The 57,285-nt window shown below is 71.4% G+C and carries 52 protein-coding genes, 1 tRNA gene and 1 pseudogene; 29 read left to right on the top strand and 25 right to left on the bottom strand.

The annotated features are described in order from the left end of the window. Positions 1-21: 21 nt before the first annotated feature. Positions 22-1,338, bottom strand: coding sequence for a homogentisate 1,2-dioxygenase (gene hmgA, locus QF037_RS36880; RefSeq protein WP_307032805.1), 1,317 nt, complete (start codon positions 1,336-1,338; stop codon positions 22-24). Between the two features lie 168 nt (positions 1,339-1,506). On the opposite strand from hmgA, the gene QF037_RS36885 reads away from it, so the two are divergent. The 12 genes and pseudogenes from QF037_RS36885 (at position 1,507) to QF037_RS36940 (ending at position 15,603) form a co-directional block, all read left to right on the top strand. Further along, positions 1,507-2,103 carry a hypothetical protein gene (locus QF037_RS36885; RefSeq protein ID WP_307032808.1) on the top strand — a complete coding sequence of 199 codons (597 nt, stop codon included), beginning with the start codon at positions 1,507-1,509 and terminating at the stop codon, positions 2,101-2,103. Beyond that, positions 2,100-2,717: a TetR/AcrR family transcriptional regulator gene (locus tag QF037_RS36890; protein WP_307032811.1), complete on the top strand. Its 618-nt coding sequence runs from the start codon at positions 2,100-2,102 to the stop codon at positions 2,715-2,717. Before QF037_RS36885 ends, QF037_RS36890 begins: the two co-directional genes overlap by 4 nt. Positions 2,718-2,866: 149 nt before the next feature. Continuing rightward, positions 2,867-5,104: a molybdopterin oxidoreductase family protein gene (locus tag QF037_RS36895; protein WP_307032813.1), complete on the top strand. Its 2,238-nt coding sequence runs from the start codon at positions 2,867-2,869 to the stop codon at positions 5,102-5,104. Between the two features lie 138 nt (positions 5,105-5,242). Next, positions 5,243-6,661, top strand: coding sequence for a CitMHS family transporter (locus QF037_RS36900; RefSeq protein ID WP_307032815.1), 1,419 nt, complete (start codon positions 5,243-5,245; stop codon positions 6,659-6,661). Positions 6,662-6,740: 79 nt separating this feature from the next. Next, on the top strand, positions 6,741-7,982 hold the full coding sequence (locus QF037_RS36905; protein WP_307032818.1) for an MFS transporter: 1,242 nt from the start codon (positions 6,741-6,743) through the stop codon (positions 7,980-7,982). A 101-nt stretch (positions 7,983-8,083) separates the two neighbouring features. Beyond that, positions 8,084-8,647, top strand: a complete 564-nt coding sequence (locus QF037_RS36910) for a hypothetical protein (RefSeq protein ID WP_307032820.1) — start codon at positions 8,084-8,086, stop codon at positions 8,645-8,647. Continuing rightward, entirely contained in the window at positions 8,637-9,518 is an 882-nt protein-coding gene (locus tag QF037_RS36915) for a class F sortase (protein ID WP_307032822.1), read from the top strand. Before QF037_RS36910 ends, QF037_RS36915 begins: the two co-directional genes overlap by 11 nt. Before the next feature lie 172 nt (positions 9,519-9,690). Then, on the top strand, positions 9,691-11,031 hold the full coding sequence (locus QF037_RS36920; RefSeq protein ID WP_307032824.1) for an ABC transporter ATP-binding protein: 1,341 nt from the start codon (positions 9,691-9,693) through the stop codon (positions 11,029-11,031). Positions 11,032-11,046: 15 nt separating this feature from the next. Beyond that, positions 11,047-11,528 (top strand): annotated as a pseudogene (locus QF037_RS36925) (DUF3574 domain-containing protein). A 106-nt stretch (positions 11,529-11,634) separates the two neighbouring features. Continuing rightward, complete coding sequence (locus tag QF037_RS36930; protein ID WP_307032826.1) at positions 11,635-13,023, top strand: aldehyde dehydrogenase family protein; 1,389 nt, start codon at positions 11,635-11,637, stop codon at positions 13,021-13,023. 11 nt (positions 13,024-13,034) lie between these two features. Then, positions 13,035-14,114, top strand: a complete 1,080-nt coding sequence (locus QF037_RS36935; RefSeq protein WP_307032828.1) for a Zn-dependent alcohol dehydrogenase — start codon at positions 13,035-13,037, stop codon at positions 14,112-14,114. Between the two features lie 166 nt (positions 14,115-14,280). Next, positions 14,281-15,603, top strand: coding sequence for an MFS transporter (locus QF037_RS36940; RefSeq protein ID WP_307032830.1), 1,323 nt, complete (start codon positions 14,281-14,283; stop codon positions 15,601-15,603). Here QF037_RS36940 and QF037_RS36945 read toward each other — a convergent pair. From QF037_RS36945 to QF037_RS36955, 3 genes are all read right to left on the bottom strand, one after another. Further along, complete coding sequence (locus tag QF037_RS36945) at positions 15,595-16,515, bottom strand: DMT family transporter (protein ID WP_307037548.1); 921 nt, start codon at positions 16,513-16,515, stop codon at positions 15,595-15,597. The two genes, QF037_RS36940 and QF037_RS36945, sit on opposite strands and share 9 nt — an antisense overlap. Positions 16,516-16,650: 135 nt before the next feature. Further along, the gene (locus tag QF037_RS36950; RefSeq protein WP_373463859.1) at positions 16,651-17,373 is read right to left on the bottom strand and encodes an ArsR/SmtB family transcription factor; all 723 of its coding nucleotides are present in this window, start codon (positions 17,371-17,373) and stop codon (positions 16,651-16,653) included. A 34-nt stretch (positions 17,374-17,407) separates the two neighbouring features. Then, positions 17,408-18,049 (bottom strand): TetR/AcrR family transcriptional regulator, encoded by a 642-nt coding sequence (locus QF037_RS36955; RefSeq protein ID WP_307032834.1) that lies wholly within the window; start codon positions 18,047-18,049, stop codon positions 17,408-17,410. 78 nt (positions 18,050-18,127) lie between these two features. On the opposite strand from QF037_RS36955, the gene QF037_RS36960 reads away from it, so the two are divergent. The 3 genes from QF037_RS36960 to QF037_RS36970 all read left to right on the top strand — a co-directional run bounded on the left by QF037_RS36960 (position 18,128) and on the right by QF037_RS36970 (position 20,282). Continuing rightward, positions 18,128-19,279: an acyl-CoA dehydrogenase family protein gene (locus QF037_RS36960; RefSeq protein ID WP_307037550.1), complete on the top strand. Its 1,152-nt coding sequence runs from the start codon at positions 18,128-18,130 to the stop codon at positions 19,277-19,279. Positions 19,280-19,339: 60 nt separating this feature from the next. Next, positions 19,340-19,585 (top strand): YiaA/YiaB family inner membrane protein, encoded by a 246-nt coding sequence (locus QF037_RS36965; protein WP_307032836.1) that lies wholly within the window; start codon positions 19,340-19,342, stop codon positions 19,583-19,585. 70 nt (positions 19,586-19,655) lie between these two features. Next, complete coding sequence (locus tag QF037_RS36970) at positions 19,656-20,282, top strand: TetR/AcrR family transcriptional regulator (protein ID WP_307032838.1); 627 nt, start codon at positions 19,656-19,658, stop codon at positions 20,280-20,282. A 4-nt stretch (positions 20,283-20,286) separates the two neighbouring features. On the opposite strand, the gene QF037_RS36975 is transcribed toward QF037_RS36970, so the two are convergent. Further along, a complete protein-coding gene (locus QF037_RS36975; RefSeq protein WP_307032840.1) occupies positions 20,287-20,748 on the bottom strand; it encodes a MaoC family dehydratase in 462 nt (153 codons plus the stop codon). Between the two features lie 91 nt (positions 20,749-20,839). Here QF037_RS36975 and soxR point away from each other — a divergent pair, with 91 nt between their 5' ends. Then, complete coding sequence (soxR, locus tag QF037_RS36980) at positions 20,840-21,331, top strand: redox-sensitive transcriptional activator SoxR (protein WP_307032843.1); 492 nt, start codon at positions 20,840-20,842, stop codon at positions 21,329-21,331. A 113-nt stretch (positions 21,332-21,444) separates the two neighbouring features. After that, positions 21,445-22,191 carry a hypothetical protein gene (locus QF037_RS36985; protein WP_307032844.1) on the top strand — a complete coding sequence of 249 codons (747 nt, stop codon included), beginning with the start codon at positions 21,445-21,447 and terminating at the stop codon, positions 22,189-22,191. Here QF037_RS36985 and QF037_RS36990 read toward each other — a convergent pair. Together QF037_RS36990 and QF037_RS36995 are read right to left on the bottom strand one after the other, a co-directional pair. Then, positions 22,137-22,865: a 3-keto-5-aminohexanoate cleavage protein gene (locus tag QF037_RS36990; RefSeq protein WP_307032846.1), complete on the bottom strand. Its 729-nt coding sequence runs from the start codon at positions 22,863-22,865 to the stop codon at positions 22,137-22,139. The genes QF037_RS36985 and QF037_RS36990 overlap by 55 nt on opposite strands. Before the next feature lie 131 nt (positions 22,866-22,996). Further along, positions 22,997-23,599 carry a hypothetical protein gene (locus tag QF037_RS36995; protein WP_307032848.1) on the bottom strand — a complete coding sequence of 201 codons (603 nt, stop codon included), beginning with the start codon at positions 23,597-23,599 and terminating at the stop codon, positions 22,997-22,999. 223 nt (positions 23,600-23,822) lie between these two features. On the opposite strand from QF037_RS36995, the gene QF037_RS37000 reads away from it, so the two are divergent. Then, positions 23,823-26,606, top strand: a complete 2,784-nt coding sequence (locus QF037_RS37000) for a penicillin acylase family protein (protein ID WP_307032851.1) — start codon at positions 23,823-23,825, stop codon at positions 26,604-26,606. Positions 26,607-26,624: 18 nt separating this feature from the next. Here the strand turns inward: QF037_RS37000 and QF037_RS37005 are convergent, their stop codons facing one another. Together QF037_RS37005 and QF037_RS37010 are read right to left on the bottom strand one after the other, a co-directional pair. Beyond that, positions 26,625-27,941 (bottom strand): serine-threonine protein kinase, encoded by a 1,317-nt coding sequence (locus QF037_RS37005; RefSeq protein WP_307032853.1) that lies wholly within the window; start codon positions 27,939-27,941, stop codon positions 26,625-26,627. 96 nt (positions 27,942-28,037) lie between these two features. After that, the gene (locus QF037_RS37010; RefSeq protein ID WP_307032855.1) at positions 28,038-29,270 is read right to left on the bottom strand and encodes an exo-beta-N-acetylmuramidase NamZ family protein; all 1,233 of its coding nucleotides are present in this window, start codon (positions 29,268-29,270) and stop codon (positions 28,038-28,040) included. Between the two features lie 187 nt (positions 29,271-29,457). Here QF037_RS37010 and QF037_RS37015 point away from each other — a divergent pair, with 187 nt between their 5' ends. Genes QF037_RS37015 through QF037_RS37025 form a run of 3 tightly spaced genes read left to right on the top strand, consistent with a single transcriptional unit; the run spans position 29,458 to position 32,515 of the window. Then, complete coding sequence (locus QF037_RS37015; protein ID WP_307032857.1) at positions 29,458-30,231, top strand: SDR family oxidoreductase; 774 nt, start codon at positions 29,458-29,460, stop codon at positions 30,229-30,231. Next, positions 30,228-31,895 (top strand): class I adenylate-forming enzyme family protein, encoded by a 1,668-nt coding sequence (locus QF037_RS37020; protein WP_307032859.1) that lies wholly within the window; start codon positions 30,228-30,230, stop codon positions 31,893-31,895. Before QF037_RS37015 ends, QF037_RS37020 begins: the two co-directional genes overlap by 4 nt. A gap of 26 nt (positions 31,896-31,921) precedes the next feature. Continuing rightward, positions 31,922-32,515, top strand: a complete 594-nt coding sequence (locus QF037_RS37025; RefSeq protein ID WP_307032861.1) for a TetR/AcrR family transcriptional regulator — start codon at positions 31,922-31,924, stop codon at positions 32,513-32,515. Here the strand turns inward: QF037_RS37025 and QF037_RS37030 are convergent. From QF037_RS37030 to QF037_RS37045, 4 genes are all read right to left on the bottom strand, one after another. Then, positions 32,401-33,216 (bottom strand): response regulator transcription factor, encoded by an 816-nt coding sequence (locus QF037_RS37030; protein ID WP_307032863.1) that lies wholly within the window; start codon positions 33,214-33,216, stop codon positions 32,401-32,403. The genes QF037_RS37025 and QF037_RS37030 overlap by 115 nt on opposite strands. 190 nt (positions 33,217-33,406) lie before the next feature. Next, positions 33,407-34,621, bottom strand: coding sequence for an acyl-CoA dehydrogenase family protein (locus tag QF037_RS37035; protein WP_307032865.1), 1,215 nt, complete (start codon positions 34,619-34,621; stop codon positions 33,407-33,409). 6 nt (positions 34,622-34,627) lie between these two features. Then, on the bottom strand, positions 34,628-35,659 hold the full coding sequence (locus QF037_RS37040) for a phosphotransferase family protein (RefSeq protein WP_307032868.1): 1,032 nt from the start codon (positions 35,657-35,659) through the stop codon (positions 34,628-34,630). A gap of 201 nt (positions 35,660-35,860) precedes the next feature. After that, the gene (locus QF037_RS37045) at positions 35,861-36,157 is read right to left on the bottom strand and encodes a hypothetical protein (protein WP_307032869.1); all 297 of its coding nucleotides are present in this window, start codon (positions 36,155-36,157) and stop codon (positions 35,861-35,863) included. Positions 36,158-36,269: 112 nt separating this feature from the next. Between QF037_RS37045 and QF037_RS37050 the strand changes: the two genes are divergently transcribed. Beyond that, positions 36,270-37,232 (top strand): NADP-dependent oxidoreductase, encoded by a 963-nt coding sequence (locus QF037_RS37050; RefSeq protein ID WP_307032871.1) that lies wholly within the window; start codon positions 36,270-36,272, stop codon positions 37,230-37,232. Positions 37,233-37,238: 6 nt separating this feature from the next. Here the strand turns inward: QF037_RS37050 and QF037_RS37055 are convergent, their stop codons facing one another. The 4 genes from QF037_RS37055 to QF037_RS37070 are packed head-to-tail and all read right to left on the bottom strand — an operon-like array spanning position 37,239 to position 39,448. After that, complete coding sequence (locus tag QF037_RS37055; RefSeq protein ID WP_307032873.1) at positions 37,239-37,562, bottom strand: DUF202 domain-containing protein; 324 nt, start codon at positions 37,560-37,562, stop codon at positions 37,239-37,241. Further along, entirely contained in the window at positions 37,559-37,951 is a 393-nt protein-coding gene (locus tag QF037_RS37060) for a YidH family protein (RefSeq protein WP_307032875.1), read from the bottom strand. The genes QF037_RS37055 and QF037_RS37060 overlap by 4 nt, the downstream gene beginning before the upstream one ends. Before the next feature lie 32 nt (positions 37,952-37,983). Beyond that, a complete protein-coding gene (locus tag QF037_RS37065) occupies positions 37,984-38,499 on the bottom strand; it encodes an NUDIX hydrolase (RefSeq protein WP_307032877.1) in 516 nt (171 codons plus the stop codon). 52 nt (positions 38,500-38,551) lie between these two features. Beyond that, positions 38,552-39,448, bottom strand: a complete 897-nt coding sequence (locus QF037_RS37070) for a DMT family transporter (RefSeq protein WP_307032879.1) — start codon at positions 39,446-39,448, stop codon at positions 38,552-38,554. A gap of 357 nt (positions 39,449-39,805) precedes the next feature. Here QF037_RS37070 and QF037_RS37075 point away from each other — a divergent pair, with 357 nt between their 5' ends. The 5 genes from QF037_RS37075 to QF037_RS37095 all read left to right on the top strand — a co-directional run bounded on the left by QF037_RS37075 (position 39,806) and on the right by QF037_RS37095 (position 44,021). Then, the gene (locus QF037_RS37075) at positions 39,806-40,756 is read left to right on the top strand and encodes a hypothetical protein (protein WP_307032881.1); all 951 of its coding nucleotides are present in this window, start codon (positions 39,806-39,808) and stop codon (positions 40,754-40,756) included. Between the two features lie 34 nt (positions 40,757-40,790). Next, positions 40,791-42,320 (top strand): APC family permease, encoded by a 1,530-nt coding sequence (locus tag QF037_RS37080; protein ID WP_307032884.1) that lies wholly within the window; start codon positions 40,791-40,793, stop codon positions 42,318-42,320. A 73-nt stretch (positions 42,321-42,393) separates the two neighbouring features. Beyond that, positions 42,394-43,119, top strand: coding sequence for a molybdopterin-dependent oxidoreductase (locus tag QF037_RS37085; RefSeq protein WP_307032887.1), 726 nt, complete (start codon positions 42,394-42,396; stop codon positions 43,117-43,119). After that, the gene (locus QF037_RS37090; RefSeq protein WP_307032888.1) at positions 43,103-43,723 is read left to right on the top strand and encodes a cytochrome b/b6 domain-containing protein; all 621 of its coding nucleotides are present in this window, start codon (positions 43,103-43,105) and stop codon (positions 43,721-43,723) included. Before QF037_RS37085 ends, QF037_RS37090 begins: the two co-directional genes overlap by 17 nt. Before the next feature lies 1 nt (position 43,724). Then, on the top strand, positions 43,725-44,021 hold the full coding sequence (locus QF037_RS37095; RefSeq protein WP_307032890.1) for a hypothetical protein: 297 nt from the start codon (positions 43,725-43,727) through the stop codon (positions 44,019-44,021). Between the two features lie 862 nt (positions 44,022-44,883). Here QF037_RS37095 and QF037_RS37100 read toward each other — a convergent pair. The 4 genes from QF037_RS37100 to QF037_RS37115 are packed head-to-tail and all read right to left on the bottom strand — an operon-like array spanning position 44,884 to position 48,652. Then, positions 44,884-45,912: an L-idonate 5-dehydrogenase gene (locus QF037_RS37100; RefSeq protein ID WP_307032892.1), complete on the bottom strand. Its 1,029-nt coding sequence runs from the start codon at positions 45,910-45,912 to the stop codon at positions 44,884-44,886. Next, entirely contained in the window at positions 45,912-46,673 is a 762-nt protein-coding gene (locus QF037_RS37105; RefSeq protein ID WP_267016329.1) for a glucose 1-dehydrogenase, read from the bottom strand. Before QF037_RS37105 ends, QF037_RS37100 begins: the two co-directional genes overlap by 1 nt. A gap of 19 nt (positions 46,674-46,692) precedes the next feature. Continuing rightward, entirely contained in the window at positions 46,693-48,090 is a 1,398-nt protein-coding gene (locus QF037_RS37110; protein WP_307032894.1) for a GntP family permease, read from the bottom strand. A 55-nt stretch (positions 48,091-48,145) separates the two neighbouring features. Further along, positions 48,146-48,652 carry a gluconokinase gene (locus QF037_RS37115; protein WP_307032896.1) on the bottom strand — a complete coding sequence of 169 codons (507 nt, stop codon included), beginning with the start codon at positions 48,650-48,652 and terminating at the stop codon, positions 48,146-48,148. Between the two features lie 149 nt (positions 48,653-48,801). Between QF037_RS37115 and QF037_RS37120 the strand changes: the two genes are divergently transcribed. Continuing rightward, on the top strand, positions 48,802-49,503 hold the full coding sequence (locus QF037_RS37120) for a FadR/GntR family transcriptional regulator (protein ID WP_307032898.1): 702 nt from the start codon (positions 48,802-48,804) through the stop codon (positions 49,501-49,503). Positions 49,504-49,515: 12 nt separating this feature from the next. Here the strand turns inward: QF037_RS37120 and QF037_RS37125 are convergent, their stop codons facing one another. The 4 genes from QF037_RS37125 to QF037_RS37140 form a co-directional block, all read right to left on the bottom strand. Further along, positions 49,516-49,890, bottom strand: a complete 375-nt coding sequence (locus tag QF037_RS37125; RefSeq protein ID WP_307032900.1) for a YchJ family protein — start codon at positions 49,888-49,890, stop codon at positions 49,516-49,518. Positions 49,891-49,909: 19 nt separating this feature from the next. Then, positions 49,910-51,253 carry a M1 family metallopeptidase gene (locus tag QF037_RS37130; RefSeq protein WP_307037552.1) on the bottom strand — a complete coding sequence of 448 codons (1,344 nt, stop codon included), beginning with the start codon at positions 51,251-51,253 and terminating at the stop codon, positions 49,910-49,912. Positions 51,254-51,327: 74 nt separating this feature from the next. Beyond that, positions 51,328-55,179 carry a Pls/PosA family non-ribosomal peptide synthetase gene (locus QF037_RS37135; RefSeq protein ID WP_307032902.1) on the bottom strand — a complete coding sequence of 1,284 codons (3,852 nt, stop codon included), beginning with the start codon at positions 55,177-55,179 and terminating at the stop codon, positions 51,328-51,330. A 406-nt stretch (positions 55,180-55,585) separates the two neighbouring features. After that, positions 55,586-55,673: transfer RNA gene (locus tag QF037_RS37140), tRNA-Leu, on the bottom strand. Positions 55,674-55,860: 187 nt separating this feature from the next. On the opposite strand from QF037_RS37140, the gene QF037_RS37145 reads away from it, so the two are divergent. Beyond that, positions 55,861-57,186, top strand: coding sequence for a M20/M25/M40 family metallo-hydrolase (locus QF037_RS37145; protein WP_307032904.1), 1,326 nt, complete (start codon positions 55,861-55,863; stop codon positions 57,184-57,186). The last annotated feature ends 99 nt before the right edge of the window (positions 57,187-57,285 follow it).

Consider the following 57,285-nt stretch of genomic DNA (forward strand, 5'->3'; position numbering starts at 1 on the left):
GCGCCCCGTAGGCGAACGGCGTCATGAAACCGCGCGGAAGTGGCGTTCCAGACCCTTCCACACGTCGTCGTAGTGCCGTTGCAGATGATCCGCCTGGGCCGCGTGTGCGGTCAGCGTCACCGGCCAGCGCGTCTCGAACATGAACGCGAGCCCGTCGGCGACCTTCTGGGGCTCGAGATCCGCCGCACTTGCCCGGTCGAAGGTCTCACGGTCCGGACCGTGCGCCGACATCATGTTGTGCAGCGAGCCGCCACCGGGCACGAAGCCCTCTGCCTTCGCGTCGTAGGCGCCCTCGATCAGGCCCATGTACTCGCTCATGACGTTCCGGTGGAAGTATGGCGGCCGGAACGTGTCCTCGCCGACCAGCCAGCGCGGCGCGAAGACGACGAAGTCCACGCCGGCCAGCCCCGGGGTGTCCGACGGAGACGTCAGCACCGTGAAGATCGACGGATCGGGGTGGTCGTACGAGATCGACCCGATGACGTTGAAGCGGCGCAGGTCGTAGACGTACGGCACGTGGTTGCCGTGCCAGGCGACCACGTCGAGCGGGGAGTGGTCGTAGACGGCCGTCCAGAGGTTGCCGCAGAACTTGTTGACCACCTCGACCGGGCCGTCGACGTCCTCGTAGGCGGCCACGGGGGCTTTGAAGTCACGGGCGTTGGCGAGGCCGTTGGCGCCGATCGGGCCGAGGTCGGGGAGCTGGAAGGGCGCGCCGTAGTTCTCGCAGACGTAGCCGCGGGCGGAGGGGTCGAGGAGCTCCACGCGGAAGCGGACGCCGCGTGGGATCAGGGCGACATGGCCGGGCTCGGCGTGCAGCAGGCCGAACTCGGTGCGCAGCAGCAGGCCGCCCTGTTCGGGGACGATCAGCAGCTCGCCGTCGGCGTCGCTGAAGACGCGGTCCATGGAGTCGGTGGCGTGATAGACGTGCACGGCCATGCCGGTGCGCTGGGTGGTGTCGCCGTTGCCGCCCAGGGTCCACAGTCCGGCCAGGAAGTCGGTCCCCTCCCTCGGCTCCGGCAGGGGGTTCCAGCGCAGCCGGTTCGGGTCGGGCACGGACTCGGTGAAGGGGGCCGAGCGGATCCAGCCGTTGTGGGTGTGGGTGAACGCCGGGTGGGCGGCCGAGGGGCGGATCCGGTACAGCCAGGAGCGGCGGTTGTGGGCCCGGGGCTCGGTGAACGCCGTGCCGCTGAGCTGCTCCGCGTAGAGGCCGAGGGGTGCGCGCTGTGGTGCGTTGCGACCCTCGGGCAGTGCCCCGGGGACGGCCTCCGAGCTGTGCTCGTTGCCGAAACCGGAGAGGTAGGTCAGCCCCTCCGCGGTCTTCCGCGCTTCCCCGCTCATGATCGCTCCCTTGCGACTCTGATTCCTATGTATCACCGTAGGATTGCGGTTTCGTGGGCGCAAGGGGGCCGTGGGGGTGCTTTCGACGGTGGGCCTCCTCATCAGGGAGGAGGAGAACCAGACTCAAGGGGGATTCGGCTTTCGGAGCGTTGTTCTAGTCTCCCGGGCATGTCGTGGACGCGGACGCTGCCGGCCGCGCTCGCGGTCTGTGTCCTCCTGTGGGCCGGAACCGCGAGCTGCGGTTCCGATCATGCGCGGGAACAGGAGAACAGCGCGGTGTCGCCGTCGCCGGTGGGCAAGGTGCTCGACGACACCGACGAGGACGGGCGCCACTACCGCGAGGTGGACGACGAGAACGCGCCCGAGGTGGACATCGAGGTGCTGCCGGACGGCGACGACAGCTGGGACGTGCACCTGACCGTGCAGAACTTCCGCTTCTCCCCGCCCGGCACGAAACCGAAGGCGGTCAAGGGCCGCGGCCTGGTGTACCTCTTCGTGGACGGCACCCTCGTCTCCCGGCTGCGCACCCCCGAGTGCCACATCCCCGCCGACCTCGTCCCCCGCGGCACGCACACCGTCACCGCACGGCTCCACGCCGACGACGGCACCGTGTGGGTCGTCGACGGCGCACCCGTCGAGAGCGCGGCCGACATCACGGCGTCGGGCACCGAGGCCACCGCGGGACCGTCCGCACTGAGTGCACCGGCCAACCGTCTTCGTACAGGGGGGCGAGGTTCACCGGACCGCGGCGGAAAGGCATCATGACGTCCGTGCCCGACGCGACATCGCTACGCAGAGCGCCCGTGCAGCGGCGCAGTGCCGAACGGCTGACCAGGATCCTCGACGCCTGCGCCGACCTCCTCGACGAGGTCGGCTACGACGACCTGAGCACCCGGGCGGTCGCCCAGCGCGCAGGCGTCCCCATCGGCTCCGTCTACCGCTTCTTCGGCAACAAGCGGCAGATGGCCGACGCCCTCGCCCAGCGCAACCTCGAACGGTTCACCGCCCGCGTCACCGAGCGCCTCAAAGAGGCCACGGGCGGAGGCTGGCGAGCCGCGATGGACGCGGTCCTCGACGAGTACCTCGCCATGAAACGCACCGCCCCCGGCTTCTCCCTCGTCGACTTCGGCAACCAGATCCCGGTCGGCGCACGCCACGCCGAACCGAACCACCGCGTCGCCGACCGCCTCACCGACCTCCTCTCCGGATACATCGACCGCGAGCCGGACGAGGACCTGCGGCGCACCTTCCTGATCGCCGTGGAAACGGCCGACACCCTCGTCCACCTGGCCTTCCGGGTGGCTCCGGAGGGGGACGAGCGGGTCATCGCGGAGGCCCGGGAGATGCTGCGGGCGTACTTGGCGCGGGTGCTGGACTGAACAGCACCCGCAACGGCGTGATCTTCTTCGACTGACCTCCGCCGCACGACACCTCGCCGTTTTGCGACCTCACCCCCGCACCCCCTCCCCTCCATGCCTACCGGTCGGTATCCTCGCCGGAACAGGCACCGTCGCCCCCAGGAGGACCCGTGTCCCGCACCGCCCTGCGTATCTGCCCCCTGTGCGAGGCCACCTGCGGCCTGACGCTCACCATCGAGGGGACCCGGGTCACCGGCGCCCGCGGTGACCGCGACGATGTCTTCAGCAAGGGGTTCATCTGCCCCAAGGGCGCGTCCTTCGGCGCCGTCGACGGTGACCCCGACCGGCTGCGCACCCCGCTCGTACGCGAGGACGGCGAGCTGCGCGAGGCCAGCTGGGAGGAGGCGTTCGACGCGGTGGCCGCGGGGCTCCGGCCGATCGTCGAGCGGTACGGGCCGAACGCCGTGGGTGCCGTCCTCGGCAACCCCAACGTCCACACCATGGCCGGCGCCCTCTACCCACCGGTCCTGCTCGCCGGCCTCGGCACCCGCAGCGTCTTCACCGCCTCCACGGTCGACCAGATGCCCAAACACGTCTCCAGCGGGCTGCTCTTCGGAGACGCCAACGCGATCCCCGTGCCGGACCTGGACCACACCGACCATCTGCTGCTGATCGGCGCCAACCCCCTGGAGTCCAACGGCAGTCTGTGCACCGCCCCCGACTTCCCCGGCAAGCTCAAGGCGCTCAAGGCCCGCGGCGGCACCCTCACCGTCATCGACCCCCGCCGCACCCGCACCGCCAAGCTCGCCGACCGCCACCTCGCGATCCGCCCCGGTACGGACGCGCTGCTGCTGGCGGCGATGGCGTACGTGCTGTTCGAGGAAGACCTCGTGGACACCGGGGAGCTGGCCCCGCACCTTCTGGGTCTCGACGAACTCCCGCGAGAACTCGGCGACTTCACCCCCGAGGCCGTCGCCGGAGCCTGTGACATCGACGCCGGCACCATCCGCAACCTGGCCCGCGAACTCGCCGCCGCCCCCACCGCCGCCGTCTACGCCCGCATCGGCAGCTGCACCGTCCCGCACGGCACCCTCGCCAGCTGGCTGGTCGACGTACTGAACATCCTCACCGGCAACCTCGACCGCCCCGGCGGCGCGCTCTTCCCGCAGGCCGCCACCGACCGGACGCCCCGGCCCGCCGGACCGAGCCACGGCTTCGCGCTCGGCCGCTGGCACTCCCGGGTGAGCCGGCACCCCGAGGCGAAGGGCGAGCTGCCGATCTCCGCGCTCGCCGAGGAGATCGACACCGCCACGCCCGAGGGCGAGCCGATCCGGGCGCTCATCGCCGTGGCCTCCAACCCCGTGCTGTCCGTGCCCGACGGCGACCGGCTCGACAAGGCGCTCGACTCGCTCGACTTCATGGTCAGCGTCGACCCCTATCTCAACGAGACCTCGCGCCACGCCGACGTCGTCCTGCCGCCGCCCCCGCCCTCCCAGAGCCCGCACCACGACTTCGCCTTCAACACCCTCGCCGTCCGCAACCAGGTCCGCTACAACCGCCCCGCGGTCCCCCTGGAGCCCGGCCGGATGGCCGAGACCGAGATCCTGGCCCGGCTGGTCCTCGCCGCGACCGGTATGCACGGCGCCGACCCGTCGGCCGTCGACGACCTGGTCATCGGCCAGACCCTCGGCAAGGCGGTCAAGGAGCCGTGGTCCCCGGTGCACGACCGCGACCCGAAGGAGCTCGCCGCCCAGCTCACCGGAGTCAGCGGCCCCGAGCGACGGCTCGACATGATGCTGCGCCTCGGCCCGTACGGCGACGGGTTCGGCGTACGACCGGACGGGCTGACCCTGGAGCGGCTGCTGGCGCATCCGCACGGCATCGACCTCGGACCGCTCGCGTCGCGGCTGCCGCAGCCGCTGAAGACGCGCAGCGGCAAGGTCGAGCTCCTGGCACAGCCGATCGTCGACGATCTGCCGCGGCTGCGGCAGGCCCTGGCCGAGCGTCCCGAGGGGCTCGTCCTCGTCGGGCGCCGTCATCTGCGCTCCAACAACAGCTGGATGCACAACGTCCCCGCCCTCACCGGTGGCACCAACCGCTGCACCCTGCACATCCACCCCGAGGACGCCGAGCGGCTCGGCGTGGCGGACGGGTCGGCCGTACGCGTGAAGGGGGCCGGGGGAGAGGTGATCGCCCCGGCCGAGGTCACCGACGGCGTGCGCCCGGGCGTGGTGAGCCTGCCGCACGGCTGGGGGCACGACCGGCCCGGCACCCGGCTCAACCACGCCCTGAAGGAACCCGGCGTCAACGTCAACCAGCTCCTCGACGGCAGCCTGCTCGACCCCCTGTCGGGCAACGCCGTCCTCAACGGCGTACCCGTCAAAGTGGCCAGCGTCGCGGCCCTGTGAGCAGCGCAAAGCTGTGACCAGCAGTTTTGCGCTTATTGCTCGCATGTCAACGTCTTGTTAACGCCGCTTGACGAGTCCTAACGTCAACGCACTGCCGACTCCGGTGGGAGTTCAAGGGCGAACGTTAGGTATCCACTCATGCTGACCATCCTCGGCTTCGCCATGATCGCGACCTTCCTGGTCCTGATCATGATGAAGAAGATGTCGCCGATCGCGGCGCTCGTGCTGATCCCGGCACTGTTCTGTGTCTTCGTAGGGAAGGGCGCCCACCTCGGTGACTACGTCATCGACGGCGTCACCAGCCTCGCCCCCACTGCGGCGATGCTCATGTTCGCGATCGTCTACTTCGGTGTGATGATCGATGTCGGTCTCTTCGACCCGATCGTCCGGGGGATCCTGAAGTTCGCCAAGGCCGACCCGATGCGGATCGTGGTCGGTACGGCGATCCTCGCCGCGATCGTCTCGCTCGACGGCGACGGCTCGACCACCTTCATGATCACGGTCTCGGCGATGTACCCGCTGTACAAGCGCCTGAAGATGAGCCTGGTCGTGATGACCGGTGTGGCCGCCATGGCCAACGGCGTCATGAACACCCTGCCGTGGGGCGGCCCGACCGCCCGCGCCGCCACCGCGCTCAAGCTCGACGCCAGCGACATCTTCGTCCCGATGATCCCGGCCCTGCTCGTCGGCCTGCTGGGTGTCTTCGTCCTCTCGTACTTCCTGGGTCTGCGGGAGCGCAAGCGGCTGGGCGTGCTGACGCTGGGCGAGATCCTGGTGGAGGAGAAGGTCGAGGAGAAGGAGTCCGAGACGGTTCTCGTGGGTGCCGGTTCCGGCTCCGGCGCGTCCGGCTCCGAGAAGGTCACCGGCGGTTCCGGCTCCGGCACCGACGCCGAGGATGACGACGACGAGGAGCGCTTCACGGTCCTCGACCCGAACCGCGCCACCCTGCGTCCCAAGCTCTACTGGTTCAACGCGCTGGTCACCCTCACCCTGCTCACCTCCATGATCATGGAGTGGCTGCCGATCCCGGTGCTGTTCATCCTCGGCGCCGCGCTCGTGCTCACCGTGAACTTCCCGCACATCCCCGACCAGAAGGCCCGGCTCGCCGCCCACGCCGACAACGTCCTGAACGTCTCCGGCATGGTCTTCGCCGCCGCCGTCTTCACGGGCGTCCTCCAGGGCACCGGCATGGTCGACCACATGGCCCGCTGGATGGTCGACGTCATCCCCGGGGGCATGGGTCCGCACATGGCCCTCGTCACCGGTCTGCTGAGCCTCCCGCTCACCTACTTCATGTCGAACGACGGCTTCTACTTCGGTGTCCTCCCGGTCCTCGCCGAGGCCGGCGCCGCGCACGGGGTCTCGCCGCTGGAGATGGCCCGCGCCTCCCTCGTCGGCCAGCCGCTGCACATGTCGAGCCCGCTCGTCCCGGCCGTCTACGTCCTCGTCGGCATGGCGAAGGTCGAGTTCGGCGACCACACCAGGTTCGTGGTGAAGTGGGCCGCGCTGACCTGCCTGCTCATCCTGGCGGCGGGAATCGTGTTCGGCATCATCTGACCGGGCTCACGGGGGACTTGAACCCGAGGACGTGGAACAGGGGCCCCGGCACAGGGGACTTGAAACGGAGGACGTGAACATGGCGCCCGGTGGGAACCGCGGCTGGCTGCTCCGCCTCGTCATCGCCTTCAGCTTCGCGCAGGGGGCGGTGTCGATGGCCCGGCCCGCCGTCTCCTACCGGGCGCTGGCGTTGGGCGCGGACGAGCGGGCGATCGGTGTGATCGCGGGGGTCTACGCCCTGCTCCCGCTGTTCGCCGCGGTCCCCCTGGGGCGCCGTACCGACCACGGCCGGTGCGCGCCCCTGCTGCCGGCCGGCGTGGTCCTGATATCCGGCGGCTGTGCGCTGAGCGGCATCGCGAACTCCCTCTGGGCGATGGCCGTCTGGAGCGGAGTGATGGGCCTCGGTCACCTCTGCTTCGTGATCGGCGCCCAGTCCCTCGTCGCCCGCCAGTCCGCCCCGCACGAACAGGACCGCAACTTCGGCCACTTCACCATCGGTGCCTCCCTCGGCCAACTGGTCGGCCCCGTCGCGGCGGGCGCGCTGATCGGCGGCCCGGACATGGCGGGCACGAGCGCGCTCGCGCTGATCGTGGCGGGGGCCGGTGGCGCGGTCGCGCTCACCTCGTTGTGGCGCATAGAGCGGCGCGACACGGCGGCCAAGTCCCGTGCGGGACACGGTGATCGCGTCCCCGTCCAGCGCATCCTGCGCGCTCGGGGCGTGCCCGCCGGCATCTTCGTCAGCCTCGCCGTGCTCTCCGCGACCGACATCCTCACCGCCTACCTCCCGGTGGTCGGCGAACACCGCGGCATCGCGCCCTCCGTCATCGGTCTGCTGCTCAGCCTCCGCGCGGCGGCCACGATCGCCTGCCGGCTGGTGCTGACCCCGCTGCTGCGACTGCTGGGCCGCTCGCTCCTGCTCACCGTGACCTGCCTGCTGGCGGCCCTGCTGTGCGCGGGCATCGCCCTGCCGGTGCCGGTGTGGGCGCTCGCCGTGATGCTCGCCGCGCTCGGCTTCTGCCTCGGTGTCGGACAGCCGCTGTCCATGACGACGGTCGTCCAGGCGGCCCCCGACGGCGCCCGCTCCACGGCCCTCGCGCTGCGTCTGACCGGCAACCGCCTGGGCCAGGTCGCCGCCCCCGCCACGGCGGGCCTGGTCGCGGGCGTGGCGGGAGTGGCGGCACCGTTCGTGATGCTGGGCGTGCTCCTGCTGCTCTCCTCGGGCGTGGCACTGCGCTCACCGGCGAGGCCGGCCGCGGAGCCCGGTGCGCCCGACGCGCCCCGCCGGTCCGGGGCGGCCTTGGGCCGGACGAGCGAAGACTGACGGGTCGTAGGGCAGGCCTCCCCCCGCTCGCGACGGACATGTGACAAAGAGTCAGGTGAAGCGCGATTTGTACGACAATCGTCTGACTCGGAGGACTTCGCATGACCACCACGGCCCGCCAACGCCGCGCCGCCGCCGTCGCGGCCCTCACCCTCGCGGGGTGCGCCCTGACCGGGACACCCGCGGTCGCGGCCACCAATGGAGACGTCAAGATCCACGCGCAGTACGAGCCGACGGCCGAGCAGGACAACGATCCCCACGTGTGCAGGTTCTACCTCGACGCCTTCAACTTCGACGCGGGTGAGGAGGTCCACTGGACCATTGCGGCCCAGCCCCCGTCCACCGGCGGCACGGTCAAGGAGGGCGACCTCACGGTCACCGCGGCCGGTGGGGGCAGCACCGAGGTGATTTCGCTGCCCAACGGGCACTACAAGCTCACGTGGGCCACCGGGGACGGGGACGGCCAGAACAGGAACAAGGTGTTCTGGGTGGAGTGCCCGCCCCGCGGTCCCCACGGCGGTCCCCACGGCGGTCCGCCCGCCGGTGGTGGCGGCATCGCGCGCGACCAGGCGTTCGCCCCGGTCGCCGGCGCCGCGGCAGTGGGCATGGCCGCGGTCGGCGGGGTGGTGTGGTTCCGGCTCCGCCGTCGCCCGCATGGCGCGTAGTCGTCGACGCAGGCCCTGGTACCGGACGCGCGCCTACCGCCTGGCGAGAACGGTCGTGATGACCGTCTCGCTGGTGGCGGGCGGCGTCTGGTTGACCCAGGGCGAGGAGCCGGGCGGGGCGGTCGAGGCCGCCCCGCCCGGCCCCCCGGCGGCAGCGCCCGCCACTGTCCGGACCGACGCCCGCGGGGCCGCGCAACAGCGTCCGCTCGGCACCGGGGTGTCGGTCACGCGCAGTCCGGACGTACCGCGGCGAGGCCAGGATCCGGCCTCGCGTCGCCCGGACGCTCCGCCGCGCACCGCGGAGGCGGCCCCGCGCCGCCCCGCCGTGCCGCGGCGGCCCCCGCCGAAGGCCGCCCCGCCCTCGTCGCCCGCACCTCGGCCCTCCCTGCCGCGCTCCCGCGCGACCCGTCTCGCCATCGACTTCCTCGATGTCGACGCCCCCGTCATGAACCTGCGGCTCGACCGCGAACGGCGGCTGCCCGCACCTCCCGACGGCGACGCGAACCGGGTCGGCTGGTACGAGGCCGGCCCGTCCCCCGGACAGCAGGGCACCGCCGTCGCCGTGGGCCACCTCGACACCGACACCGGACCGGCCGTCTTCGCCGGCCTCGGCGAACTGCGGCGCGGCCGCCTGATCGAGGTGACGCGCGCCGACGGACGGGTCGCCGTGTACGCCGTCGACGCCATCAAGTCGTACGAGAAGGACCGGTTCCCCAACCGCGAGGTGTACGGCGACCGGGGCCGCCCCGAACTGAGGCTGATCACCTGCGGCGGCAACTACGACCGCAGGACCGGCTACTCGGGCAACGTGGTCGTCTTCGCCCACCTCGTCGAGATCCGCAAGCCGCCCGCGGCCGGCGCCCGGCGCTGAATGCGAGCGTCCGTTTTCTCACCTGCTGGACGGCACCGTCCGATCCTGCCCGTTCTCTTCCCCCCGGCGCACACATTCCGTTAACTTCCGTGACCCACGAGCCCCGTTCGACTCGGGCGGGGCATCCGACCACCGAGCATCAGCGCTCAGCCGGCCCTCGGGGACACCTGCCATGACACGCGCCATCTCGTTGCACGACGTGAGCAAGAGCTACACCCGGGGCGCCCGGGTGGTGGACCGGATGTCACTGGACATCGAGCCCGGCGAATTCCTGGTCCTGCTCGGGCCCTCCGGCTGCGGCAAGTCCACCGTGCTGAGGATGATCGCGGGCCTCGAGGAGATCGACGAGGGCCACCTGCTGCTGGACGGCGAGTACGCCAACGACCTGCCGCCGTCCGGCCGGAACATGGCGATGGTCTTCCAGAACTTCGCCCTGTACCCGAGCATGACCAGCCGCGACAACATCGGCTTTCCGCTGCGCTTCGAAGCCCCCGGCGCCGACCCGAGCCCACGCGTGGACGCCACCGCCCGCATGCTGGGCATCGAGGAGCTCCTGGACCGCTTCCCCGCCCAGCTCTCCGGCGGTGAACGCCAGCGCGTCGCCATGGGCCGGGCCATCGCCCGCCATCCCTCCGTGTTCCTGATGGACGAGCCGCTGTCCAACCTCGACGCGAAACTCCGCAACCATCTGCGCGCCGAAATATCCGCGCTCACCCGCCAGTTGGGCGTCACCACGATCTACGTCACCCACGACCAGTCCGAGGCCATGTCCCTCGGCGACCGGGTCGCCGTCATGCGCGGCGGCGTCCTGCAACAGGTCGGCACCCCGCGCTCGGTGTACGCGCTGCCCCGCAACGTCTTCGTCGCCGCCTTCATCGGCACCCCGCGCATCAACCTCCTGCGCGGCCTGGTGCGCGCCCCGCTCGGCGGCGCGATGACCATCAGCCTCGGCAAGCAGTTCCTGCGGCTGCCCGAACCGCTCTCCCTGGACCACCAGTTGCTCCGGGTGCAGCAGGGCCGTGAGGTCATCGTGGGCCTGCGCTCGGAGGCGGTCCGGATCGCCAAGCCGTCCGCCGCGCGGCCCGGCGAGGTGGCGCTCACCGGTCTCGTGGAGCACGTGGAGTTCCAGGGGCACGAGGTCCTCGTCCACTTCAACACCGGCTCCAGCCCCGCCGTCGTGCCGGACCTGGAGGCCCCGCGCCCCGTCGCCCGCCCCACCCGGCGCCGCCGCCGCGAGGGCGGCCCCCGCGTCCTGGACCGGCTCAGGGAACGCACGGGTGCCCTGCGGGCCGGGCCGGTGGTCGTCCTCGACGAGCCGAGGGACAGCGCCCCCGTGACACCGCCGGAGGGCCGCCTCCCCGGCGACCTGATCGTCCGCACCACCCCCGACATCGACTTCCGCCACGGCATGCAGGTCCCCCTGCTCGTCGACCTCGCCCACCTGTTCGTCTTCGACCAGCACGGCGAACGCGTCTGCCCGGCCCCGGCACGGCTGCCGGACCTGGAGGAGTGAGCGGAAAAGCGCGCGGTGCCGTCGGCCGATCCGCCGGACAGGCCCCGCGTCCGCCCCACCCGGACCCGGGCCGTCCTCGCCGCCGTCGGTCTGTTGCTCGGCGTCGGCGCTCCCACCGCGTACGTCACCCTCGACGACGGGACACCGCGGCGCGGCGAGCCGTACATCGAGACCTCGCTCCTCTTCGGCACCGAGCGGCCCGACGGCGGCCCGACGGCGGCCCGGCGGTCACCGACAAGCAGTTCATGGGCTTCGTCGACAAGGAGGTCACGCCCGGCGTCCCGGACGGCCTCATGGTGCAGACCGGTCGCGGGCAGTGGCGGGACGCCGGTGGGACGATCGAGAAGGAGCGGTCGTACGAGCTGATCCTGCTCTACCCGGTCGCGCGGGCGGGGGCGAGCGACCGGAGGATCGAGGAGATCCGGCGGGCGTACGAGAAGGCGTTCGGCCAGGAGTCCGTGGGGAGGGTGGACGACAGGGCCCGGGTCGACTTCTGATGGCATGCGTCACGTACCGGGGCGTCTGGCGCGTGAAAACTATCGCCGCTAGTTTATGAGGCGGACTGAGCCGGACGACGACACGGCCCCGCCGGGAGGAAGCACCATGAAGGCACACGACGGCATGTACATCGACGGCGAGTGGCGGCCCGCCGCCGGCCGGGACGCGATCGAGGTCGTGAACCCGGTCGACGAGCAGGTGATCGGCCGGGTCCCGGCCGGTACCGCCGAGGACGTCGACACCGCCGTACGAGCCGCCCGTGCCGCCCTCCCGGCCTGGGCCGCGACGGCACCGGCCGAGCGGGCCGCCCGGCTGGCCGCCCTCCGGGACGTGCTGGTGGCCTGCAAGGACGAGATCGCCGAGACGGTCACCGCCGAGCTGGGCTCGCCCCTGAAGTTCTCCGAGAACGTCCACGCCGCCGTGCCCCTCGCGGTCGCGGCCTCGTACGCCGAGCTGGCGGCGACGTACGCCTTCGAGGAGCAGGTCGGCAACTCGATCGTCCGCCAGGAGCCGATCGGTGTGGTGGGCGCGATCACGCCCTGGAACTACCCGCTGCACCAGATCGTCGCCAAGGTCGCCCCCGCTCTGGCGGCAGGCTGCACGGTCGTCCTGAAACCCGCCGAGGACACCCCGCTCGTCGCCCAGCTCTTCGCCGAGGCGGTCCACGAGGCCGGCGTACCGGCGGGCGTCTTCAACCTCGTCACCGGCCTCGGCCCGGTCGCGGGACAGGCCCTCGCCGAGCACCCGGACGTCGACCTGGTCTCCTTCACCGGCTCCACGGCAGTCGGCAGGCAGATCGGCGCCACGGCCGGTGCCGCGATCAAGAAGGTCGCCCTGGAACTCGGCGGCAAGTCCGCCAACGTGATCCTGCCGAGCGCCGACCTCGCCAAGGCGGTCAACGTCGGCGTCGCCAACGTGATGTCCAACTCCGGCCAGACGTGCAGCGCCTGGACGCGGATGCTCGTCCACCGGGAGCAGTACGAGGAGGCGGTCGAACTCGCCGCCACCGCCGCCGCCAAGTACGGCGACCGCATCGGCCCGGTCGTCAACGCCAAGCAGCAGGCCCGCGTGCGGGGTTACATCGAGAAGGGCGTCGCCGAGGGCGCGCGCCTCGTCGCCGGTGGCCCCGAATCCCCGCGCGAGCAGGGCTGCTTCGTGGCGCCCACGGTCTTCGCCGACGTCACGCCCGACATGACGATCGCGCAGGAGGAGATCTTCGGCCCTGTCCTGTCGATCCTGCGCTACGAGGACGAGGAGGACGCCCTGCGCATCGCCAACGGCTCGGTGTACGGCCTCGCGGGCGCCGTCTGGGCCGGAGAGGAGGCGGAGGCGGTGGCCTTCGCGCGCCGGATGGACACCGGCCAGGTCGACATCAACGGCGGCCGCTTCAACCCCCTTGCCCCGTTCGGCGGTTACAAGCAGTCCGGCGTCGGCCGCGAGCTCGGCTCGCACGGTCTCGCCGAGTATCTCCAGACCAAGTCCCTGCAGTTCTGAGGAGCTTTCACGTGGTTCGCGCAGCAGTCCTTCCCGCCGTGGGCGCTCCCCTGGAGGTCACCGACATCGAGCTCCCGGACCCCGGCCCCGGCCAGGTCCGCGTCCGCCTCGCCGCCGCCGGTGTCTGCCACTCCGACCTGTCCCTGTCCAACGGCACGATGCGGGTACCGGTCCCGGCCGTGCTCGGCCACGAGGGCGCGGGCACGGTGATCGCCGTCGGCGAGGGCGTCACGGGCGTGGCGCCCGGTGCCGACGTCATCCTCAACTGGGCCCCGTCCTGCGGCAGTTGCCATGCCTGCTCGCTCGGCGAGGTCTGGCTGTGCGCCAACGCCCTCAACGGCGCGGCGGACGTCTACGCCCGCACCGCCGACGGCACCGACCTCCACCCCGGCCTGAACGTCGCCGCGTTCGCCGAGGAGACGGTCGTCCCGGCCTCCTGCGTCCTGCCGCTCCCCGCGGGCATCCCCCTCACCGACGCCGCCCTCCTGGGCTGCGCGGTCCTCACCGGCTACGGCGCCGTCCACCACTCGGCACGGGTCCGCGAGGGCGAGACGGTCGCGGTGTACGGCGTCGGGGGAGTGGGCCTCGCCGCTCTCCAGGCGGCCCGGATCGCGGGCGCCGCGAAGATCGTCGCCGTCGATGTCTCCCCGGCGAAGGAGGAGCTGGCCCGCGAGGCCGGTGCCACCGACTACGTCGTCGCCTCCGAGAACACGGCCCGCGAGATCCGCGGCCTGACCGGCAAGCAGGGCGTCGACGTCGCCGTCGAGTGCGTCGGCCGCGCGACGACGATCCGGACCGCCTGGGACTCCACCCGACGCGGCGGCCGGACGACGGTCGTCGGTATCGGCGGCAAGGACCAGCAGGTCACCTTCAACGCCCTGGAGATCTTCCACTGGGGCCGCACCCTCTCCGGCTGCGTCTACGGCAACTCGAACCCGGCGGAGGACCTTCCGGTGCTCGCCGAGCACGTCCGCGCGGGCCGTCTGGACCTGGGCTCGCTGGTGACGGAGCGGATCGCCCTGGACGGCATCCCGGCGGCCTTCGAGAACATGCTCGCGGGCAAGGGCGGCAGGGCGCTGGTCGTCTTCTAGAACGCCGTGTACCGGCCCCGACCTCATGGGAGGCCGGGGCCGGCGGCATGCCCACGGGCCCCATGAGTGCTCCGGGCAACCTTCCGGCACAACCATTGCCTCCATACCGTCCGGTTAGTATGTTCGCCGCCAACGTCCCCACCGCACCCATCGGAGTGTGCACCGCATGGACATGGCCCCCTCCGCTCAGCCCATCACCCCGACCGCCCTCCCCACGGTCAACCGCCGCCGCGTCGCCACGGCGGCCGCGCTCGCCTCAGCCGTCGAGTGGTACGACTACTTCGTCTTCGGCATCGCGGCCGCCCTCGTCCTCGGCGACCTGTACTTCCCGGCGGGCAGCTCCACCGCCGGAGTCCTCGCCTCCTTCGCGACCTTCGCGGTCGGCTTCCTCGCCCGCCCGATCGGCGGCATCGTCGCCGGCCACCTCGGCGACAAGCGCGGCCGCAAGCCGATGCTGGTCCTCGCGCTCACCCTCATGGGCCTGGCGACCACGGGCATCGGCCTGCTGCCGACGTACGAGACGATCGGCGTCGCCGCGCCGATCCTCCTCGTGACCCTCCGCGTCCTCCAAGGTGTCGCCGTCGGCGCGCAGTGGGGCGGCGCGATGCTGCTGGCCACCGAGTACGCCCCCGAGGGCAAGCGCGGCATCTACGGCAGCGTCGTCCAACTCGGCGTCCCCATCGGCGTCGTGACCGCCAACACGGTCTTCCTGCTGGCCGGTGCCTTCACCACGGACACCCAGTTCGCCGCCTGGGGCTGGCGAGTGCCCTTCCTCATCGGCCTGTTCGTGCTCGGCCTCGCCTGGTACATCCACGCCAAGGTCGAGGAGACCCCCGAATTCCGTGACGCGGAGAAGGCGTTGGCCGAGCAGGAGAAGTCGCAGCAGGGTTCCCCGCTGCGCACGATCCTGCGCGACCACCTCGGCACGGTTTTCCTGGCCGGCGGCTCCTTCGCCGTGAACACCGCGACCTTCTACATCCTCATCACCGGCGTCCTCGACTACACGACCCGCGAACTCGACATGAAGAAGAGCGCGGTCCTCACCGTCTCCCTCTGCGTCAGCCTCACCCAGCTCGTCCTCATCCCGGCGGCCGCGGCGCTCTCCGACCGGTACGGCCGTATCCGGATCTACACGCTCGGAGCCGTGGGCATCGCGCTGTGGGCGATACCGCTCTTCCTCCTGATCGACACCGGCTCGCTGCTGTGGCTGGCGGTCGGCACGTTCGTCGCCAGCTGTTTCCTCAGCATCATGTACGGCCCCCAGGCCGCCCTGTTCGCCGAGCTGTTCACGCCGGAGATGCGCTACACCGGTGCCTCCCTCGGCTACCAGATAGCGGCGGTCTGCGGCGGCGGCCTCGCGCCGTTCCTGATGGTGCTGCTGCTGGAGACGACGGGCACGTCGATGTCGGTGGCCGCCTACATCATCGCGCTCTCGGTGATCGCCCTGCTCTCCATCAAGGTCCTTGCGGACCGGGCGCGTTCACGCTGATTCGGTGGCCTTCGCGGGCCGTGGTCCGGCGGCCGCGGCCCGCGAACGCGAACGGGAGACCGCGACACCCGCGAGACACAGCACCCCGCCCGCCAGGGTGAGCAGCCCCGGTACCTCGCCGAGCGCCAGCCAGGACATCAGCACGACGAGCGCGGGCACGGCGTAGGTGGTGGCGCCCATGCGTCCGGCCGTGGTGCGGGCCAGCGCGTAGGCCCAGGTGGTGAAGGCGAGCGCGGTCGGGAAGACGCCCAGATAGACCATGTTGAGGGTCGCCGACACGGGCGCGTCAGCCGCCTCGTGGACCAGCTGCACCGCGAACGGCAGACAGACCACGGCCCCGACGAGACAGCCGTACGTGGTCACCTGGAGCGCGCTCGCCGCACCGAGAGCGGGCTTCTGCGCCACGACCCCGCCGGCATACGTGACCGCGGCGAGCAGACACAGCGCGACGCCGAGCACGGACGACTTTCCCTCACCCGACATGGACAGCCCCACCGCGACCGCTCCCGCGAACGACACGGCCATCCCCGCGAGCAGCCTCGGCGGCAGGGCGTCGCCGAGTATCCGTGCGCCGAGCAGGGCGATGAGGACGGGGCCGATGTTCACGACGAGAGCGGCGGTCCCGGCGTCCACCTGCTGCTCGCCCCAGTTCAGGGCGACCATGTAGAAGCCGAACCAGAGGATGCCGGAGATCAGGATGCCGGGCCATGCGGCCCGCGGGGGCAGCCCCTCTCGTCGTACGGCACAGATGGCGCCCAGCGTCAGGACTCCCGCGAGCAGTCGACCGAGGGCGAGGGCGCCCGGTGAGTACTCGCTGCCGGCGCTCCGGATGGAGACGAAGGCGGAGGCCCAGAGGACCACGGTCACCAGGGCGGCGCCGGCTGCGAGGAGGTCGGGGCGGCGGGGGTTCATCATGCTCCTGAGGCTAGGAAGGGTTTCGAAGAAGAGCTCGCGGCTTTTGGACGGTGTGTATCCGCGGGTGTGGGGGGCTGGTCGCGCCCACGCGGCGGAGCCGCAAATCGATACAGCCCCGCGCCCCTAGGTGGGTCAGCGCAACGCTGTCGACGAGATGCCCAGCAATTCGGCCAGCGCCTTCTCGCCCGCCCCCGTCACCTTTACCGCCCTCTCGGAGCCGATGCGTACGCACCACCCCGTGTCCAGCGCATGCCGACACAGGGCCGCACCCGCGACTCCCGCGAGGTGAGGCCTCCGCTCGGTCCAGTCGAGGCAAGCCCGGGCCAGCGGTCGACGGCCCTTCCGGTCGAGGGCGATGCCGGCCGTGTCGAACCACGCCAGACCGGCCTCCGTCAGCGCGAACCCCGTGTCCTGGCGCAGCAGTGCACGGGAGGTCAGTGCGTCCGTCACCGCGATCCCGAGCCGCCCCGCGAGGTGGTCGTAGCAGGTACGCCCCCGCGCCATCGCCGACCCGGCACTCGACTCCCGTAGATTCCGCGGCCGCAGGGCGGAACCCGGCGCCAGGTGGGAGGCGAGTTCCTCGACCAGCTGAGCCACCCGCGCGTCCGCGAGCCGCACATAGCGGTGCCGCCCTTGCCGTTCCTCGGTCAGCAGCCCGCCGGCCACCAGCTTGCCCAGGTGCTCGCTGAGGGTCGACGCGGCGACCCCCGCGTGCCGCGCCAGCTCACTCGCGGTCCAGGCCCGGCCGTCGAGCAGCGCCAGCAGACAGGAGGCCCGTGTCTCGTCGGCGACGAGTGAGGCGAGCCGGGCCAGTTCCGCCGCCTGGGGATCTCTGGAGGTCATGCCTTCCAGCATGGGCCCCGGACACTTCGGCGCCCACCGAAGCGTGTTACTCGGCCCGCCTGACCTGCTCGTACTGCTGGACCAGCCCGTCGAGCAGTGCCGTGAGCCCGGTTTCGAAGGCCCGCTCGTCGATCTTCTCCTGCTGCTCGGCCAGCAGATGGGCCTGCCCGAGATGCGGATAGTCGGCGGGGTCGTAGGCGCTCTGGTCGTCGACGAAACCGCCGGCGAACGAGCCCAGCGCGGAGCCCATGATGAAGTACCGCATCAGCGCACCGATGGACGTGGCCTGTGCGGGCGGCCAGCCGGCGTCGACCATCGCGCCGTACACCGCGTCCGCGAGCCGCAGGCCGGCGGGCCGGCGCCCGGGCCCCTGGGCCAGTACCGGGACGATGTTCGGGTGGTCCCGCAGGGCGGCTCGATAGGACACGGCCCAGTCGTGCAGGGCGGTCCGCCACTCCCGTCCGTCCTCGAACATCGACAGGTCGACCTGTGAGCTGACCGAGTCGGCGACCGCTTCGAGAATCTCGTCCTTGGTGCGGAAGTGGTTGTAGAGCGAGGGCCCGCTGACTCCCAGCTCCGCGGCGAGCCGTCGTGTGGAGACGGCCGCGAGGCCCTCCGCGTCCACGAGCGCGCGTGCCGTCTCGACGATCCGGTCGGTGCTGAGGAGGGGCTTGCGCGGTCGGGCCATGGCGCACATAGTAGGGCTGCGACAAGAAACTAGCAGTGCTAATTTAAAGGTACGGCTTTCAAGTGAGGTGATCTCGTGGTGAACCTGGGGCTCAGCGAGGAGCAGGAGGCCGTACGGCAGCTCGCCCGGGACTTCGTGGACCGTGAGATCGCCCCGCACGTCATCGTCTGGGACCGCGCCGAGGAGGTGGACCGGTCGATCGTGAAGAAGCTGGGCGAGGTCGGTTTCCTGGGTCTGACGATCGACGAGGAGTACGGCGGCTCGGGCGGCGACCATCTCGCGTACTGCCTGGTGACGGAGGAGCTGGGGCGCGGCGACTCGTCGGTCCGCGGCATCGTGTCGGTCTCCCTCGGTCTGGTCGCCAAGACGATCGCGGCCTGGGGGAGCGAGGCCCAGAAGCGCCAGTGGCTCCCCGGCCTCACCTCCGGGGCGTACGTCGGCTGCTTCGGCCTCACCGAACCGGGCACGGGCTCCGACGCGGGCAACCTCGCCACCCGCGCCGTGCGCGACGGCGACGACTACGTCATCAACGGCACGAAGATGTTCATCACCAACGGCACCTGGGCGGACGTCGTCCTCCTCTTCGCCCGCTCCACGGACGCCCCCGGCCACAAGGGTGTCTCCGCCTTCCTGGTCCCCACCGACACCCTCGGACTGACCCGCCGCACCATCCACGGCAAGCTCGGGCTGCGCGGCCAGGCGACGGCCGAACTGGTCCTGGAGGACGTACGGGTCCCCGCGACCGCGATGCTCGCCCCCGAGGGCAAGGGTTTCCCGGTCGCCATGTCGGCGCTCGCCAAGGGCCGGATGTCGGTCGCCGCGGGCTGTGTGGGCCTGGCGCAGGCGGCCCTGGACGCGGCGGTGAAGTACGCCGGTGAACGCGAACAGTTCGGCAAGTCGATCGCCCACCACCAGCTGGTCCAGGAACTGATCAGCGACATCGCCGTGGACGTCGACGCGGCCCGTTTGCTGACCTGGCGGGTCGCCGACCTGATCGACCGGGGCGAGCCCTTCACCACCGAGTCCTCCAAGGCCAAACTGTTCGCCTCGGAGGCCGCGGTCCGGGCCGCCAACAACGCCCTCCAGGTCTTCGGCGGCTACGGCTACATCGACGAGTACCCGGCGGGCAAACTGCTCCGCGACGCCCGCGTGATGACCCTCTACGAGGGCACCAGCCAGATCCAGAAACTGGTCATCGGCCGCGCGCTGACCGGAGTCTCGGCCTTCTGAGTACGGGACCTGAGTATCCCGACGGATGTGATCCGCCCCCCGCCCGCCCACACTCGACCCATGAGTGACACATCGGGCAAGCCCCAGAACACCGCCGCCTTCTACGGCCAGGCGGTCGCGTCCTTCGCCGTCGCCATGGCCGCCACGGCGATGGGCATCTTCAAGCTGAACGCCGACGCCTGGGTGCGGGCCTTCCTCGCGATCGCCGTCCTGTACCTGGTCACCTCCGCCTTCACCCTGGCCAAGGTCATCCGGGACCGGCAGGACGCCCAGAGCCGCGCATACAGCCCGTTCGAAAAGCTCTGAGCGGCCACGCTAAGCGCTCGCTCAGGTTCGGCGGTATGGTGGTGCCTCTGTCAGTGGAGAGGGGCAAGCGATGGGTACGGCGGAGGACACGGCCGGCGGCGAGACGCAGGCGTGGGGCGAGGTCACGCCCGACGCGGCACGGAGGCTGCTGGTCGCCGCGGTGGAGGCCTTCGCCGAGCGCGGGTACCACGCCACGACGACCCGGGACATCGCGGGCCGCGCGGGCATGAGCCCGGCAGCCCTCTACATCCACTACAAGACCAAGGAAGAGCTGCTCCACCGCATCAGCAGGATCGGCCACGCTAAGGCCCTGGAGATCCTGCGGACCGCGGCCCGCCGCGAGGGCGCCGCGACCGAGCGTCTCGCGGACGCGGTCAGCTCCTTCGTCCGCTGGCACGCGGGCGGCCGCACCACGGCCCGGGTCGTCCAGTACGAACTGGACTCCCTCGGCCCGGACGCCCGCGCCGAGATCCTCGCCCTGCGCCGTCAGTGCGACGCCGAGGTGCGCGGCATCATCGAGGACGGCGTGTCCTCCGGCGAGTTCGACGTCCTGGACGTCAAGGGCACGACCCTCGCCGTCCTGTCCCTCTGCATCGACGTGGCCCGCTGGTTCACCGTCGACGGCCCCATGACGCCCGACGAGGTCGGCGCGCTCTACGCCGACCTCGTGCTGCGGATGGTGGGAGTGGCCAAGTAGCCGCTCAGAGGTAGTAGCGCGACACCGACTCGGCGACACACACCGGCTTGTCGCCGCCCTCGCGCTCGACGCTGAAGGCGACGGTGACCTGGACGCCGCCGGCCACGTCGTCGACCCCGGTGATCACCGCGGTGGCCCGCAGCCGCGAGCCGACCGGCACGGGCGCGGGGAAACGCACCTTGTTGGTGCCGTAGTTGACGCCCATCTTCACGTTCTCGACCTTGATCAGCTGCGGCCCGAACAACGGCAGCAGCGACAGGGTCAGATATCCGTGCGCGATGGTGGTCCCGAACGGTCCGGCGGCCGCCTTCTCGGGGTCGACATGGATCCACTGGTGATCGCCGGTGGCCTCGGCGAAAAGGTCGATCCGCTTCTGATCGACGTCCAGCCAGTCGGTGTACCCCAGCTGCTCACCCACCGCGGCCTTCAGCTCGTCGGCCCCTGCGAACACCCTCGGCTCTGCCATGTCGCGCCTCCTCGTCCCGAACTCTAAGCGACTGCTTAGCATGGTCGGCCGCGGGGCCTGTGTCAACGGAGGCATGGGTAGGCTTCGAGGGGTGCCCCAGATTCCCGAGAAGATCCACGAACTCACGGTCGGCCAGCTCTCCGCCCGCAGCGGCGCCGCCGTCTCCGCCCTGCACTTCTACGAGTCGAAGGGCTTGATCACCAGCCGCCGCACCACCGGCAACCAACGCCGCTACCACCGCGACGCCCTCCGCCGGGTCGCCTTCGTCCGAGCCGCCCAACGCGTGGGCATCCCCCTCGCCACGATCCGCGAGGCCCTGGCCGAACTCCCCGAGGAGCGCACGCCCACCCGAGAGGACTGGGCCCGCCTCTCCGAGGCCTGGCGCTCCGAGCTGGACGAACGCATCAAGCAGCTCAACCGCCTCCGGGACCACCTCACCGACTGCATCGGCTGCGGTTGCCTCTCCCTGGACACCTGCGTCCTGTCCAACCCGGACGACGCGTTCGGCCAACGCCAGGCAGGCTCCCGCCTGATGGTGGAACGCAAGCCGGACCACCAGGAGAGCGCGACCCGCTGCGGCTGACGCACACGGGACGCAACCCGGCGTTCGGATGCGGGAATGGGGTGGAGCGACCGGATCGGCCGCTGGTAACGTCGCGATCTTCGGCCGGCGGGACCGCCGCGCACGGAGTCCTGATGGGACGAACCATGTCCTCACCGACCCTCGACGCCGCCCTCGCGCGCATATCCACGGTCTTCCGCGGTGCGTCGAGCCCCGACGAGACCGGCTGCGGCTACTGCCACGCCCCCGAGGAGACCGCGTATCTGCGTACGCCGGACATCCCCGTGCCCCCGGATGTCGTGCAGTACTACCTCTTCGAGGTCTCCGACCACTTCGACGACCACGCCGCCGTCATGCGCCGCCTCCTGCCGCAGGCGGCCCGCGCGATGGCCGACGGCACCCTGGGCGCGATCAACTACGGAGCCCACGGGCTGACCCGTGTGGACTGGCGCTCCTGGCCCCCGGAGCAGGCCGCCGCGATCGAGACGTTCCTGCGCGCCTGGTGGCAGGACGCCCTCACCGCACCCGGCCCGCCCTACGGCATCGACGACATCTTCGACACCTGCGCCACGATCGCCACCACGGTGACCCCGTTCCTCGACGACTGGCCCCGCACCCCGGTCGCCGACGCCCACCTCGCCCACTGCGCCGACGTCTGGCTCTACGACCTGCTGTCCGACGCCTCCCCGTTCACCTGGTGGTACGACGACAGCGAGAAGACCGGCATCGCGGACCTGCGCACCTGGCTCTCCGGCCCCGGCGCCGCCCGCCTGCGCACCCAGGGCGAGCACGACCTGGCGACCCGGGCCGAACTCCTCGCCCTGCCCTACGACGACCGCTGGGCCCACCCGTACTGGACCAGCCCGGCAGCCACCAACTGAGCGTTGGAGGAGGCGGGTTCCCCGTCCGGCAGGACCAGTGTGTCCTCCAGCCCGATCCGGGTCGCGAGCCGCAGGCGCCCGGCCAGCCGGAGCACCGGCCACGCACCGCCGTCCTCGCCGTGCAGCAGCACCGGGCGGCCGTGCGCGGCCCCCACCTCGGCCAACAGCGCACGCGCCGTGTCCTGGGCGGTCTCCGGCGACCCGTCGGTCACCTCGGCCAGCACCCGCAGCACCCGGGGCCCGAGCGGCGACACGGCGAACCGGGAGGCCGCGTCCGTCCCGGACCAGATACCGGCCTCCACACCCACACCCCGCTCGATGAGCGCGGCCGCCAGCTCCTCCGCCCCCGGCTCATGCCAGTTGACGGAGGCGTGATCGGGAAGCACGGTCCAGTCCCGCACCCGCTCCAGCCGCCGCGCGGGATCGGGTTCCGTCCAGGCGCCCGTGGTCACCCCGACCGGCACCGACACCCGCGCCCGTACGGCGCCGAGGGTCGCCGCGAGCACCCGCGGCGACAAGGTGTCGTCACCGCACGGGGACTTGGGATGGACATGGATGTCCGTGGCCCCGGCCGCGACGGCCGCGGCCGCCGACTCGGCAAGGGCCTGCGGTGACAGCGGCACGACCGCTCCGTCGGCGGCCCCTCGGGACCCGTTGAGACACACCTGGACCATGCCTCGATGGTGCCACCCGGAAGGCACCGGACCGTGACAGGGGCCCACTGCCCCCATCAGGGCCGTACCGCGGCGAACCGTTCGAAGAGGGGTGCGGCATCCCCGGCGCACCCCCCGGTCGCTCCACTCGCTCAGGCGGACACCAGCAGCCGTCCACGCCGGGACGCCGCCAGGGCCTCGGACGTCAGCACCGGACGCGGCACCACGATCCCGCAGTCCGTGCACACCGGGCCCGAGGAGGGTTCGTGGGCCAGGTCGTACATCCAGGTCAGCCGCTCTCCGCTGCACACCGGGCACACCGAGCCCGGTTCACGCTCCAACGCGGAGATCAGCCTGCGCAGCACCTCGGCCAGCGGTCCACGGGGGTGGAGCCGCGGGTCGTCGCACCACGCGACGCCGAAACCGCCCCAGGTCAGCCGGTGCCAGTCGTCGACACTGCCGGGCCTGCGCAGCCCGTCGTGCTTCTCCTTCTTGCGTCGCTCGGCGAACTCGACCTCATAGGCCAGCCAGACCGAACGCGCCTCTTCCAGCTCGTCCAACGCGGCCACGAGCCGCGCCGGGTCGGGGGACCGGTCCTCCGGACCGAATCCGGCCCGGGAGCACAGATGGTCCCAGGTCGCCCTGTGCCCGTAGGGGGCAAAACGCTCCAGGCACTTACGCAACGAGTAGCGTCGCAGCGCCAGATCGCATCGAGGATCTCGCACCTGTCTCGCCAGACTCCGGAAACCGGCCATCGCCCTGCACCTCCGTCACATCTGCACCTGTACTTCGGTCACTTCGGCGTCGTCGCTTCGGACGTCGCCGAATAGACGTATCGACACGCGATTCGGCTCCATCCGATTTCCGATGCCTCCCATCAGCCTCCGGACCGGCTACCAAAACTTGACGCATGTTCATCTTCAAACCCGGGGATACCGGCGGTAACGCCTGACTCAACTCCCGTCGGTAGGAGCCGCCATGCCTCGGCGCACCTCGCGCACCACACTCGACAGACTGAGAACTCCCGGCAGGGTCACCGGGTTCCTGAAGACCGCTTCCGTATGCGCCCTGATTGCAGGTCTTTTGTCCCCGCTCGGTCAAGCGGCCGCGGCCGCCGAAGCGACGGCCGCCAACGACTACTGCGGCAGTCAGTGCTCCGACATCCTGCCGCCCGGCCAGAACGGCAACGCCACCCTCGCCCAGGTCCTCCTCAACCAGTCCTTCGGCACCCAGCCCGAACACGCCGAGGACCAGCTCGGCCCCTACGCCAACCTGGCCAAGGGGTACCCGTCGCTGACCAACGCCACGATCAACACCTTCTTCAACGACGCCTCCTTCGGCGTCCCGTCCGATCAAGTCGCCTCCACTCTCAGTCCCGGTGGCCGCAGCGACGTGACGATCGTCCGCGACAAGAAGACGGGCGTGCCGCACATCACCGGTACCACCAGATACGGCACTGAATACGGAGCGGGCTATGCGGCCGCTCAGGACCGGCTGTGGCTCATGGACGTCTTCCGCCACGTCGGCCGCGGCCAGCTGACCGCCTTCGCCGGCGGAGACCCCTCCAACCAGGGCCTCGAGCAGCAGTTCTGGCGCAACGCCCCCTACACCGAGGCCGATCTGCAGGCCCAGATAGACAACGCGGTCGCCAACGCCGGGGCCCGCGGCCAGCAGGCCCTCGCCGACGTCAACGCCTACGTCGCCGGCATCAACGCCTACATCGACGCCTCCGACAGCGGCCGCTACTTCCCGGGCGAGTACGTCCTGACCGGCCACAAGGACTCCGTCACCAACGCCGGCACCATCGAGCACTTCAAGACCACCGACCTGGTCGCGCTGGCCTCGGTGATCGGCGCGCTGTTCGGTTCCGGAGGCGGCGGCGAGGTCAACAACGCGCTGTCCCTGCTCGCCGCGCAGGAGCAGTACGGCGTGACGGAGGGCACAAAGGTCTGGGAGTCCTTCCGCGAGCGCAACGACCCCGAGGCCGTCGTCACCGTCCACGACAAGAGCTTCCCGTACGCCGGCAAGCCCGCCGACCCGCAGGGCGCGGCCCTGCCCGACGCCGGCTCGGTGACCACCGAGCCGCTGGTCTACGACCCGACGGGCACCGGCGCGGGGCAGAGCGCCACCGCGGCCTCCACCGCAGCGACCGCGACCGCTCTCAGCTCGGCCAAGCGCGGTATGTCCAACGCCCTTGTCGTCAGCGGCAAGCACACCGCCAGCGGCCATCCGGTCGCCGTGTTCGGCCCGCAGACCGGCTACTTCGCACCCCAGCTGCTCATGCTCCAGGAGATCCAGGGCCCGGGCCTCAGCGCCCGCGGTGCCTCCTTCGCGGGCCTGAGCATGTACGTCGAACTCGGCCGCGGCCAGGACTACGCGTGGAGCGCCACGACCTCCGGCCAGGACATCATCGACACCTACGCCGTCGAGCTGTGCCAGGACGACTACCACTACCTGTACCACGGCACCTGTACGGCGATGGAGAAGATCGAGCGGAAGAACTCCTGGGCCCCGACCACCGCCGACGACACCGCCGCGGGCTCCTACACGATGCGGGTCTGGCGCACGAAATACGGGCCCGTCGAGTACCGGGCGACGGTCGGCGGCAAGAAGGTCGCCTACACCACCCTGCGCTCGTCGTTCATGCGGGAGGCCGACTCGATCATCGGCTTCCAGATGCTGAACGACCCGGACTACGTGAAGAGCCCGGAGACCTTCCAGAGCGCGGTGCAGCACATCAACTACACCTTCAACTGGTTCTACGCCGACTCCACGCACACCGCGTACTACAACAGCGGCGACAACCCGGTGCGCGCCACCGGCGTCGACGCCGACTTCCCGGTGTGGGCGCGGTCGGCGTACGAGTGGCAGGGCTGGAACCCGACGACGAACGCGGCCGCCTACACGCCCGCCTCGGCCCACCCCAACTCCATCGACCAGGACTACTACATCTCCTGGAACAACAAACAGGCCGCCGACTACTCGACCGCCGCCTGGGGCGACGGGTCCGTGCACCGCGGCAACCTGCTCGAGGACCGGGTGAAGAAGCTGGTCGCCGCGGGTGGCGTGACCCGGGCCGCGCTGGTGAAGGCGATGGCCGACGCGGCCCTGGCCGACCTGCGCGCGCAGGACGTGCTGCCGGACCTGCTGAAGGTGATCAACAGCAGTACGGTCACCGACTCCACGGCCGCCGCCGCGGTGAGCAAGCTCCAGACCTGGCTCACGGCGGGCGGCAAGCGCACGGAGACATCGGCGGGTTCGAAGGCGTACGCCGACGCCGACGCGATCCGCATCCTCGACGCGTGGTGGCCGCTGCTGGTGAAGGCCGAGTTCGAACCCGGCCTCGGCACCGGCCTGTACACGGCCATGATCGCCAACCTGCCCGTCGACGAGGCCCCGTCCGCTGCGCACGGCCCGACCGGCGCGCACGCGGGCAGCTCCTTCCAGTACGGCTGGTGGTCCTACGTCGACAAGGACATCCGCGCGGTGCTCGGTGAGACGGTGAAGGGTCCGTTGGAGCGGAAGTACTGCGGCGGCGGCAGCCTGAGCGGCTGCCGGGACATCCTCATCAGCAGCCTGAAGACGGCGGCCGGCAAGACCGCCGCCCAGGTCTACCCCGGCGACGATCTGTGCGCGGCGGGCAACCAGTGGTGCGCCGACTCGATCGTCCAGCGCACCCTGGGCGGCATCAAGCACTACAACATCAGCTGGCAGAACCGGCCGACCTACCAGCAGGTCGTGGAGTTCACCTCACACCGGTGACCTGACAGCGGCGGCGGGTCAGCGGACGCGGCCCGCCGCCAGCACCACCCGCGCCAGCTCCCGGTGCACGATGTCGCTGTGCGCCCCGGCCGGCGCCCCGCCGCGCCTGACCACCTCGGACGCGTCGATGTTGACGCACCCCGAGGCGGGCAGCGTCGCCCGCAGAGCGTCGGCGAGCTTCCACACACGCGTGCCCGGCACCGCCTGCACCCCGTCGAAGCCCATCGCGCCCCACTTGGCGCCCAGCATCCGCCCGACGTCCGCCCCGGCGGCCCCCTGCGCGTCCCCGGCCATCCGTGAGGCCAGCGGATACATCGTGCTCAGCGCGGAGTCGTGGCGGGAGAAACAGCACACCAGGGGACCGTCGATCCGGTTCTGCTGACCCTGCAGCACGCCTCCCGCGCGTGTGTCGTGCGGCAGCCGGGACGCGAACGCGTAGTGGGAGAAGGCCCCTTGGAGCAGCGTCACGGACTTCACCGTGCGCACCCCCTCGGGCAGCCCGCGCAGCGCGAACGACACCAGACGCCCGCCGAAGCTGTGCCCGACCAGATGGATCCGCACCTCGGGCGCCTTCGCGGCGAGCTGCCCGATCACCCGTCCGAGACCGCGCTCGCCGACCGTTCCCGCGCGCCGCTTCATGGCGTAGTACGTCGCCTGCCGCAGCAGTTCGTGGGCGCCGTCCCAGGGATTGGGGATCGCGAACCCGGCCGCCCCGTCCGTCGATTCGAGGTGCGCCAGCGCCCGCGCGAAGTCCTCGCAGACCGCTGTCACGGGCGCGGAGAACATGTCCGGCTCGCTCTGCGGCACCCCCTCCGCCAGGGTGTCCGCCCCGAACAGCGCCTGCGGTCCCGGCGGCACCAGCTCGACCAGCATCCGCACCAGCCGGCCGAACTCCTCCAACTCGGCCTCCTCGCGCGGCTGCTGGTCCAGCAGCCGCGTGATCTGCTCGACAATGGTCGCCCGGCCGGGGAACGTCTCCAGGAGGGCGTGCCGGGTGTCCTTGTCGAGCACCGGACGCCGGGCGGACTCGGCCGCCACGGATCGCGGGAAGTCCGGGATCGGCTCGTCGCAGAACCGCATCGACGGCCACACCACCCCCACGAACCCGAGGCGGGCGGTCGGGGCGAGCGCCGGGACCGGCTCGAAGAAGCGGCTGTAGAGCCGGGTCGCGCCGGAGCGGTCGCTGTTCCAGCCGTGCGCGAAGACGATCAGATCCCGGACCTTTCGCTCCGCCACACCGGCGATGAGCCGATCCCGCCGTCTGCCGTCCGGATCGCCGTCCGCGTCGAAGGTCAGCTCCCAGTACGGACTCACACTCATCGCCGGATCCGCCATGACAGGCCCCCTTGTCCCCCGAAGTGGTGCGATGCGGTCGCATCGTCCTGCTACGGGGCGAAGTTGGCCATACTCAACGGCTCAACCATCGGGGGATCATCTGTACAGGAGGTACTCCCTGCGGGTCGCCCGGAACGCCGCCAGCTCCTCCTGCCAGCCCGCCACGACCTCGTCGGGGCAGGCCCCCGCGTCGATCGCGGTACGCACCTGGGTGGAGCCCGTCAGCTTGTCGATCCAGTTGTCGGACCGCCACGCGAAGCCGCTCCACACCCGTTTCGCGGTCACCAGCAGGGCGATTCCGGTGCGCACGGGGTCGTAGGCCGCCCGGTCGTGCACATGGATCTGCACGCCGCCGATGGTCCTGCCCTGGAACTTGGAGAACGTCGGCGCGAAGTACGCCTCCCTGAAGTGCACGCCCGGCAAAGCGAGTTCGCCCGCGGCCGCGGCCCAGCGTCCGTCGACGCCCTCCGCGCCGAGCAGTTCGAAGGGCCGGGTGGTGCCGCGTCCCTCCGACAGGTTCGTGCCCTCGAAGAGACACGTCCCCGAGTACACCAACGCGGTGTCCGGGGTGGGCATGTTGGGGCTCGGCGGCACCCAGGGCAGCCCGGACGTGTCGTGGAACTCCGACCGCTTCCACCCGGTCATGAGGACGGTCTCCAGGGCCACCGGCGCGGTGAGGAACTCCCCGTTGAACAGCCGCGCCAGCTCCGCGACGGTCATGCCGTGCGCCTGGGAGATGGGCTGTCGCCCCACGAAGGTGGCGAACTCCTTGTGCAGGACGGGGCCTTGGGCCGCGCGCCCGGTCACCGGGTTCGGCCGGTCCAGCACCACGAACCGCTTGCCCGCCAGCTGGGCGGCCTCCATGCAGTCGTACAGCGTCCAGATGTACGTGTAGAAGCGCGCGCCCACGTCCTGGATGTCGAAGACGACGGTGTCGACGCCGGAGGCGGTGAAGATGTCGGCCAGCGGCCGGCCGCTCTTGAGGTACGTGTCGTAGACGGGCAGTCCGGTCGCCGGGTCGTTGTAGCGGCCCTCGGATCCTCCGGCCTGCGCGGTGCCCCGGAAGCCGTGCTCGGGGCCGAACACGGCGATCAGGTTCACCCGCTCGTCGGCGTGCATGACGTCGACGATGTGGCGGGCGTCCCGGGTGATGCCGGTGGGGTTGGTGACGATGCCGACGCGCTCGCCGCGCAGGTCGGCGTAGCCGGTTGAGGCGAGGTTCTCGAAGCCGGTTCGTAGGCGGCGTGCGGCTGCCGAGGCCGGGGGAGCGGAGGAGAGTGCGGTTGCTGCCGTTGTCGCTGCGAGGAGTGCTCGTCTGGATAGGCGCATGAGGGGCACGGTATTGCTCCCGCGGGTTGTGTGAAAGGTGGCGATGCTCCGTGGCTTGTCGCGCCCCGCGGCGGAGCCGCAAAGGGATGCAGCCCCGCGCCCCCGACGGCATCCACTGGCCCTTTCCTTCTTACATACCGACTGGTTAGTCTGGCCGTCTCTGCAGAGCCGCAGTCGAAGGAGACCGATGGTGGAAGCCGTTCAGGGTGCTGGTGTCGTCGTCACGGGGGCCGGAGGGGGTATCGGGGCCGCCCTCGCCCGGCGGTTCGCCGCCGAGGGGGCCCGCGTCGTCGTGAATGACCTGGACGGTGCCCGCGCCGAGGCCGTTGCCCAGGAGATCGGCGGTGTCGCTGTGCCCGGCGATGCCTCCGCCGTCGTCGGCGAGGCCCGCGCCGCACTCGGCGGCACCGTCGACGTGTACTGCGCCAACGCCGGCGTCGCCTTCGGCGGGCCCGACGTGGACGACCTCGGCGACGCCAAGGCCTGGGAGCTCTCCTGGGACGTCAACGTCATGGCACACGTGCGTGCCGCTCACGAACTGCTGCCGGACTGGCTGGAGCGGGGCAGCGGGCGGTTCGTGTCCACCGTGTCCGCCGCCGGGCTGCTCACCATGATCGGGGCGGCGCCCTACAGCGTCACCAAGCACGGGGCGTACGCCTTCGCCGAGTACCTGTCGCTGACCTACCGCCACCGGGGGATCAAGGTCCACGCCATCTGTCCGCAGGGCGTGCGCACGGACATGCTCTCGGCCACCGGCAGCGCGGGCGACCTGGTCCTCAAGCCGACGGCCGTGGAGCCCGAGGACGTCGCGGAGGCTCTCTTCAAGGGCATCGCCGAGGACCGGTTCCTGATCCTGCCGCACCCCGAGGTCGCCGAGTACTACCGGGTCCGCGCCGCCGACCCCGACCGCTGGCTGGGCAACATGAACCACCTCCAGCAGAAGTGGGAGGACGCCCGGTGACCGAGTCCCGGTACGCCGCCAAGCCCTGGGTCGCCCTGCTCAACGAGGCCCAGCGCGCTCCCATAGCGCCCGACGACTCCCTCGTGCACGCCCTGCGCAGGGTCGTCGCCGAGGCCCCGGACCGCACGTTCCTCGCCTACTTCGACGGCCGCCTCACCTACCGCGAGATCGACGAGCTCAGCGACTCCGTCGCAGGGCACCTCGCCGCGCGCGGTCTGGAGCGCGGCGACCGGGTGGCGATCCTGCTCCAGAACTCCCCGCACTTCGTCATCGCCCTGCTGGGCGCGTGGAAGGCGGGCGCGACCGTCGTGCCCGTCAACCCCATGTACAAGTCGGGGGAGGTCACCCACGTCCTGCGGGACGGCGAGGTGGCCGCGCTGATCTGCTCCGACCGGGCCTGGGAGTCGTATCTGCGCGAGACGGCGGCGGACTCGCCGGTGCGGATCGTGCTGACCGGCTGCGAGCTGGACTTCCAGACCCGCGACGACGCGCGCGTGCTGGCCTTCGAGCGGCTGCCGCAGGCCGCCGACGCCGACGACCTGGCCGCCGTGGCCCGCGCGGGCCACCGGGCGCCCGAGGGCCGTGACCCGGACCCGTCCGGCATCGCGCTCATCAGCTACACCTCGGGCACCAGCGGCGCCCCCAAGGGCGCCACGAACACGCACGGCAACATCATGTGCAACGCCGAGCGGCAGCGCACGGGCCTGGCCCTTCCGGACGCGCCCGTGTACTACGCGCTCGCGCCGCTGTTCCACATCACCGGGATGGTGTGCCAGCTCGGTGCCTGTCTCAACAGCGCGGGCACGCTGGTGCTGACGTACCGCTTCGAGGCGGGGGTCGTGCTGGAGGCGTTCGCCGAGCACCGGCCGCACTACACGGTCGGCCCGTCGACGGCCTTCATGGCGCTCGCCGCCCACCCGGACGTCACCCGCGAGCACTTCTCCTCCTTCGTCAACATCTCCTCCGGCGGTGCCCCGCTGCCGCCCGCCCTGGTGGAGAAGTTCCGGGCGGGCTTCGGGCCGTACATCCGCAACGGCTACGGGCTCACCGAGTGCACCGCGCCCTGCGCCTCCGTGCCGCCCCAGCTGGAGGCGCCCGTCGATCCGGTGTCCGGGACGCTGGCCGTGGGCCTGCCGGGGCCCCAGACGGTCGTACGGATCGTCGACGACAAGGGCGCCGAGGTGCCCTTCGGCGAGCAGGGCGAGATCCTCGTGCGCGGCCCGCAGGTCGTGCCCGGCTACTGGCGGCGCCCCGAGGCCACCGCCGAGACGTTCCCGGACGGCGAGCTGCGCACCGGCGACATCGGCTTCATGGACGCGCAGGGCTGGCTCTACGTCGTCGACCGCAAGAAGGACATGATCAACGCGTCCGGCTTCAAGGTGTGGCCGCGCGAGGTCGAGGACGTGCTGTACACCCACCCGGCGGTGCGCGAGGCGGCCGTCGTCGGCGTGCCCGACGGGTATCGCGGGGAGACCGTCAAGGCGTACATCAGCCTGCGTCCGGGCGCCGACACGGACCCGGATGAACTCGCGGTGTACTGCAAGGAGAGACTGGCCGCCTATAAATACCCGAGGCAGGTGGAGATCCTGCCCGACCTGCCGAAGACGGCGAGTGGGAAGATCCTCCGGCGGGAACTGCGTTCCCGCAGGCAGAACGAGCAGTAGCGAACGGAAAAGCAGGAGGCGGCACAGTGCCAAGGACGACCGACGGAGACGGTACGCCCGTCCCGCAGCGGCTGCTGGCCGCCGCCACCCGGCTCTTCGCCGAGCAGGGCTACGACCGCACCTCCGTGCAGGAGATCGTCGAGGCGGCAGGCGTCACCAAGGGGGCGCTCTACCACTACTTCGGCTCGAAGGACGACCTCCTGCACGAGGTGTACGCGCGCGTGCTGCGCGTCCAGCAGGAGCGCCTCGACGCCTTCGCGAGCTCCGACGAGCCGATCGAGAAGCGGCTGCGCGGTGCCGCCGCGGACGTCGTCGTCACGACGATCGAGAACCTCGACGACGCGATGATCTTCTTCCGCTCCATGCACCATCTGAGCCCGGAGAAGAACAAGCAGGTGCGCGCCGAGCGTCGGCGTTACCACGAGCGGTTCCGCGCGCTCGTCGAGGAGGGCCAGGAGGCGGGCGTCTTCTCCAAGGCGACCCCGGCCGACCTGGTGGTGGACTATCACTTCGGTTCGGTCCACCACCTGTCGACCTGGTACCGCCCCGACGGCACGATGAGCTCACAGGAGGTCGCCGACCATCTGGCCGACCTGCTGCTGAGAGCCCTGCGCCCCTGACGCCGCGCCAGGCCTCCTGGGCGGGGCCCAGCCCGGTCTCCCGGGCCCAGGCCGCCGCCCTCGGCGCGACCGGCGACGCCCAGCTTCGCCAGGACCGCCGACATGTGGTTGCTGACCGTCTTGGGGGACAGCCCGAGCCGGTTGGCCACCACCCCGTTGGGCTGTCCGTCGGCGGTCAGTGTCAGCACGTCCCGTTCCCGCGGGGTGAGCGCCGGGCACGGATCGGGCTGCGGCAGCGGCCGCCCGAGCTGCCCGAGGACCCGCCGGGCCACCCCGGGCCCGAAGATCGCCTCGCCGGCGGCCACGGCCCGGATGGCCCGCACGATCTCGTCCTGCCCGGCGCCCTTGAGCACATAGCCCCGGGCACCGGCCCGCATCGCCGCGAACACCGAGCCGTCCTCCTCGACCATGGTGAGCATCAGCACCGCCACCGCCGGGGCGACCCGGCCGATCTCCCGCGTCGCCTCGATGCCGTTCTGGTCGGGCATCCGGATGTCCATCACCATCCCGTGCGGCCGCAGCGTCACCGCGGCCCGTACGGCCTCCCGCCCACCGGCAGCCACCCCGACGACCCGGACCGGGGGAGTGCCGTCCCGCACCGACTCCAGCAGCGCGGCGAGACCCGTACGGACCACGGGGTGATCGTCGGCCGGCACGACCCGCAGCGCATCGGCGTCCTGTCTCTCCGTCGGCTCCGCCATCACGCTCTCCCTGGAGACCACCGGCGCCTACAAGTTCAAGGTCGAGGGCTGTGACGACGGCACCTTCGGACTGACCTGCCGCCAGGGCTGGACGCTCACCGCGCCCAGCCACCGATGACCGACCACCTCGGGGGACGAGGGCCGGTACGGGCGTGGGGGACCCCTGTACCGGCCCTCGGCATGACCGGGTCTACAGGTACTTCTTCAGCTCCCGCCGCGCCAACGACCGCTGGTGCACCTCGTCCGGACCGTCGGCGATCATCAGCGTCCGGGCGCCGGCGTACAGCTCGGCCAGCGGGAAGTCCTGGCTGACGCCACCCGCGCCGTGCAGCTGGATCGCCCGGTCGATGATGTCGACCACCGCCCGCGGCGTGGCGATCTTGATGGACTGGATCTCCGTGTGGGCGCCCCGGTTGCCGACGGTGTCCATCAGCCAGGCCGTCTTCAGCACGAGGAGCCGCAGCTGCTCGACGGTCACCCGCGCGTCGGCGATCCAGTTGTGCACCACGCCCTGCTGGGCCAGCGCCTTGCCGAAGGCCGCACGGGACACCGCCCGGCGGCACATCAGCTCGATCGCCCGCTCCGCCATGCCGATCAGCCGCATGCAGTGGTGGATGCGGCCCGGACCGAGGCGGGCCTGGGCGATGGCGAAGCCGCCGCCCTCCTCGCCGATCAGGTTCGACACCGGCACACGCGCGTGGTCGAAGATCACCTCGGCGTGACCGCCGTGGGAGTGGTCCTCGTAGCCGAAGACCTGCATCGCCCTCTTGACCGTGACGCCCGGGGTGTCGCGGGGGACCAGGATCATCGACTGCTGGCGGCGGATGTCGTCGCCGTCCGGGTCCGTCTTGCCCATCACGATGAAGATCTTGCAGTCCGGGTTCATCGCCCCGGAGATGTACCACTTGCGGCCCGTGACGACGTACTCGTCGCCCTCCCGCTCGATGTATGTGGTGATGTTGGTGGCGTCCGAGGAGGCCACCTCCGGCTCGGTCATCGCGAACGCCGAGCGGATCTCACCGGCAAGCAGCGGCTCCAGCCACTGCTTCTTCTGCTGCTCGTCACCGAACTGGGTGAGCACCTCCATGTTGCCGGTGTCCGGCGCCGCGCAGTTCAGCGCGGTCGGCGCGAGCTGCGGGGAGCGGCCGGTGATCTCGGCGAGCGGCGCGTACTGCAGGTTGGTCAGCCCGGCCCCGTACTCGGCATCGGGCAGGAAGAGGTTCCACAGGCCCTGCCTGCGCGCCTCGGCCTTCAACTCCTCCACCACGGCCGGGGTGTCCCACGGCGAGGCCAGCCGCGCGCGCTGCTCCTCGGCGACGGCCTCGGCGGGGTAGACGTGCTCGTCCATGAAGGCGAGCAGCTTGGCGCGCAGTTCCTCGGTGCGTGCGTCGAACGCGAAGTCCATGGCGGGTCAGCCTTCCTGGAGGGTGGTCAGGCCGTGCGAGATGAAGACGGGGACGAGGTCGCCGATGCGGTCGAAGCCGTCGCCGACCGTCTGGCCCAGGGTGTAGCGGTAGTGGATGCCCTCGAGGATCACGGCGAGCTTGAACCAGGCGAACGCCGTGTACCAGGACACCTGGGAGACATCGCGCCCCGACCGGGCCGCGTACCGCTCGATCAACTCGGCCGGCTCCGGGTGCCCGGGGGCCGTGGCGGTGGTGGAGACGGGGGAGTCGGGCATGTCGAGCGGCATGCTGTACATGACCAGCAGACCGAGGTCGGTCAGCGGGTCACCGAGGGTCGACATCTCCCAGTCGAGGATCGCCTTGATGCTGTCGTCCTCACCGATCAGCACGTTGTCGAGCCGGTAGTCGCCGTGGATCACGGTCGCCTCGGGGGACGTCGGCAGCTGCCGGCCGAGCGCCGCGTGCAGCTCGTCGATGCCGGCCAGCTCACGGTTGCGGGAGGCGTCCAGCTGCTTGCCCCAACGCCGCAGCTGACGGTCCAGGAAGCCCTCGGGGCGTCCGAAGTCCGCGAGACCCACCTCGGCGGGGTCCACCGCGTGCAGTTCGACGAGCGTGTCCACCAGGGACAGCACCGCGCCCCGGGTGCGCTCCGGGCCGAGCGGGACCAGCTGGTCGGCGGTGCGGTACGGAGTGCCCTCGACGAACTCCATGACGTAGAACGGTGCCCCGAGCACCGCTGCGTCCTCTTCGGACTCGCACAGCAGCACGGGCCGCGGCACCGGAACGTTCGTCGGATGCAGCGCGCTGATCACCCGGTGCTCGCGCTTCATGTCGTGCGCGGTGGCCAGGACATGACCGAGCGGAGGCCGTCGTACGACCCACTTCGACGTGCCGTCGGAGACCGCGTAGGTGAGGTTCGACCGTCCGCCCTCGATCAGCCGGCCGGTCAGGGGGCCGTGGACCAGTCCGGGCCGCACGCGGTCGAGCAGGCCGCGCAGCCGGTCGAGGTCGAGTCCGGGCGGATGGTCGGGGCTCATGCATCGCTCCTACGGCAGACGAACGGTTCCCGACTCATGATGCCGACCGGTCGGTATGCCGTCCAGTGTGTAGGGCGAACGTGATCTGAGCCACCCTAGGGCGTCACCCTAGGCCGACAGCTCCCCGCAGGGTGCGTCGGGGAGCTGTCGGGGATGCTTCCCGGTCGGGCGATGTCAGGTCGCGGACCGGTCAGTGCCGGGTCAGTGGTCGTCCCAGTGGCCCTCGTGGCGGGCGTGCCGGTGACCGTCGTGCACATAGTCGACGTGGTCGCCGTGCAGCACGCTCTCGTGGCCGCAGTCGTCCCCGTGCGTGTGCTCGTGACCGTCATGGGTGACATGCCCGCCCGGCTCGCACTCGTCCCAGTGGCCGCTGTGCTCGCGGTGCAGATGGCCGCCGTGCGCGTAGTCGACGTGGTCCCCGTGCGGCACCTCGGTGTGCCCGCAGTCGGGGCCGTGGGCGTGCGAGTGGGAGGCGTGTTCCTGGTGGAGGGTGGTCATGCTGCTCACCTTCGGAGATGTTGCCGATGCCGTCGGAAAGGCTGCCACGCGAACGCCGCATATCCGGGCATCCCGCTTGCGTGGCGTCCGAGTACCCCGGAGGGTCGGTGCCATGAAAGGCATCAGCTACTCACGCTACGGCGGACCCGAGGTCCTCGCATACGGGGAGGTGCGCGACCCCAAGGTCGGGGTCGACGCGGTGCTGGTCAAGGTCCGGGCGGCGGCGGTCAACCCGGTCGACTGGCACGCCCGCGAGGGGCACCTCGACCCGATTCTCGACCCCGTCTTCCCGGTGGTCCCCGGCTGGGACGTCTCCGGGGTCGTGGTCGGACTCGGCGTGTCCGTCACGGAGTTCGCGGTCGGCGACGAGGTCATCGGATACGTCCGTGAGGACTTCCTCTCCCGGGGCACCTTCGCCGAGTACGTGGCCGCCCCCGTCCGCACCCTCGCCCGCAAGCCCCGCAACCTCTCCTTCGAGGAGGCGGCCGGCCTGCCGCTGGTGGGGCTCACCGCCTACCAGGTGCTGGTGAAGGCGCTCCAGGTCAAGCGCGGCGAGACGGTCCTGGTGCACGCGGCGGCGGGGGGTGTGGGCTCCGTCGCCGTACAGCTGGCCCGCCACTTCGGTGCCCGGGTCATCGGTACGGCGAGCCAGGGCAACCACGACTTCGTCCGCGGCCTCGGCGGCGAGCCCGTCGAGTACGGCGAGGGCCTGGCCGAGCGGGTGCGCGGGCTGGCCCCCGAGGGCGTGGACGCGGCGTTCGACACGATCGGCGGCGAGACCCTGACGGTCTCGGCGAACCTGCTGGCACCCGAGGGCCGCCTGGTGTCCATCGCGGACGGGGAGGTCGTCGGCTACGGCGGCCGCTACTACTGGGTGCGCCCGGACGCCGAGGACCTGCGGCGCCTGTCCGAACTCGCGGATCAGGGCGTGGTGTCGGTGCATGTGTCGCGGACGTTCCCGCTGGAGCGGGCGGCGGAGGCGCAGCGGCTGAATCAGGAGGGGCGGACCCGCGGGAAGATCGTGGTGACGGTGGACTGGGAGACCGAGGGGGAGGGTGAGGGCGAGAGAGGCTAGCGGGAGCTAGAACACCAGGGCGGCCCCGCACGCGGCCATCGCCACGGTGCACAGGACCGCCGCCGTGGCGTGCCGCGGGGCGATCGCGGAGGGGGCGTCGGCGGCGGCGAGGGCGCGGATACGGCGGTGCGCGAGCAGCAGGAAGCCCAGCCAGAGCATGCAGGCCAGGGCGCAGGCGACGACGCCGGAGGCGGACGGGCCGCCGTGCAGCGCGGTCTTGACGGCGAGTACGGCGCAGACGGTGCCGGAGAGGGTCGTACGGCGCCAGGCGAGCCGGGTGCGCTCGGGCTGGAGTCCGGGGTCCCGTTCCTCGGCGGCCGGGGTGCTCACCCCTCCCACCCGACGAGCACGACGAAGACCATCGCGACGGCGACGACCGCCACGACGACGCTCAGCGCCGCCGGGAACCGCGACACGGGCAGATCCTCACCCCGCCGCATCGCCCGTTCGCACCGCATCCAGTGATTGACCGCGCGCAACGAGCACAGCACCCCGGCCCCGAGCAGCGCGAGCGCCAGCCCGACCCGCCAGCCCCAGCGCAGATCCGGCAGGAACTGGTCCACCGCGAACCCGCCGCCGATGAGCGCGAGCGCGGTCCGCAGCCAGGCCAGAAACGTGCGCTCATTGGCGAGCGAGAACCGGTAGTCGGGCGTCCTGCCGTCCTCCCGGATCGCCTCGGGCGCGAACCAGAGCCGGACGTTCCGTGCAAAATCGATCACGCCCTGGACCCTACCGGGCCGTCCGGCCCCGATCAGCCGCCCGCTCGGAAGGCCCGCAGCCGCTCGTACGCGTCCAGGCCGTCCGGTACCCACTCCCACTGCGACAGCCGCCGCTCCACCTCCTCCTCCGGCAGGAAGTCGTGCCAGGCGACCTCCTCGGCCTGGGGATTCACCGGCAGATCGCAGCGCACCTCGTACACCGCCGACCACCAGGTCTGCCCGGCGCCGTCGTCGTACAGGAACTTGAAGAGGAACTCGGGGGAGGGGAGCCCGGAGACGCCCAGCTCCTCCTCCGCCTCCCGCAGCGCCGCCTCGTCGTAGGTCTCGCCCGCGCCGACCACTCCGCCGACCCACATGTCGTACAGGGAGGGGAAGACCAGCTTGGTCGGGGTGCGGCGGTGCACGAAGAGACGGCCGGCGGCGTCCCGGACCTGGATGAAGGCGCAACGGTGACGCAGGCCCCGGGCGTACGCCGCACCGCGGGGGGACTGCCCGACGACCTGGTCGTTCTCGTCGACGATGTCGAGGATCTCGTCAGCGGAGCTCATGGGTCCATCCAAGCAGGGTGTCCCCACGTGGCCGGCCCGCGCCCCAGAAAGGTCAGTTCGGCTGCAGGTCCCGCGCCCGCACCGGTCGCTCCGCCGTGCCGCACGGCATCGCCGGATGCAGCCCCAGCAGCACGATCCCGGTCACGACCGCGGCCAGCCCCGCCGCCTCCCACGCGAGCGCCCCCGTGTCGGTGCGCAGCCGGTCGCCCAGGAAGCCCACGCCGCAGATGATCCCGGCGAGGGGCTGGGCGGCGGTGAGGGCGGGGAGCGACATCCGCAGGGAGGCCGTCTCGAAGGCGCTCTGGACCAGCACCAGGCCGGTCACGCCGAGCGCCAGCACCGCGTACGGCTGCCAGCCGGTGAGGACGTGCACGAGGCCGCCCTCGGAGAACCGCTCGCCGCTCACCCGCGTCAGCGCGTCCTGGACGCCGTACAGCAGCCCGGCCGCCACCGCGAGCAGCGCCGGTCCCGCGACCAGCCGGGACCGCTTCGCGTACGTCGTCAGCAGCAGCGCGAGACCGATCATCGCGCCGATGATCAGCCAGTGCCGGAACGGGGCCGTGACCGCCGTACCGCCGCGCGGTTCGCCCGCCACGATGAACGCCGTCACGCCGCCGGCGAGGAGCAGCAGGCCCGCCCAGCCCTGGCGGCCCAGCGACTGCTTGGTCTGACGGCGCGAGAGGGCCATCGCGAACAGCAGGTTCGTCGCCAGCAGCGGCTCCACCAGGGAGATCTCGCCCTGGCCCAGGGCGATGGCGCCGAGGACCATACCGGCCACCATCAGGGCGATACCGCCGAGCCAGCGAGGGATCTTGACGAGGTCCAGGAGCAGCCGGGGCGAGAGGAAGTCGTTCAGGGGTGCCCGCTGAGCCGCGTTCTGCTGGAGGACGAAACCGAAGCCCAGGCAGCAGGCGGCGCTCACGGCGAGAACCAGAACAAGAACCGACACGCTGCGTACCTCGATCAATGGGCCGGGCTACGGGGACGGGTCAGGGGCCGACTTTAGCGCCCCAGGGCCCGGCTTGCTCCCCGGAGTACCCGGAACCGGGCAGTTGACTCGGTCACCCCGTACGACCTTCTCGCCATGGTGCGGGGGCGGGGCCCAGGACGCCATGGCGTACGCCACACAGAGGCCCGGCGGCCTGCCGATCATGATCACAACTGCCTCTCCCGTCACGACAGTTGAACCGTGTCACACCCGTCCCAGCCTTGACGAGAAGCCTTGGCTGCGGGTTTGCTGTCCGTGACCATCTGCCCACGCAACGAACTACGACGTCGAGCAACGTCGCGTGAGGAAGTCTCCGCGGTGTCTCCACCCCCACCCCCACTGGGCCGCAGCCGAAGACGGGCGGCCCAGGCCTTCGAGGCCGCCCTCGACGACGCCGAACTCATCTCCGCCCGCGCCGCGTTGGCCCAGGGCCGCTGGCAGGCCGCCCGCTCCCTGATCGCCCAGTCCGGCGACGAGTGGGATCTGCGCGGCCACCGGGTGACCGTCCTCGCCCTGGAGCCGTACAGCGCCGCCTGGACCCGCGACTGGCTGCTCGCCGAACCCGAGTCCGCCGACGCCTCCGTCCTGCTCGCCCTCGCCCAGGTCCAGCGCTCCCTGCGCGGCAAGGAGAAGCCGGACCGCGCCCGCGAGGCCTGCCGGACCGCCGCCGAGCGCGCCCCCGCCGACCCCACCCCCTGGCTGGGCCTGCTCATGCTGGAGCGGGGCACGGCCGGTGCCGGAGGCGCCGTGCGGATCTTCGAGGAGGTCCGCCGCCGCTACGCCGACCACCACCACGCCCACCATCTGATGGTCGCCCGGCTCGCCGAGCACCGCGCCGACGCAGGCCCGGACCCGCTGCACGAGGTCTACGACTTCGCCAACTGGGCCGCCGAACAGGCCCCCGCCGACTCCCCGCTCGCGATCCTCCCGGTCATCGCCCACGCCGAGCGCTACCGCGTCCTCGCCGGCGCCGGCCACGAGCCCCCCGACCCGGCCGCCTCCGGCCACTGGGTCGGCCGCCGGGCCCGCCAGGTGATGAAGGCCGCCTTCGACTGGTGGCTGGAGTGGGAGCACGAGGGGCACCCCCGCCGCCTCGTCGACCTCAACTTCCTCGCCCACGCCAAGGTCTGCGAGGGCCGGGGCGCCGAGGCCGCCGCCCTGTTCCACCGCATCGGCGAGCACCCCACCCCCGCCCCCTGGGCGTACCCCGACCGCGACCCCGCCTCAGCCTTCCGTGCCGCACGCGACAGCGCGCTCGGCACGGTGTGACGCCCTCCCCTCCCCGAAAAGGACGGTCTCCCCCGTGACAACGGACAGCTCGAGTACGAAAAGAACCGACGGCATCAGCACCTTCAAGGGCCAGGAGCGGGCCCTGCGCGCCGACCGCCTGGGCACCGGGGGCCTGCTGCTCTCCGTGCTCGCGGCGACCGCGCCCCTCATGGTGGTCGCGGGTGTCATGCCCACCACATTCGCGGTGATGGGCATCGTCGGACAGCCCCTCCTCTTCGTCCTCCTCGGCGTGATCCTCGTCCTGTTCGGCATCGGCTACGCCGAGATGAGCCGGCACGTCCACAACGCCGGCGCCTTCTACGCGTACATCTCCCGCGGCCTCGGCGGCACGGCCGGCGCGAGCGCGGCCCTGGTCGCCCTGGTCGCCTACAACGCCCTCCAGGTCGGCATCTACGGCATCTTCGGCTTCGAGGTCTCCGGCCTCTTCGCCACCTACGCCGACCTGGAGATCGCCTGGTGGATACCGGCCCTGGTGGCCGCGCTCGCCGTCGGCGCGCTGGGCTGGCTGAAGATCGACGTCAACGCGAAGGTGCTCGGCGTCCTGCTGGTCATCGAGGTGGTCCTGGTCGTCATCTTCGACATCGCCGCCGTCGCCGACCCCGGCAAGGAGGGCCTGTCCCTGCACGCCTTCAACCCGGACACCCTCACCGGCGCGGGCGTCGGCACCGCCCTGTGCTTCTGCATCGCCGCCTTCCTCGGCTTCGAGCAGGCACCCGTCTACGCCGAGGAGACCAGCCGCCCGCACGTCCTGGTGCCCCGCGTGATGTTCCTGGCCGTCGGCGGGGTCGCCGTCTTCCTCGCGGTCAGCAGCTGGGCCCTCACCGTCGCCACCGGACCCTCCGCGATCGTCGGCGAGTCGCAGAAGCAGAGCGCCGGACTGCTGTTCAACCTCACCGAGTCCCGCCTCGGCGGCACCTTCACCGACGTCCTGCACATCCTGTTCGTGACCGGCATGTTCGCCGCCATGCTCAGCTTCCACAACGTCGTCGCCCGCTACGCCTTCGCCATGGGCCGCGAGGGCCTGCTCCCCGCCGCGTTCGGCCGCACCACCGACACCAGCGGTGCCCCCGGGACCGGGTCGCTGCTCCAGACGGCCGTCTCGGTGGTGATCGTCGCCGCCTTCGCGTTCGCCGACGACAAGCCGACCGGCGACCCCACCGAACCCGTCCTGCACCTGTTCACCTGGGGCGGCAACATCGGCGCCCTCGGGGTGATCCTGCTGATGGCGGCGGCCTCCTTCTCGGTCGTCGTCTTCTTCGTCCGCCGCGGCGCCGCAGGCACCCAGGCCTGGCGCCTGGCCACCTCCGCGGTCGCCGGCATCGCCCTGCTCGTCATCGCCAGCTACACCGTCAAGGACTTCGACGTCCTGGTCGGCGCCGGACCGGACTCGTCCCTGAGCTGGCTCCTGCCCGGCATCATCGGCCTCGCCCTGATCGTCGGCCTGGCCCAGGGACTGTTCCTGCGCGCCCGCTCGCCCGAGGCCCACGCCCGCATCGGTCTGGGCAACGAGGCGTTCCAGCTGGACAAGGCGGCCTCTTCGTAAGAAGTGCTTACGGAAGTCTGACGGGCACCCGCGAACCCTGGTCCACCAGGGCCGCGGGTGTTCGAATGGGTAGGTGAACTCCGGACAACCCGAGGAACAGGGCAGGCCCATCGGCCGCCGTGTCCTTCTCGGCACCCTCGGCCTGGGCGCCCTCGGCGTGGTCGCCGCGCCCACCCTGCAACGCGGCCTGGAGTCCTTCCTCGGCAGCGCGGCAGACAAGGACCCCACCGGCCTCACGGGCCTGCTCCCCAACGGCGGCGGCTTCCGCTACTACTCGGTCACCTCCTCCGTCCCCCACAAGAACGCCTCGACCTACCGCCTCAAGATCGACGGCCTCGTCGACCGCCCGGCCACCTACACCCTCTCCGACCTGCGGGCGATGCCCCAGACCCGGATGGTCAAGGACGTCCAGTGCGTCACCGGCTGGCGGGTCCCGGGCACCCCCTTCGAGGGCGTACGCCTCTCCCGGCTGCTCGACGCCGCCGGGGTACGGGCCAAGGCCACCGCGATCCGCTTCAGCTGCTTCGACGGCACCTACACCGAGAGCCTCACCCTCGACCAGGCCCGCCGCGCGGACGTCCTGGTCGCGCTGCGCATGCAGGACAAGGACCTCGGCCACAGCCACGGCGGCCCGGTCCGCCTCTATGTCGCACCGATGTACTTCTACAAGTCCGCCAAGTGGCTCTCCGGCATCACCGTCACCGAGGACGTGGAGCCCGGCTACTGGGAGGAGCGCGGCTACGACGTCGACGCCTGGGTCGGCAAGTCGAACGGACGGGACGATGACCCTACGAGCTGAAGCCCCGCCGGAGACGCGCGTACGCCGCTTCGGCCGTTCCCAGCGCTGGGTGCACCGCACGACCGCCGCCCTGATGGGCGTCTGCGTGCTCACCGCCGCCTGTCTCTACATTCCCCAGCTCGCCGAACTCGTCGGCCGCCGTGAGCTGGTCGTCCGCATCCACGAGTGGTCCGGCCTCGCCCTGCCGGTCCCCGTCCTGGCCGGCCTGGTCTCCCGCCACTTCCGCACCGACCTGCGCTTCCTGAACCGCTTCGGCCCGCACGACCGGGTCTGGCTGCGTGCCGCCCTGCGCCGCGACAAGCGGCCCTCGGCCCGTCCGGCGGGCAAGTTCAACGCCGGGCAGAAGATCTACGCCTCCTGGATCGGCGGCGCCACGCTGGTGATGCTCGGCACCGGTCTGCTGATGTGGTTCACCCACCTCACCCCGATCCAATGGCGTACCAGCGCGACCTTCGTCCACGACTGGCTGGCCCTGACCGTCGGTATCGTCCTCGCCGGCCACATCGGCATGGCGCTGGGGGACCCGGAGGCGCGGCGCGGCCTGCGGACGGGGACGGTGAGCCGGGGGTGGGCCGAGCGGGAACACTCCCTGTGGCGCCACTGACGTGGTGGGCGTCGCCGGCTCGGACACCGTGGGCGCGGGCGCCACGACGGTGAACGCGTCCCGCGCCCGCACCTCGACACCCGCGAACCGGACGGCCACGTCGACGGCCCTCGGCAGGCCCTCCACCACCGGCACCACCACGTTCAGCACCAGATGGTCACCCGCCTCGGAGGCGAGGACCGGCGGCCCGTCCAGCTCCCGGCCGTCGATGAACACCCGCCCGTCCCGCAGCAGTTCGGCATGGTCGAAGTACGTTCCGGCCAGCTCGATGCCGACGGTCTCCCCGGGCCGCGCCTGACCGTCGCCGCCCGAATCGACCCTGGCGATCGCGTACGCGCACGCGGGCGTCCCACCGGACGTGGCCTTGAGCCGCACGGTGGCGACGGGATGCCGCCGGTGGAAGTCGAGCAGCCCGCCCAGCACGGCGTACCCGGCCCGCCCCTTGCAGGTGCCAGACCTGCCCGCGAGCGCGGCGAAGTCCCGCGACGCCGTCTCCCAGCTGCCGCCCTTGCCCTGCACGGCGAGACAGGCGGAGGCGAGCCCGCGCAGCAACCGCCACGCGTCGTCCGCCGGCTTCCCGGGGATGACATCGAGGGCGGCCCGGCACTCGGTGGGGGCGCGGAGCCCGTCGTAGACGCTGGACGGGTCCGGTACGCCGTCGGCGTTCGGTGAACCCGGACCCGGCGGCAGCCAGACGGGGATGTCGAGGGGGCTCTCGCTCGTGGAGGGAGAAGGCGAGGGAGCGGGGGCGGGGGTGGGCGAGGCGTCCGGGCTCCGCAGCGGCCCGGGAGTCGCGGTGGGACTGTTCAGATGCCCGTCGGGCCTGGGCCGCGCCGGGACGACGGGGGAGGGGGAGCCGGTACGCCCCGCCGGCGCACGGCCCGAGGGACCGGCCGTGACGATCGTGCCCCCGCCGTCGCCTCTGTCCGGCGTGTCACTCCCGTCACCGGTGAAGGCCGCGGCAGCCACCGCCACCGTTCCGACGACGAGCAGCCCCGAGATACGCACCCCGAGGGAAACCGCCATGACGCCCCCCGACACGGTCGCCCCTGGGATGCCGTTCCCAGGGGCCTTCCATCATCGGGCCGACCGCGCCGACAGGGAAGCCGTATCAGGGCGAAGCCGAGTGCAGGATTGCAGGGCGCCGAGGAGCGACCGGGTCAGTCCGCGAAGTCCAGCAGCACCTTGCAGGACACGGTCCGGTCCGCGGCCAGCGCGAACGCCGACTCCGCTTCCCGGACCGGGACCACCGCGCTGACCAGCCCGTCGAACGACGGCTCGGCCGCGAGCAGTTCCAGCGCCGCGTCGAACTCCCCGTCGAAACGGAACGCCCCCCGCAGCTCGATCTCCCGGCTCACGACCAGATTCCCGGCGAACGGCGACTGCCCCGGCGGCAACATCCCGAGCTGGACGACCACACCCCCGCGCCGCACCAGCCGCAGACAGGTGTCCAGCCCGGCCGCGACCCCGGACGCCTCGACGGCCACGTCCACCTCGGACGGCCACCCGGCATCACCCGGATCGTCGGCCCGTACGACGGTGTCGGCGCCGGCGCTCTCCGCGTACCGCAGAGCCGCGGGCAGCAGGTCCGTCACCGTCACCCGGGCCGCACCGGCCGCCTTCGCCGCCGCGACCACCAGACAGCCGATGGGCCCGGCCCCGGTGACGAGCACATGCTTGCCCGCGACCTCCCCGGCCCGCCGCACCGCGTGCAACGCGACGGACAGGGGCTCGGCGAGAGCCGCCCGGCGAAGGTCCAGCCCGTCCGGGAGCGGCCTCAACTGCTCCGCGGGCACCACCACTTGGGCCGCGAACCCGCCCTGGACATGCGGAAAGCGGGCCGCGCTGCCGAGGTAGCGGGTGTCCCGGCAGACGTTGCGCCGACCGTCGGCGCACTCCGGGCACACCCCGCAGGGAGAGGCCGGGTGCACCGCAACAGCCGTACCGGAAAGGGGACCTGACGCTCCGGCACCGTACGAGAGAACCGTCCCGACCACCTCGTGCCCGAGCAGCATCGGCTCCCGCAGCCGGAAGTCCCCGACCCCGCCGTGCCGCCAGTAGTGCAGATCGGAGCCGCAGACCCCGCCGTAGCGGACCGCGACCAGGGCCTGCCCCGGACCGGGCGACGGCGACGCCAACTCCTCGACCCGCAGGTCGCCCTGACCATGGATCACACAACCGAGAGTCATCACAGCACGCTCGTCATTCCACCGTCGACGTACAGGATCTGCCCGCTGACGAAGTCCGCGGCGGGTGAGGCGAGGAAGAGCACCCCGCCCACCAGGTCCTGCGTACGGCCCCAGCGGCCGGCCGGGGTGCGGCGACGCACCCAGGAGCTGAACTCCTCGTCCTCGACGAGGGCTTGGGTCAGCTCGGTCTCGATGTAGCCGGGGCCGAGACCGTTGACCTGGACGCCCTGCGGGCCCCAGTCGGCGCACATGCCCTTGGTGAGCATCTTCAGCGCGCCCTTGGTGGCCGCGTAGGGCGCGATGCCGGGGCGGGCCACCTCGCTCTGCAGCGAGCAGATGTTGACGATCTTGCCGTGACCGCGTGCCGTCATCCGCCGGGCCGCTTCCCGGCCGACCAGGAACGCGCTGGTCAGGTTGGTGTCCAGGATGCGGTGCCAGTCGGAGTCGGTGAACTCCAGGAGCGGGGCGCGCAGTTGCATGCCCGCGTTGTTGACCAGGATGTCGAGCGGGCCGACCCGTTCCTCCACGTCCGCGATCCCCGCGGCCACCGAGGCGCCGTCGGTCACGTCGAACACGGCCGTGTGGACGCGGTCGCCGGGCAGTTCGGCGGCGGCCTTGGTGAGCCGCTCGCCGTCCCGCCCGTTGAGGACGACCGTGCAGCCGGCCTCCGCGAGACCCCGGGCCAGGGCGAGTCCGATGCCCCGGCTGGAGCCCGTGACCAGGGCGGTCCGGCCGCTGATGTCGAACAGAGGGTGACTCATCGTCGTACTCCCCGAATCCCTAGATGATCAACGAGAGCAGCAGGACGAGACCACCGGCGACCACGGAGATGATCGTCTCCATGACGGACCAGGTCTTGATGGTCTGGCCGACGGTCAGGCCGAAGTACTCCTTGACCAGCCAGAACCCGGCATCGTTGACATGGCTGAAGAAGAGCGAGCCGGCGCCGATGGCGAGGACCAGCAGGGCCGCGTGGGTCGTCGACATGTCGGCGGCCAGCGGAGCCACGAGCCCCGCGGCCGACACGGTCGCCACCGTCGCCGAACCCGTCGCGAGCCGGATGGCCACCGCGATCAGCCAGGCCAGCAGCAGCGCCGGGATCGACCAGTCCTCGGAGATGTCCAGGATCATGGCGCCCACGCCGGTGTCGATCAGCGTCTGCTTGAAGCCGCCGCCCGCGCCGACGATCAGGAGGATGCCGGCGATGGGCGCGAGGCCCTTCTCGACCAGCGGCGTGAGGCGCTCCTTGCCGAACCCGGCGGGCCGCAGCAGCGTGAAGATGCCGAGGAGTACGGAGGCGAGCAGGGCGATCAGCGGCGAACCGATGACGTCGAATATCCGCTGCGTGGTGTTCTCGGGGTCGTCGATGACGATGTCGACGAGCGCCTTGGAGAGCATCAGGATGACCGGCAGCAGGATGGTGATCAGCGTGGCGCCGAAGCCGGGACGCTTCTCCAGGTCCTCGGACGGGCGCTGCGGGATCATCTTGTCCGGCGCCGGGACGTCCACCCAGCGGGCCGCGTACCGGGAGAACAGCGGACCGGCGATGATCACCGTCGGGATCGCGACGAGCACACCGAGCGCCAGCGTGACACCCAGGTCGGCCCCGATCGCGTCGATCGCGACCAGCGGGCCGGGGTGCGGCGGGACCAGGCCGTGCATCACGGACAGACCCGCGAGGGCCGGGATGCCGATGCGCATCAGCGAGTAGTTGCCGCGCTTGGCGACCATCAGTACGACCGGGATCAGCAGCACGACGCCGACCTCGAAGAACAGCGGCAGACCGATCACGGAGGCGATGAGGACCATCGCCCACGGCATCGACCGGCCACCCGCCTTGGCGAGGATGGTGTCGACGATCTGGTCGGCGCCGCCGGAGTCGGCGAGCATCTTGCCGAGGATCGCGCCGAGCGCGATCAGCACGCCCACGCCGGCGACGGTGGTGCCGAGACCGCCGGTGAAGCTGGCGATGACCTTGTCGAGCGGCGCTCCGGCGAACGCGCCCAGCGCCAGCGACCCGATGGTCAGCGACAGGAACGCGTGGAGCTTGAACTTGGTGATGAGCAGGACGATGACGGCGATGCCCGCCAGGACTGCGATGCCCAGCTGAGCGTGACCGGCCGAGGTGATGGGCTCGACCGGGTCCGCTGCCAGCAACTCGACGCTGAGTCTGGTCACGGGGGTTCCCTTGCAGGTACGGGGATGATGGGGGAGGGGGTGCTTGCGCGGGGGGTTACGGGAGTTCGGTCAGCGCCTTCGCGGCCCGGCCGGTGATCTCCTCGGGGCTGCCGGTGACGTCCACCACGACTCCCGCCTCGTCCTCCTGGAGCGGCTGGAGGGTCGCGAACTGGGAGTCGAGCAGCGCGGTCGGCATGAAGTGCCCTTGCCGATGGGACATGCGGTCCTCGATGAGGGCGCGATCGCCCGCGAGGTGCACGAAGACGAGCCCGGGAGCGGCGGCGCGCAGCCGGTCGCGGTACGAGCGCTTCAGCGCCGAGCAGCTGACCACCCCGCCGAGTCCCGCCCGGCCGTCCGCCCAGTCGCCGATGGCGTCCAGCCAGGGCCACCGGTCCTCGTCGGTGAGCGGGGTGCCGGCCGACATCTTGGCGATGTTGGCCGGCGGGTGGAAGTCGTCGCCCTCGGCGTACGAGACGCCGAGACGGGCGGCGAGCAGCGGACCGATGGTGGTCTTGCCGGTGCCCGCGACGCCCATCACCACGACGACATGGGGGGTGTTCATCGCTGCCTCACTGTCTGCTGTCTTCATCGACACGTGGACGCCCTCGGGCGTCGACGCAAACTGAAACCCATTAGGTACGACAAATTCAAGAGCCTGTGATGAATAAGTCTGACTTTTTGAGTCCGTGACCTGCCGCGTACGCTGAGTGCATGAGCACATCGGGCCGGGGGCTGCACGGCCAAGTACTGGAATCCCTCGGCCCCGCGATCACCGCGGGTGAGTACCCGCCGGGCAGCGTTCTGCGCACGGACGAACTGGCCCAGCAGTTCGATGTGTCCCGCTCGGTTATGCGGGAGGCGGTCCGCGTCCTGGAGTCCATGCACCTGGTCGAGTCCCGCCGCCGCGTGGGCGTCACGGTCCGTCCGAAGGCGCAGTGGAACGTCTACGACCCACAGGTCATCCGCTGGCGCCTGGCCGGTGCCGACCGCCCCGGGCAGCTGCGGTCACTGACGGTCCTGCGCTCCGCGCTCGAACCGGTCGCGGCGGGCCTTGCGGCGAAGAACGCCACGGCGGAGCAGTGCGCCGAACTCACCGAGTGCGCGCTGGGCATGGTCGCCCACTCACGGGGCCACCAGCTGGAGGGCTATCTGATCCACGACGTGGCCTTCCACCGCGTGATCCTCAACGCCTCCGGCAACGAGATGTTCGCCCGCCTCGGGGACGTCGTCGCCGAGGTCCTCGCCGGCCGCACCCATCACGAGGTCATGTTCGAGGACCCCGACCCGGCCGCCGTCACCCTGCACGTCCAGGTCGCCGAGGCCGTCCGCGCGGGCGACGCGGTCCGCGCGGAGACCCTGACCCGGGAGATCACGGTGGGGGCACTGCAGGAGCTGGACATCCTGGCGCCGTGAGCCGTCGGCGGCTCAGTCCAGGAAGTCCCCGTCCACATACACCCAAGCCCCGTCCACCCGCTCGAACCGGCTCCGCTCATGCAGCGACCCGCCCCTGAACGACGCCCTGAACGTCACCGTCCCCACGGAATGGAACGCCGACCCGTCACCCGTGCCGAGGATCTCCAGACCGGTCCACCGCATGCCCGCGTCGAAGTCGAGGCTCGCGGGCCGGGTCCGCGGATGCCAGGTCCGCAGCAGATAGGCGGCGTCCTGCTGGACGAAGGCGCAGTATCGGGACCGCATGAGCGCCTCGGCGGTCGGCGCGGCGGCGGCGCCGGAGTGAAAGCGGCCGCAGCACTTGGCGTAGGGCTCGGGCAGGCCGCAGGGGCAGGAACGCGTGCTCATGGCCGTCATTCTCCCGGAACTAGCCGGCCGCCCGTGTCGCCGGCACAGGCACCGGCGGCAGCGCCGTCCCGTACACCCAAGCCTGGAACACCTCGTCCAGTGGCTCGGCCGAGAAGCGCGAGGCGTGCGCGGTGAACGTCGTCGTGGTCACGGCCCCGCTCCGGTGCAGCCCCGCCCACCCCCGCAGCATGCGGAAGAAGGCCACGTCGCCCATCGCGCACCGCACCGCGTGCACGGTCAGCCCGCCCCGTTCGTAGAGCCGGTCGTCGAACATCGACTTGCGGCCCGGATCGGCCAGCTTCAGATCCTGCGGGAGCCCCGACAGCAACCGATGCGCGGCGGCGGCGAGTTGCTGGGCCGTCCGCCCGCCCGACCGCTCCGACCACAGCCACTCGGCGTACTTCGCGAACCCCTCGTTCAGCCAGATGTGCCGCCAGTCCGCGATGGACACACTGTTGCCGAACCACTGGTGGGCCAGCTCGTGCGCGACCAGCCGCTCCGAACCCCGCCCCCCGTCCACATGGTTGGCGCCGAACAGCGACAACCCCTGTGCCTCGACGGGGACATCGAGCTCCTCCTCCGTCACCACGACCGCGTACTCGTCGAAGGGGTAGGGACCGAACAGCTCCTGGAACAGGTCCATCATCTGCGGCTGACGCGCGAAGTCCCTGGAGAACCGCGGGAGCAGATGCGACGGAATGTGCCCGTGCTGCGGCACCCCGCCCAGCCCCGGGTCGCCCAGCAGCACCGTCTGGTACTTGCCGATCGACAGCCCCACCAGATAGCTGGACGTCGGCGCCGACTGCTCGTACACCCAGGTCGTCGTGGAGGCCTTCGTGGTACGGGTCAGCAGCCGCCCGCCCGCCACCACCGAGTACGCCGACGGCGTCGTGATCGAGATCTGGTACGACGCCTTGTCCGCGGGCCGGTCGTTGCACGGGTACCAGGACGGCGCCCCGACCGGCTGGCTCGCCACCAGCGCCCCGTCCTCCAGCTCCTCCCAGCCCAGGCCGCCCCACGGGCTGTTCACCGGCTTGGGATTGCCCGCCCAGTGCACCTCGACCGTGAACGCGGCCCCGGGCCGGACCGGCTTCGCGGGCCGGATCCGCAGCTTGCCGCCGCGGTGCGTGTACTGCGGCTGCCGGCCGTCCACCCGCACCCGGCCGACCTTGAAGTCGGCCAGGTTCAGGAAGAACTCGCCCAGCGGCGACCGTCCCGCTATGGCGTTGATCCGGGCCGTGCCCGACAGCCGGTTCGGGCCCGGGCGGTAGTCCAGCGCGAGTTCGTACCGGTGCACCCGGTACCGCGCGTCACCGTTCTCCGGGAAATACGGGTCCGCACCCGCCGCCTGCTGAACCGCCACCGCTGTGTCTGCTCCCTGTGCCATGCCGCCACTCCGCTCGGGTGCACCGCCCTCCCGTGCCGAGTGGCCGGCGTTCAGGGACGCCATGCCTCGATCGGGTTGCCGAGCCAACGGGTGTCGTCGGGGACGGACTCCGCTGCCATGACGAGCGACGCGGGACCCAAGGTCGTCCGGGCCCCGATCGTGCTGCCGGGCAGCACGATCCCGCCAGGACCCAGCGTCGCGCCCTCACGGAGGACCACAGTATCCGTCCGCAAGATCCGGTCGTGGAAGAGGTGCGTCTGGAGCACACAGCCCCGGTTCACCGTCGCCCCGTCCTCCAGGGTCACCAGATCCGTCTCCGGCAGCCAGTAGCTCTCCACCCAGACGCCCCTGCCGATGCGCGCACCGAGCCCCCGCAGCCACGCCGTCATCAGCGGCGTACCGGGCACGGAACCCGCCAGCCACGGCACCGCCACGACCTCGACGAACGTGTCCGCGAGCTCATTGCGCCACACGAAGCCGCTCCACAGCGGATGCTCCCCACTGCGGTGCCGCCCCACGAGCAGCCACTTCGCGACCACGGACACCAGCCCCGCCACGGCACCCGCCGCGAGCAGCACCAGGCCCGCCAGCGCCCACGCCCACACACCCAGCGCACACAGCGCCGCCACCGTCAGCACCCCGATCGCCGCCGAGCAGAACACCGGCACGATCCGGCACAGCTCGACCAGACCGCGCGCCCACAGCAGCCGCGCAGGCGGGTCGTACGTCCGGCTCTGGTCCCCGCCGGCGGCGGCCCGCGGCAGCTTCACCGGCGGCAGCCCCAGATACGAGCTGCCCTTCTTCGCCTTCTTCGGCGTCGCCGACAGCACCCCGACGAGCCCGCCGTCCGGCACGGACCGCCCCGGCGCGGTCATCCCCGAGTTCCCGAGGAAGGCCCGCCGCCCGATCTCCGCCCGCCCGATCCGCATCCAGCCGCCACCGAGCTCGTACGGCGCGGTCAGCGTGTCGTCGGCCAGGAACGCGCCCTCGCCGACCGTGGTCAGGCTCGGCAGGGCGAGCACGGTCGACACCTCGGCACCCCGCCCGATCCGCATCCCGAGCAGCCGCAGCCACACCGGCGTGACCAGCCCGGCGTACAGCGGGAAGAGGGTCTCGCGCGAGCGGTCCATCAGCTGCGTGACGGTCCACGCCTGCCACCCGATCCGGCTGTGGGTCGGATGCGTGCCCTCCCGCAGCCGCAGGCTGAGCAGTCGTACGGCGACCAGGATCAGCAGCGCGTACGCCAGCCCGAAGGCGAGCGTCGCCGGTACGAGCGCCGCGGCGGCGCCCGTCAGAGGCGCGTCCGGCGTGAAGACCGCGCGACCGACCAGGAACGCGACCACCCCGGCCAGCACCGGAAGCGCGGTGAGCGCGAAGCCCGTCACGCCGTACATCACCCGCCAGTACGTGCCCTTGCGCGGCCGCTCCTTGGGCCAGTTCCGCTTGGCCTTGCCCAGCTTGACCGCGGGCGCGCCCGCCCAGCGCTGACCGGTGGGGACCTGCCCGGTGACCGCCGAACCCGGCGCCACCTCGGCCCGCTTGCCGACCCGCGCGCCCGGGAAGAGGATGCTGCGCGTCCCGACGACCGCGTGCGCGCCCACCCTGACCGGGCCGATCTCCAGCCGGTCGCCGTCCAGCCACCACCCGGACAGGTCCACCTCGGACTCGACGGCCGCACCCCGGCCCAGCTTGAGCATGCCGGTCACCGGCGGCAGCGAGTGCAGGTCGGCATCAGGGCCGATCTTGGCGCCCAGCGCCCGCGCGTACCGCTCCAGCCACGACCCGGTCAGCGAGGTCGCCCCGCTGAACTCCGCCAGCCGCTCGGCCGCCCACAGCCGCAGATGCACACCGCCACCGCGTGCGTACCGTCCCGGCCGCACACCCCGCAGCAGCAGCCGCGCCCCGCCCGCGGCGATCGCGAGCCGGCCGGGCGGGCTGAACAGCACCAGCGCCGCCGCCCCGACCAGCCACCAGGAGGCGGTCGGCAGCCACGCGTAGGACACCACGTTGCCCAGCGCGGCCAGGACCACGGTCCAGCGCAGCCCGAGCAGGGTGAACAGGGGGACCATGGCGAGGAGTTGGATCACCTGGGCGCGCACCGGGACCGGGGCGACGATCCGCGCGGCCCCGTCGTCCTGCGCCGACTTCTCCAGGTGCCGCGCCAGCTTTCGCAGCACGGGCTGCTGGTAGATGTCGAGGACGGCCGCGCTCGGATAGCGGGTGCGCAGCCGGGTGGTGAGCTGGGCCGCGGCGAGACTGCTGCCGCCGATCGCGAAGAAGTCATCACGCGCACTCGACACGGGGATGCCGAGCACCTCGCTCCACTGCTCGGCGAGCCACGCCTCGGTGCCGTAGAGCTGCTCGGCGGGACCACTGGTCCCGAGGTTCTCCAGCGGCCACGGCAGGGCGGCACGGTCCACCTTGCCCGACGTCCGGGTCGGCAGCTCGTCGACCGGCGCCAGCAACGGCACCAGGGCCGCGGGCAGTTCGGCCCGCAGCTTCTCGACGGCCGTCGCCTGGTCCCAGCCGTCCTGCGTGACGACGTAGCCGACGAGGAGTTGGTTGCCGCTGCGGGCGGTGCGCACGGCGGCGGCCGCTCCCGCGACTCCCGGCAACGCCTGGAGAGCGGCGTCGACCTCGCCGAGCTCGATACGACGCCCACCGAGCTTGATCTGCTCGTCGGCCCGCCCGAGGAAGACCAGCCCCTCCGGCTCCGCCTTGACGAGGTCACCGCTGCGGTACGCCCGTTCCCAGCCCAGCGACTCCAGCGGCGCGTACTTCTCCGCGTCCTTCTCGGCGTCCAGGTACCGGGCGAGCCCGACGCCGCCGATCACCAACTGCCCAGTGGCGCCCATCGGTACCGGCGCCCCGGCCTCGTCGACGACGGCCAGCTCCCAGCCGTCCAGCGGCAGCCCGATCCGGATCGGCTCCTCGCCGCTCATCAGCGAGGCACAGGCCACGACGGTCGCCTCGGTCGGCCCGTACGTGTTCCAGACCTCGCGCCCCTCGGTCACCAGCCGCTGCACCAGCTCGGGCGGGCAGGCCTCACCGCCGAAGATGAGCAGCCGCACGTCGTTGAGGGTCTCCGGCTCCCAGAGCGCCGCGAGCGTCGGCACCGTCGACACGACGGTGATCTCCTGCTCCACCAGCCAGGGCCCGAGATCGGCGCCGCTCCTGACCTGCGCACGCGGCACCGGCACCAGACAGGCCCCGTACCGCCACGCCAGCCACATCTCCTCGCAGGACGCGTCGAAGGCGACCGACAGTCCCGCCATGACCCTGTCAGCCGGACCGATGGGGTCGTCCGTGAGGAAGAGCGCGGCCTCGGCGTCCACGAACGCGGCGGCACTGCGGTGGCTCACGGCGACGCCCTTGGGCTTCCCGGTCGATCCGGAGGTGAAGATGATCCACGCGTCGTGCTCGACGCCGGGACGCGCGGTGGCAACCTCGCTGCGTCCCGTGACGGTCAGTTCGTGACCGGCCCCGACGACGGCCCGTACGCCCGCCTCCCCGAACACCAACTCGGCCCGCTCGTCCGGGTCCTCGGCATCCACCGGGACGTAGGCGGCACCGGCGGCGAGCACGGCGAGAATCGCGATGTAGAGGTCGTTGGTCCCGGACGGAACGCGGACGCCCACCCGGTCGCCGAGCCCGACCCCGGCGTCCGCGAGCCGGCGGCGCAGCCGCTCGACCTCCACGGCGAGCGCACGGTAGGTCAGACAGGTCGTACCGTCGTCCAGCGCGGGCTCGTCCGGGTAGGACCGCACGGATGCGTCGAAGACGTCGACGAGGGTGCGCGGAGAGGCCGCGGGGCCCCCGGAGAAACGTGCCGTATCGCCGAACCGCTCGCGGATCTCGTCCTCGAGCAGGCCGAGAGCACTGCTCTCGTGTGTGGCTGCCATCGGTCCTCGCGTCTCGATCCCGGAAGCCCCGGGGCGCTGGCGGGCCCGCAGGTCTGCCTGGGGTTGTCCGGGTCCAGCTCCGTAACAAGCCGGAAATTTTAGTACGACGCTAGGTCCGTGCCCGGGGAACGGCCACCGCAGAGGGCCCGTCCGGGTGGGTACTTGATCGGGCCGCACTCAGTCTGACCTGCGGGTTCGCGCTTCGGACGAGACATGCCCCACATCGCCCAAGAGCTCCGAGAACAGGCCGAGTTGGTGCTTTTGTTGCCTGGCGTACGCCTCGAATTCATTGGTTCGTAGGGTGCCGTTCACGCCGGCGATTGCGCGGGTGGTCCGCTGCGGGCTGCTCGGGATGTCGTGCCGCAGCCGGAAAAGCAAAAAACCCCTGATCAACAGGGGTTTTAGCTGGTGTCCGAGGGGGGACTTGAACCCCCACGCCCGATAAAGGGCACTAGCACCTCAAGCTAGCGCGTCTGCCATTCCGCCACCCGGACAAGGTGTCTGTCGCGCGGGGTTCCCCTCGCGGCGACAGAGGAAACATTACCAGGCTTTCGAGGTGCCCCGATCACCCCCTCGTCCCGGCGTGAACGGCGTGTGACGGGCCGGGTCCGCTCTTGGGTGCGGCCGGTCGGAGGGGGAGGATGAGGGGAACCACCAGCAGTGACAGCGGGAGGAACCACCGTGAGCGGGACGGACACGACCAGGCACGTCACCGGCGAGGACGAGGTCGTGGACCTCTGCCGTGAGCTGATCCAGATCGACACCAGCAACTACGGCGACCACTCGGGCCCGGGCGAGCGCAAGGCGGCCGAGTACGTCGCCGAGAAGCTCGCGGAGGTGGGCCTCGACCCGCAGATCTTCGAGTCGCACCAGGGACGCGCCTCCACGGTCGCCCGCATCGAGGGCGAGGACCCCTCCAAGCCGGCGCTGCTCATCCACGGGCACACCGACGTCGTACCGGCCAACGCGGCGGACTGGACCCACCACCCCTTCTCCGGCGAGATCGTCGACGGATGCGTGTGGGGACGAGGTGCCGTCGACATGAAGGACATGGACGCGATGACCCTCGCGGTCGTCCGCGACCGGCTGCGCAGCGGCCGCAAGCCCCCGCGTGACATCGTCCTCGCCTTCCTCGCCGACGAGGAGGCCGGCGGCACGTACGGCGCCCGGTACCTCGTCGACAAGCACCCCGATCTCTTCGAGGGCGTCACCGAGGCGATCGGCGAGGTCGGCGGGTTCTCCTTCACCGTCAACGAGAACCTGCGGCTCTACCTGGTCGAGACCGCCCAGAAGGGCATGCACTGGATGCGGCTCACCGTGGACGGCACGGCCGGACACGGGTCGATGACCAACAACGACAACGCGATCACGGAGCTGTGCGAGGCCGTCGGCCGGCTCGGGCGGCACACGTGGCCGGTGCGGGTCACCAAGACCGTGCGGTCCTTCCTCGACGAGCTCTCCGACGCGCTCGGCACCGAGCTCGACCCCGAGAACATGGACGAGACCCTCGCCAAGCTCGGCGGCATCGCCAAGATGGTCGGCGCCACGCTGCGGAACTCGGCGGCGCCCACCATGCTCGGCGCCGGCTACAAGGTCAACGTCATCCCCGGCCAGGCCACCGCCCACGTCGACGGGCGCTTCCTGCCCGGCTACGAGGAGGAGTTCCTCGCCGACCTCGACCGCATCCTCGGTCCGCGCGTGCGCCGCGAGGACGTGCACGGCGACAAGGCCCTGGAGACCGACTTCGACGGCAGGCTCGTCGACGCCATGCAGGTCGCCCTGAGCGCCGAGGACCCGATCGCCCGCGCCGTGCCCTACATGCTCTCCGGCGGCACCGACGCCAAGTCCTTCGACGACCTCGGCATCCGTTGCTTCGGCTTCGCGCCGCTCCAGCTGCCGCCGGAGCTCGACTTCGCCGGGATGTTCCACGGCATCGACGAGCGTGTGCCCGTGGAGGGGCTCAAGTTCGGTGTGCGGGTGCTCGACCGGTTCATCGACGCGTCCTGACGGCGTAGGCCGAGAATTGACGTCACTATTCGACAGCCCGTGCGGAAACGAATGAGAAGGGTGAATGCACTCATAGGCTCGTAGCTTCATTACTCCGTC

The organism is Streptomyces canus (genome assembly GCF_030815415.1).
In the GTDB taxonomy this organism is placed as follows: Bacteria; Actinomycetota; Actinomycetes; order Streptomycetales; family Streptomycetaceae; genus Streptomyces; species Streptomyces canus_F.

Coding starts and splice junctions, on each gene's coding strand:
- hmgA (WP_307032805.1), bottom strand. CDS start 1,338: ATGAGCGGGGAAGCGCGGAAGACCGCGGAGGGGCTGACCTACCTCTCC.
- QF037_RS36885 (WP_307032808.1), top strand. CDS start 1,507: ATGTCGTGGACGCGGACGCTGCCGGCCGCGCTCGCGGTCTGTGTCCTC.
- QF037_RS36890 (WP_307032811.1), top strand. CDS start 2,100: ATGACGTCCGTGCCCGACGCGACATCGCTACGCAGAGCGCCCGTGCAG.
- QF037_RS36900 (WP_307032815.1), top strand. CDS start 5,243: ATGCTGACCATCCTCGGCTTCGCCATGATCGCGACCTTCCTGGTCCTG.
- QF037_RS36905 (WP_307032818.1), top strand. CDS start 6,741: ATGGCGCCCGGTGGGAACCGCGGCTGGCTGCTCCGCCTCGTCATCGCC.
- QF037_RS36910 (WP_307032820.1), top strand. CDS start 8,084: ATGACCACCACGGCCCGCCAACGCCGCGCCGCCGCCGTCGCGGCCCTC.
- QF037_RS36915 (WP_307032822.1), top strand. CDS start 8,637: ATGGCGCGTAGTCGTCGACGCAGGCCCTGGTACCGGACGCGCGCCTAC.
- QF037_RS36920 (WP_307032824.1), top strand. CDS start 9,691: ATGACACGCGCCATCTCGTTGCACGACGTGAGCAAGAGCTACACCCGG.
- QF037_RS36930 (WP_307032826.1), top strand. CDS start 11,635: ATGAAGGCACACGACGGCATGTACATCGACGGCGAGTGGCGGCCCGCC.
- QF037_RS36940 (WP_307032830.1), top strand. CDS start 14,281: ATGGACATGGCCCCCTCCGCTCAGCCCATCACCCCGACCGCCCTCCCC.
- QF037_RS36945 (WP_307037548.1), bottom strand. CDS start 16,515: ATGAACCCCCGCCGCCCCGACCTCCTCGCAGCCGGCGCCGCCCTGGTG.
- QF037_RS36950 (WP_373463859.1), bottom strand. CDS start 17,373: ATGCTGGAAGGCATGACCTCCAGAGATCCCCAGGCGGCGGAACTGGCC.
- QF037_RS36955 (WP_307032834.1), bottom strand. CDS start 18,049: ATGGCCCGACCGCGCAAGCCCCTCCTCAGCACCGACCGGATCGTCGAG.
- QF037_RS36965 (WP_307032836.1), top strand. CDS start 19,340: ATGAGTGACACATCGGGCAAGCCCCAGAACACCGCCGCCTTCTACGGC.
- QF037_RS36970 (WP_307032838.1), top strand. CDS start 19,656: ATGGGTACGGCGGAGGACACGGCCGGCGGCGAGACGCAGGCGTGGGGC.
- QF037_RS36975 (WP_307032840.1), bottom strand. CDS start 20,748: ATGGCAGAGCCGAGGGTGTTCGCAGGGGCCGACGAGCTGAAGGCCGCG.
- QF037_RS36985 (WP_307032844.1), top strand. CDS start 21,445: ATGGGACGAACCATGTCCTCACCGACCCTCGACGCCGCCCTCGCGCGC.
- QF037_RS36990 (WP_307032846.1), bottom strand. CDS start 22,865: ATGGTCCAGGTGTGTCTCAACGGGTCCCGAGGGGCCGCCGACGGAGCG.
- QF037_RS36995 (WP_307032848.1), bottom strand. CDS start 23,599: ATGGCCGGTTTCCGGAGTCTGGCGAGACAGGTGCGAGATCCTCGATGC.
- QF037_RS37000 (WP_307032851.1), top strand. CDS start 23,823: ATGCCTCGGCGCACCTCGCGCACCACACTCGACAGACTGAGAACTCCC.
- QF037_RS37005 (WP_307032853.1), bottom strand. CDS start 27,941: ATGGCGGATCCGGCGATGAGTGTGAGTCCGTACTGGGAGCTGACCTTC.
- QF037_RS37010 (WP_307032855.1), bottom strand. CDS start 29,270: ATGCGCCTATCCAGACGAGCACTCCTCGCAGCGACAACGGCAGCAACC.
- QF037_RS37015 (WP_307032857.1), top strand. CDS start 29,458: ATGGTGGAAGCCGTTCAGGGTGCTGGTGTCGTCGTCACGGGGGCCGGA.
- QF037_RS37030 (WP_307032863.1), bottom strand. CDS start 33,216: ATGGCGGAGCCGACGGAGAGACAGGACGCCGATGCGCTGCGGGTCGTG.
- QF037_RS37035 (WP_307032865.1), bottom strand. CDS start 34,621: ATGGACTTCGCGTTCGACGCACGCACCGAGGAACTGCGCGCCAAGCTG.
- QF037_RS37040 (WP_307032868.1), bottom strand. CDS start 35,659: ATGAGCCCCGACCATCCGCCCGGACTCGACCTCGACCGGCTGCGCGGC.
- QF037_RS37045 (WP_307032869.1), bottom strand. CDS start 36,157: ATGACCACCCTCCACCAGGAACACGCCTCCCACTCGCACGCCCACGGC.
- QF037_RS37050 (WP_307032871.1), top strand. CDS start 36,270: ATGAAAGGCATCAGCTACTCACGCTACGGCGGACCCGAGGTCCTCGCA.
- QF037_RS37065 (WP_307032877.1), bottom strand. CDS start 38,499: ATGAGCTCCGCTGACGAGATCCTCGACATCGTCGACGAGAACGACCAG.
- QF037_RS37090 (WP_307032888.1), top strand. CDS start 43,103: ATGACCCTACGAGCTGAAGCCCCGCCGGAGACGCGCGTACGCCGCTTC.
- QF037_RS37100 (WP_307032892.1), bottom strand. CDS start 45,912: ATGACTCTCGGTTGTGTGATCCATGGTCAGGGCGACCTGCGGGTCGAG.
- QF037_RS37105 (WP_267016329.1), bottom strand. CDS start 46,673: ATGAGTCACCCTCTGTTCGACATCAGCGGCCGGACCGCCCTGGTCACG.
- QF037_RS37115 (WP_307032896.1), bottom strand. CDS start 48,652: ATGAACACCCCCCATGTCGTCGTGGTGATGGGCGTCGCGGGCACCGGC.
- QF037_RS37120 (WP_307032898.1), top strand. CDS start 48,802: ATGAGCACATCGGGCCGGGGGCTGCACGGCCAAGTACTGGAATCCCTC.
- QF037_RS37125 (WP_307032900.1), bottom strand. CDS start 49,890: ATGAGCACGCGTTCCTGCCCCTGCGGCCTGCCCGAGCCCTACGCCAAG.
- QF037_RS37135 (WP_307032902.1), bottom strand. CDS start 55,179: ATGGCAGCCACACACGAGAGCAGTGCTCTCGGCCTGCTCGAGGACGAG.